General features: G+C 69.0%; 55 protein-coding genes and 1 pseudogene (2 of these 56 cut by a window edge). 18 read left to right on the forward strand and 38 right to left on the reverse strand.

Annotation, left to right across the window (positions count from 1 at the left end):
• On the reverse strand, positions 1–281 hold the 5' end (the start) of the coding sequence (gene gyrB, locus BLQ76_RS12585; RefSeq protein WP_090673706.1) for a DNA topoisomerase (ATP-hydrolyzing) subunit B. Its footprint begins 2,152 nt before the window's first position; the window shows 281 of its 2,433 coding nt (coding positions 1–281); it begins with the start codon at positions 279–281; its stop codon lies beyond the left edge, outside the window.
• A gap of 219 nt (positions 282–500) precedes the next feature.
• Between gyrB and BLQ76_RS12590 the strand changes: the two genes are divergently transcribed.
• Positions 501–1,865 carry a cytochrome P450 gene (locus BLQ76_RS12590; protein WP_090673709.1) on the forward strand — a complete coding sequence of 455 codons (1,365 nt, stop codon included), beginning with the start codon at positions 501–503 and terminating at the stop codon, positions 1,863–1,865.
• 316 nt (positions 1,866–2,181) lie between these two features.
• Entirely contained in the window at positions 2,182–2,439 is a 258-nt protein-coding gene (rpsU, locus tag BLQ76_RS12595; RefSeq protein WP_090673711.1) for a 30S ribosomal protein S21, read from the forward strand.
• A gap of 81 nt (positions 2,440–2,520) precedes the next feature.
• Here rpsU and BLQ76_RS12600 read toward each other — a convergent pair whose 3' ends face one another.
• The gene (locus BLQ76_RS12600) at positions 2,521–3,450 is read right to left on the reverse strand and encodes a mechanosensitive ion channel family protein (RefSeq protein ID WP_244519600.1); all 930 of its coding nucleotides are present in this window, start codon (positions 3,448–3,450) and stop codon (positions 2,521–2,523) included.
• A 155-nt stretch (positions 3,451–3,605) separates the two neighbouring features.
• A complete protein-coding gene (gene cysK / locus BLQ76_RS12605; protein WP_090673713.1) occupies positions 3,606–4,634 on the reverse strand; it encodes a cysteine synthase A in 1,029 nt (342 codons plus the stop codon).
• A 290-nt stretch (positions 4,635–4,924) separates the two neighbouring features.
• Between cysK and BLQ76_RS12610 the strand changes: the two genes are divergently transcribed.
• Positions 4,925–5,749, forward strand: a complete 825-nt coding sequence (locus BLQ76_RS12610; protein WP_170842579.1) for a GGDEF domain-containing protein — start codon at positions 4,925–4,927, stop codon at positions 5,747–5,749.
• 3 nt (positions 5,750–5,752) lie between these two features.
• On the opposite strand, the gene BLQ76_RS12615 is transcribed toward BLQ76_RS12610, so the two are convergent.
• From BLQ76_RS12615 to ubiE, 5 genes are all read right to left on the reverse strand, one after another.
• The gene (locus BLQ76_RS12615) at positions 5,753–6,370 is read right to left on the reverse strand and encodes a LysE family translocator (protein ID WP_090673719.1); all 618 of its coding nucleotides are present in this window, start codon (positions 6,368–6,370) and stop codon (positions 5,753–5,755) included.
• Positions 6,367–6,819, reverse strand: a complete 453-nt coding sequence (dut, locus tag BLQ76_RS12620; RefSeq protein ID WP_090673721.1) for a dUTP diphosphatase — start codon at positions 6,817–6,819, stop codon at positions 6,367–6,369. Before dut ends, BLQ76_RS12615 begins: the two co-directional genes overlap by 4 nt.
• Complete coding sequence (gene coaBC / locus BLQ76_RS12625; protein WP_425285164.1) at positions 6,816–8,042, reverse strand: bifunctional phosphopantothenoylcysteine decarboxylase/phosphopantothenate--cysteine ligase CoaBC; 1,227 nt, start codon at positions 8,040–8,042, stop codon at positions 6,816–6,818. The genes dut and coaBC overlap by 4 nt, the downstream gene beginning before the upstream one ends.
• A gap of 147 nt (positions 8,043–8,189) precedes the next feature.
• Positions 8,190–9,776, reverse strand: a complete 1,587-nt coding sequence (gene ubiB / locus BLQ76_RS12630; protein ID WP_090673726.1) for a 2-polyprenylphenol 6-hydroxylase — start codon at positions 9,774–9,776, stop codon at positions 8,190–8,192.
• Between the two features lie 59 nt (positions 9,777–9,835).
• Positions 9,836–10,615, reverse strand: a complete 780-nt coding sequence (gene ubiE / locus BLQ76_RS12635; RefSeq protein ID WP_090673728.1) for a bifunctional demethylmenaquinone methyltransferase/2-methoxy-6-polyprenyl-1,4-benzoquinol methylase UbiE — start codon at positions 10,613–10,615, stop codon at positions 9,836–9,838.
• 138 nt (positions 10,616–10,753) lie between these two features.
• On the opposite strand from ubiE, the gene mutM reads away from it, so the two are divergent.
• The 10 genes from mutM (at position 10,754) to BLQ76_RS12685 (ending at position 20,564) form a co-directional block, all read left to right on the forward strand.
• On the forward strand, positions 10,754–11,650 hold the full coding sequence (gene mutM / locus BLQ76_RS12640; RefSeq protein ID WP_090673731.1) for a bifunctional DNA-formamidopyrimidine glycosylase/DNA-(apurinic or apyrimidinic site) lyase: 897 nt from the start codon (positions 10,754–10,756) through the stop codon (positions 11,648–11,650).
• The gene (locus tag BLQ76_RS12645; RefSeq protein WP_090673733.1) at positions 11,647–11,988 is read left to right on the forward strand and encodes a hypothetical protein; all 342 of its coding nucleotides are present in this window, start codon (positions 11,647–11,649) and stop codon (positions 11,986–11,988) included. Before mutM ends, BLQ76_RS12645 begins: the two co-directional genes overlap by 4 nt.
• Before the next feature lie 197 nt (positions 11,989–12,185).
• The gene (gene rpsT, locus BLQ76_RS12650) at positions 12,186–12,458 is read left to right on the forward strand and encodes a 30S ribosomal protein S20 (RefSeq protein ID WP_090673735.1); all 273 of its coding nucleotides are present in this window, start codon (positions 12,186–12,188) and stop codon (positions 12,456–12,458) included.
• A gap of 638 nt (positions 12,459–13,096) precedes the next feature.
• Positions 13,097–13,534, forward strand: a complete 438-nt coding sequence (locus BLQ76_RS12655; protein ID WP_090673737.1) for a rhodanese-like domain-containing protein — start codon at positions 13,097–13,099, stop codon at positions 13,532–13,534.
• 98 nt (positions 13,535–13,632) lie between these two features.
• A complete protein-coding gene (gene dnaA / locus BLQ76_RS12660) occupies positions 13,633–15,072 on the forward strand; it encodes a chromosomal replication initiator protein DnaA (RefSeq protein WP_244519615.1) in 1,440 nt (479 codons plus the stop codon).
• A 167-nt stretch (positions 15,073–15,239) separates the two neighbouring features.
• Positions 15,240–16,358 carry a DNA polymerase III subunit beta gene (dnaN, locus tag BLQ76_RS12665; RefSeq protein ID WP_090673742.1) on the forward strand — a complete coding sequence of 373 codons (1,119 nt, stop codon included), beginning with the start codon at positions 15,240–15,242 and terminating at the stop codon, positions 16,356–16,358.
• Positions 16,355–17,512 carry a DNA replication/repair protein RecF gene (recF, locus tag BLQ76_RS12670; RefSeq protein ID WP_210285944.1) on the forward strand — a complete coding sequence of 386 codons (1,158 nt, stop codon included), beginning with the start codon at positions 16,355–16,357 and terminating at the stop codon, positions 17,510–17,512. The genes dnaN and recF overlap by 4 nt, the downstream gene beginning before the upstream one ends.
• The gene (locus tag BLQ76_RS12675) at positions 17,509–18,318 is read left to right on the forward strand and encodes a molybdopterin-synthase adenylyltransferase MoeB (protein WP_090673746.1); all 810 of its coding nucleotides are present in this window, start codon (positions 17,509–17,511) and stop codon (positions 18,316–18,318) included. Before recF ends, BLQ76_RS12675 begins: the two co-directional genes overlap by 4 nt.
• Positions 18,319–18,453: 135 nt before the next feature.
• Complete coding sequence (locus tag BLQ76_RS12680; protein ID WP_090673749.1) at positions 18,454–19,818, forward strand: protoporphyrinogen/coproporphyrinogen oxidase; 1,365 nt, start codon at positions 18,454–18,456, stop codon at positions 19,816–19,818.
• 143 nt (positions 19,819–19,961) lie between these two features.
• Positions 19,962–20,564 carry an SH3 domain-containing protein gene (locus tag BLQ76_RS12685; protein ID WP_244519601.1) on the forward strand — a complete coding sequence of 201 codons (603 nt, stop codon included), beginning with the start codon at positions 19,962–19,964 and terminating at the stop codon, positions 20,562–20,564.
• Between the two features lie 76 nt (positions 20,565–20,640).
• Here the strand turns inward: BLQ76_RS12685 and irrA are convergent, their stop codons facing one another.
• On the reverse strand, positions 20,641–21,108 hold the full coding sequence (gene irrA, locus BLQ76_RS12690; protein ID WP_090673751.1) for an iron response transcriptional regulator IrrA: 468 nt from the start codon (positions 21,106–21,108) through the stop codon (positions 20,641–20,643).
• Between the two features lie 167 nt (positions 21,109–21,275).
• The gene (locus BLQ76_RS12695) at positions 21,276–21,746 is read right to left on the reverse strand and encodes a hypothetical protein (protein WP_090673753.1); all 471 of its coding nucleotides are present in this window, start codon (positions 21,744–21,746) and stop codon (positions 21,276–21,278) included.
• 129 nt (positions 21,747–21,875) lie between these two features.
• Between BLQ76_RS12695 and fabA the strand changes: the two genes are divergently transcribed.
• From fabA to fabI, 3 genes are all read left to right on the forward strand, one after another.
• Positions 21,876–22,403: a 3-hydroxyacyl-[acyl-carrier-protein] dehydratase FabA gene (gene fabA / locus BLQ76_RS12700; protein ID WP_090673756.1), complete on the forward strand. Its 528-nt coding sequence runs from the start codon at positions 21,876–21,878 to the stop codon at positions 22,401–22,403.
• A gap of 68 nt (positions 22,404–22,471) precedes the next feature.
• Positions 22,472–23,692, forward strand: coding sequence for a beta-ketoacyl-ACP synthase I (fabB, locus tag BLQ76_RS12705; protein WP_090673759.1), 1,221 nt, complete (start codon positions 22,472–22,474; stop codon positions 23,690–23,692).
• 5 nt (positions 23,693–23,697) lie between these two features.
• The gene (gene fabI / locus BLQ76_RS12710) at positions 23,698–24,555 is read left to right on the forward strand and encodes an enoyl-ACP reductase FabI (RefSeq protein WP_090673761.1); all 858 of its coding nucleotides are present in this window, start codon (positions 23,698–23,700) and stop codon (positions 24,553–24,555) included.
• A gap of 3 nt (positions 24,556–24,558) precedes the next feature.
• On the opposite strand, the gene BLQ76_RS12715 is transcribed toward fabI, so the two are convergent.
• Complete coding sequence (locus tag BLQ76_RS12715) at positions 24,559–25,239, reverse strand: alpha/beta fold hydrolase (protein WP_170842580.1); 681 nt, start codon at positions 25,237–25,239, stop codon at positions 24,559–24,561.
• A 126-nt stretch (positions 25,240–25,365) separates the two neighbouring features.
• On the opposite strand from BLQ76_RS12715, the gene BLQ76_RS12720 reads away from it, so the two are divergent.
• Positions 25,366–26,418, forward strand: a complete 1,053-nt coding sequence (locus BLQ76_RS12720) for an aldo/keto reductase (protein ID WP_090673764.1) — start codon at positions 25,366–25,368, stop codon at positions 26,416–26,418.
• A 4-nt stretch (positions 26,419–26,422) separates the two neighbouring features.
• Positions 26,423–27,382 carry a magnesium and cobalt transport protein CorA gene (locus BLQ76_RS12725; RefSeq protein WP_090673767.1) on the forward strand — a complete coding sequence of 320 codons (960 nt, stop codon included), beginning with the start codon at positions 26,423–26,425 and terminating at the stop codon, positions 27,380–27,382.
• Positions 27,383–27,447: 65 nt separating this feature from the next.
• Here the strand turns inward: BLQ76_RS12725 and pnp are convergent, their stop codons facing one another.
• The 27 genes and pseudogenes from pnp to murJ form a co-directional block, all read right to left on the reverse strand.
• Positions 27,448–29,577 carry a polyribonucleotide nucleotidyltransferase gene (gene pnp, locus BLQ76_RS12730; protein ID WP_090673769.1) on the reverse strand — a complete coding sequence of 710 codons (2,130 nt, stop codon included), beginning with the start codon at positions 29,575–29,577 and terminating at the stop codon, positions 27,448–27,450.
• A gap of 283 nt (positions 29,578–29,860) precedes the next feature.
• Complete coding sequence (gene rpsO / locus BLQ76_RS12735) at positions 29,861–30,250, reverse strand: 30S ribosomal protein S15 (protein ID WP_280140069.1); 390 nt, start codon at positions 30,248–30,250, stop codon at positions 29,861–29,863.
• 44 nt (positions 30,251–30,294) lie between these two features.
• Positions 30,295–31,251, reverse strand: coding sequence for an alpha/beta hydrolase (locus BLQ76_RS12740; protein WP_090673772.1), 957 nt, complete (start codon positions 31,249–31,251; stop codon positions 30,295–30,297).
• Between the two features lie 80 nt (positions 31,252–31,331).
• Positions 31,332–32,318, reverse strand: a complete 987-nt coding sequence (gene truB, locus BLQ76_RS12745; protein WP_090673774.1) for a tRNA pseudouridine(55) synthase TruB — start codon at positions 32,316–32,318, stop codon at positions 31,332–31,334.
• Positions 32,318–32,746, reverse strand: a complete 429-nt coding sequence (gene rbfA / locus BLQ76_RS12750) for a 30S ribosome-binding factor RbfA (RefSeq protein WP_090673776.1) — start codon at positions 32,744–32,746, stop codon at positions 32,318–32,320. Before rbfA ends, truB begins: the two co-directional genes overlap by 1 nt.
• A 168-nt stretch (positions 32,747–32,914) precedes the next feature.
• On the reverse strand, positions 32,915–35,257 hold the full coding sequence (infB, locus tag BLQ76_RS12755; RefSeq protein WP_425285165.1) for a translation initiation factor IF-2: 2,343 nt from the start codon (positions 35,255–35,257) through the stop codon (positions 32,915–32,917).
• Positions 35,258–35,740: 483 nt separating this feature from the next.
• A pseudogene (locus BLQ76_RS22815) lies at positions 35,741–36,214 on the reverse strand (translation initiation factor IF-2 associated domain-containing protein); the annotation flags it as partial.
• A 100-nt stretch (positions 36,215–36,314) separates the two neighbouring features.
• Positions 36,315–37,061: an RNA-binding protein gene (locus BLQ76_RS12760; RefSeq protein WP_425285162.1), complete on the reverse strand. Its 747-nt coding sequence runs from the start codon at positions 37,059–37,061 to the stop codon at positions 36,315–36,317.
• Positions 36,995–38,593 carry a transcription termination factor NusA gene (gene nusA, locus BLQ76_RS12765; RefSeq protein WP_090673784.1) on the reverse strand — a complete coding sequence of 533 codons (1,599 nt, stop codon included), beginning with the start codon at positions 38,591–38,593 and terminating at the stop codon, positions 36,995–36,997. The genes BLQ76_RS12760 and nusA overlap by 67 nt, the downstream gene beginning before the upstream one ends.
• 107 nt (positions 38,594–38,700) lie before the next feature.
• The gene (gene rimP, locus BLQ76_RS12770) at positions 38,701–39,336 is read right to left on the reverse strand and encodes a ribosome maturation factor RimP (protein WP_090673785.1); all 636 of its coding nucleotides are present in this window, start codon (positions 39,334–39,336) and stop codon (positions 38,701–38,703) included.
• A gap of 195 nt (positions 39,337–39,531) precedes the next feature.
• Positions 39,532–40,245, reverse strand: a complete 714-nt coding sequence (gene trmB, locus BLQ76_RS12775) for a tRNA (guanine(46)-N(7))-methyltransferase TrmB (protein ID WP_090673787.1) — start codon at positions 40,243–40,245, stop codon at positions 39,532–39,534.
• Complete coding sequence (gene metK, locus BLQ76_RS12780) at positions 40,235–41,443, reverse strand: methionine adenosyltransferase (RefSeq protein ID WP_090673789.1); 1,209 nt, start codon at positions 41,441–41,443, stop codon at positions 40,235–40,237. Before metK ends, trmB begins: the two co-directional genes overlap by 11 nt.
• 157 nt (positions 41,444–41,600) lie before the next feature.
• Positions 41,601–42,026 carry a helix-turn-helix domain-containing protein gene (locus BLQ76_RS12785; RefSeq protein WP_090673791.1) on the reverse strand — a complete coding sequence of 142 codons (426 nt, stop codon included), beginning with the start codon at positions 42,024–42,026 and terminating at the stop codon, positions 41,601–41,603.
• 248 nt (positions 42,027–42,274) lie between these two features.
• A complete protein-coding gene (gene lnt, locus BLQ76_RS12790) occupies positions 42,275–43,852 on the reverse strand; it encodes an apolipoprotein N-acyltransferase (RefSeq protein ID WP_090674127.1) in 1,578 nt (525 codons plus the stop codon).
• Positions 43,853–43,976: 124 nt separating this feature from the next.
• The gene (locus BLQ76_RS12795) at positions 43,977–45,008 is read right to left on the reverse strand and encodes a transporter associated domain-containing protein (protein WP_244519603.1); all 1,032 of its coding nucleotides are present in this window, start codon (positions 45,006–45,008) and stop codon (positions 43,977–43,979) included.
• 27 nt (positions 45,009–45,035) lie between these two features.
• On the reverse strand, positions 45,036–45,557 hold the full coding sequence (gene ybeY / locus BLQ76_RS12800; protein ID WP_090674129.1) for an rRNA maturation RNase YbeY: 522 nt from the start codon (positions 45,555–45,557) through the stop codon (positions 45,036–45,038).
• Positions 45,558–45,562: 5 nt separating this feature from the next.
• Complete coding sequence (locus BLQ76_RS12805; protein ID WP_090673796.1) at positions 45,563–46,615, reverse strand: PhoH family protein; 1,053 nt, start codon at positions 46,613–46,615, stop codon at positions 45,563–45,565.
• Complete coding sequence (gene miaB, locus BLQ76_RS12810; RefSeq protein WP_090673799.1) at positions 46,612–48,039, reverse strand: tRNA (N6-isopentenyl adenosine(37)-C2)-methylthiotransferase MiaB; 1,428 nt, start codon at positions 48,037–48,039, stop codon at positions 46,612–46,614. The genes BLQ76_RS12805 and miaB overlap by 4 nt, the downstream gene beginning before the upstream one ends.
• A 195-nt stretch (positions 48,040–48,234) precedes the next feature.
• Positions 48,235–49,023, reverse strand: coding sequence for a lyso-ornithine lipid O-acyltransferase (gene olsA, locus BLQ76_RS12815; RefSeq protein ID WP_090673801.1), 789 nt, complete (start codon positions 49,021–49,023; stop codon positions 48,235–48,237).
• A 19-nt stretch (positions 49,024–49,042) separates the two neighbouring features.
• On the reverse strand, positions 49,043–49,564 hold the full coding sequence (locus BLQ76_RS12820) for a GNAT family N-acetyltransferase (protein ID WP_090673803.1): 522 nt from the start codon (positions 49,562–49,564) through the stop codon (positions 49,043–49,045).
• 78 nt (positions 49,565–49,642) lie between these two features.
• Complete coding sequence (gene tsaB / locus BLQ76_RS12825) at positions 49,643–50,362, reverse strand: tRNA (adenosine(37)-N6)-threonylcarbamoyltransferase complex dimerization subunit type 1 TsaB (protein WP_090673805.1); 720 nt, start codon at positions 50,360–50,362, stop codon at positions 49,643–49,645.
• Entirely contained in the window at positions 50,359–50,940 is a 582-nt protein-coding gene (locus BLQ76_RS12830; RefSeq protein ID WP_090673807.1) for a NifU family protein, read from the reverse strand. The genes tsaB and BLQ76_RS12830 overlap by 4 nt, the downstream gene beginning before the upstream one ends.
• Positions 50,941–51,021: 81 nt before the next feature.
• Positions 51,022–53,034: a putative bifunctional diguanylate cyclase/phosphodiesterase gene (locus BLQ76_RS12835; RefSeq protein WP_090673810.1), complete on the reverse strand. Its 2,013-nt coding sequence runs from the start codon at positions 53,032–53,034 to the stop codon at positions 51,022–51,024.
• A 144-nt stretch (positions 53,035–53,178) separates the two neighbouring features.
• Positions 53,179–53,670 (reverse strand): universal stress protein, encoded by a 492-nt coding sequence (locus tag BLQ76_RS12840; protein WP_090673813.1) that lies wholly within the window; start codon positions 53,668–53,670, stop codon positions 53,179–53,181.
• Positions 53,671–53,710: 40 nt separating this feature from the next.
• Entirely contained in the window at positions 53,711–54,784 is a 1,074-nt protein-coding gene (trpS, locus tag BLQ76_RS12845; protein ID WP_244519605.1) for a tryptophan--tRNA ligase, read from the reverse strand.
• A 70-nt stretch (positions 54,785–54,854) separates the two neighbouring features.
• The gene (locus BLQ76_RS22370; RefSeq protein WP_244519606.1) at positions 54,855–55,226 is read right to left on the reverse strand and encodes a VOC family protein; all 372 of its coding nucleotides are present in this window, start codon (positions 55,224–55,226) and stop codon (positions 54,855–54,857) included.
• A gap of 23 nt (positions 55,227–55,249) precedes the next feature.
• Positions 55,250–55,560 carry the 3' end of a murein biosynthesis integral membrane protein MurJ gene (murJ, locus tag BLQ76_RS12855; RefSeq protein ID WP_090673818.1) on the reverse strand. Its footprint extends 1,309 nt past the window's final position, so only the last 311 of its 1,620 coding nucleotides appear in the window; its start codon lies off the right edge, out of view; the stop codon is at positions 55,250–55,252.

A 55,560-nucleotide genomic window follows, 5' to 3' on the forward strand; every position in this document is an offset into this window, starting at 1 on the left:
GAGGAATGGATGTCGGTCGGGATGCCGCGTCCGTTGTCGGTGACCGTGCAGGAGCCGTCGGCGTTCAAGGTGACCGTGACGTGCGTCGCATGGCCGGCCAGCGCCTCGTCGATGGCGTTGTCCACCACCTCGTAGACCATGTGGTGGAGGCCCGAGCCGTCGTCCGTGTCGCCGATATACATGCCGGGCCGCTTGCGGACCGCGTCGAGACCCTTCAGCACCTTGATGGAATCGGCGCCGTATTCGGCCGGGCCGGGGATGGTCTCGTTGGTTTCGGACATGAAGTTCCTGCTGTGGCCAGCCCGCGCCGTCGGTGGGGTGCGGACCCGTATCGCTCACGTGAGCCGACGTGCGTCAGATATAATGATTTTCACCCGCCGATCCAAGCCTTTGCGCCCTCCGGGCCCCTGTCCTCCACGGCGACGGCGCGCTTCAACTGGCGGCCTGCGATCCCCATAGAGAGAGGGTACCTGAAACCACGCCTTCCGGATCGCCCGCCGATGGATACGCTCGCCGAACCCTTTCTCGCCCCCGCGCCGGTGCCGCACGAGAAGCCGCTCGGCCTGCCCCGCTTTCTGGCGACCGCGTCGCGCAACCCGATCGAAATCTGGGGGCAGCGCGCCTATCGCGAGCCGGTGGTGCGCGCCGATTGGTTGCGCGTGCCGACGATCGTCCTCAGCGATCCCGCAGGCATCCGCCACTGCCTGGTCGAGAACGCGGCGAACTACGCGCTGCAGCCGCTGCGCCAGCGCGTCCTGCGGCCGTTCCTGCGCGACGGCCTGCTGACCGCCGAAGGTGAACTCTGGCGCCGGACGCGGCGGGCGCTGAGCCCCGTCTTCGCCCCGCGAAACGTCGGCCGGCTCGCGGCGCCGATGGCCGAGCGCAGCCAACGCTTCGCCGAGGACCTGGCTCGCCTGGACGGCGCGGTGACCGACGTCTCGACGCAGATGACCCTGCTCACCTACGACATCCTCCAGGCGACGCTATTCACGAACGACATCACCGGCCGCCCGGACGAATTCGCCCATGCGATGGAGCGCTTCCTTCACCGCATGGGGCGGGTGGATCCGCTCGACATTCTCGACGCACCCGCCTTCCTGCCGCGCATCTGGCGCCTGATGGGACGGCGCGCGAACCAGTACTTCCGCCGCATCATCGCCGAGACGCGAGACCGGCGCCGTGCCCTTCTCGCCCGCGACCCGGCCGCCGCGCCGCAGGACCTCCTGACGCTTCTCCTCGAAAGCGAGGCGTTGAGCGACAGCGAGATCGACGACAACATCATCACCTTCATCGGGGCCGGACACGAAACAACGGCACGAGCGCTCGGATGGACCCTCTACCTTCTGAGCCAGGCGCCTGCGGAACGGGCCCTCGTGGAAGCGGAACTCGATGCGCTCCTGCCGGGCCTTCCGGACCCGGGGGACTGGCCGAACGCGCTTCCCCGCACGCGAGCGGCCTTCGAGGAGGCGATGCGCCTGTATCCACCGGCTCCGTCGCTCAACCGCACCGCGCTCGCCGACGACCGGGTCTGCGGCATGCCGGTTCCCGCCGGCGCCTCGCTTCTGGTCCTGCCCTGGCTCGTGCATCGGCACGAGACGCTCTGGGACCAGCCGGGCCACTTCCGGCCCGAGCGGTTCCTGCCGGGCCGGCGCGAGCGGATCGACCGGTTTGCCTACCTGCCCTTCGGGGCAGGCCCGCGCGTGTGCATCGGCGCGTCGTTCGCGATGCAGGAGGGCGTGATCGCGCTGGCGTCCCTGTTGCGCCATCTTCGCTTCGACTTCGCTGGCGAGCGCCATCCTATGCCGGTCCAGAAGATCACCGTGCAGCCGGATCGCGGCTTGCCCATGCGCGTCGGCCGGCGTTGAGCCCGGTGCCAAGCCACGCCGTCGGCTTGCCTTTTGGGCGGAAAGGGATCATGAAGCCCCTTCGGACCTTGGGCGAGCCTCCTTCGGGGCTCGCGCAGTCGTGTTTTGCCCCATCTGGGTGCCGGCGTTCCACGACGCCTGTTCCCTCGTCGACCCTCTTGTTCCGGGTCGTCGGAGGTTTTGAACTCAAACGGGTCCAGCCGCGTTTCGCAGCCCCGGCTTGTGCCGGAGCCGTTCCAGAAGTGATTCCGAACCCGTCGCAGCCGGCGTCGTGCCGGCCCGCGACACCCGCAACCCGATTTCAAAAGGAGCCGTCTTGAAGGTCGACGTCCGAGACAACAACGTGGAACAGGCGCTGCGCGCGCTGAAGAAGAAGCTGCAGCGCGAGGGCGTGTTCCGCGAGATGAAGGAACGCCGCGCCTACGAGAAGCCTTCCGAGCGTCGCGTGCGCGAGAAGCAGGATGCCATTCGTCGCGCCCGCAAGGCCGCCCGCAAGCAGGCGCAGCGCGAGGGTCTGATTCCCGGCCCGAAGCCGAAGGTCCGCACGGCCGGCGCAGGCGCCGGTCGCTCGTAAGCCCGACCCGGCGCGCCGCCGCGGCGCGCCCCGAAACGATCGAAAGCACCGGATGCGGCCCGCCGCTCCGGTGCTTTTTGTTTAGGACGATGGGGCGGTGTCCCCTTCCTGTCGCGCAGGGCGGCCGGCCACCGGGGCGTCGCCGCTGCCCAGGTAGCGGGAGGGGTCCGCATCGCCCGGCACGATCCGCTGGATGGCGCGAGGCTCGGCTGCCGCGCCCAGTCGCTCCACGAGCGTCTCGCGAATGGTCTGCGCGGTCCACCTCTGGGCCCGGGTGGTCGACCCCTCCTGCACGCGACCGCGGAAGACGATCACCTGCGCATCCGCCGTCAATTGATCGAGAAAGGCTTCCGGCTCGGCCAACTGGGAACGGCCTTCGTCCTCGCGCGACCAGGCCTGCGTCAAGGCCGCGCGCGCGCCCGCCAGATCGACCTCGCGCGGCAGCGTGATGGACCAGGCGAGAAGCCGCGAGGGCGCGCGGGAGTGATTGCGCATCCACACGTTCCAGAGCGTGGAGTTCGGCGCAAAGACGAACAGGCCGTCGAAGGTCTCGAGATGGCAGACGAAGAGGCCGATCTCGCGCACCGAGCCCGCGAAGGTTTGCGTCTCGATATAATCGCCGACCCGGAACGGCCGCAGCCACAGAAGCATGATGCCGGCGGCGATATTGGTAAGCGTGCCCTGGAGTGCGAGACCGATCGCAAGGCCCGCGGCGCCGAGGACCGCCAGGAGCGAGGTCATCTGGACCCCGAGCTGCGTCAGCGCGACGAGCAGCGTCAGGACGATCACGAGATAGCGCACGATCGCGATGAGCGGGCCGCGCACCGTTTCGTCGGTATGGCCTGTCGCACCGAAGGCACGGCTGACCAGCGAGGCCAGCCAGCGCGCCAGAAAGAACCCGATCGCCAGAATCAGGATCGCGGCGAGAAGGTTCGGCAGAAAGGCCGCGGCCTGGGCGGCGAGGGTCCGAAAGAAGGTCTGGGAAGAGGCGAGCGTATCCTGGATCGGCATGTCCTGTCCTGCGGCTAGGGTCGGGCGCGAGCAACGGTGCCCTCGCCTCCCGGACCGCCCCGCCTCCCCCAACAAAGGACAGCTCCGCCCAAAGGAAAGGGCTGCCGGCCCGCGCCGGCAGCCCTCCCTCGTCATGTCGCGGTCGCAGCCGCCGGTCAGATCGACGGCGCGCCGCGCGGCTTCTCCTTAGGCTCGCTCTCGTCCACCAGCCCCTCGAACAGCGCCGTCGACAGGTAGCGCTCGGCAAACGAGGGGATGATCACGACGATGGTCTTGCCCTCGTTCTCGGCGCGCTGGCCGACGCGGATCGCCGCCGCCAGCGCCGCGCCCGACGAGATGCCGACCGGCACGCCCTCCAGCCGGGCCACGAGGCGCGAGGTCTCGAAACTCTCGTCGTTCGAGATCTGCACGACCTCGTCGTAGACGTTGCGGTCGAGGATGGGCGGTGCGAAGCCGGCGCCAATGCCCTGGATCTTGTGCGGTCCCGGCGCGCCGCCCGACAGGACCGGCGAGGCCTCGGGCTCCACCGCGACGACGTGGACGCCGGGCTTGCGGCTCTTCAGGACCTGGCCGACGCCGGTGATCGTGCCGCCCGTGCCGATGCCGGCCACAAAGATGTCCACCGCGCCGTCGGTGTCGTTCCAGATCTCCTCGGCCGTGGTGACGCGGTGGATCTGCGGGTTGGCGGGGTTCTCGAACTGCTGAGGTATCACGGCGTTCGGGATCTCGGCGCGCAGCTCCTCGGCCTTGGCGATCGCGCCCTTCATGCCGCGCGCGCCTTCCGTCAGCACCAGCTCGGCGCCCAGCAGCCGCAGCATCTTGCGCCGCTCCATGGACATCGTGTCGGGCATGGTGAGGATCAGCTGGTAGCCCTTGGCGGCCGCCGCGAAGGCCAGCGCGATGCCGGTGTTGCCGGAGGTGGGCTCGATCAGGGTGTTGTGGCCCGGCCGGATCGTGCCCTGCGCTTCCAGCGCCTCCAGCATGGCGACGCCGATCCGGTCCTTCACGGAACTGATCGGGTTGAAGAATTCGAGCTTGGCGAGAAGATGGGCCTTCACGCCCGTCTCCCGCGCCAGCTTGTCGAGGCGCACGAGCGGGGTATCGCCGATCGTGTCGAGAATCGAATCGTAGATGCGGCCACGCCCTCGGGTCCGGGGGCCTTCGCGGTTGACGCTGGTATCCATGGGTCTGGCCCTTCCGTAGTCGCGCTGCCGATCCTCAACGGGACCAGGCGCGCAGCGGTTGCGATCGGGCGAGCCTATCGTCCGGCAGCCGTCCGACACAGTCCCCTGCAACCTCTTGGTCCCGCCGTTCGAACAAAATCCTGCCAAGCGCGGGCTCGCCTGCGCAACGCCCATGCGCCTGGTCCACGACAGACACGGCGATGAGTCGACTTTGCGCTTTCGTGTTCACGGGCCGGCAAGCGGCCTTGCGCATCCTGACAGGCAAGCTCGTTTTCGGATCCGCCTGCCTGATGTCATCACCTCTTCGTTCGCTGACGCGTTTCTGCCTGGAACTGTCCGGCCTGTCGGTCCTGGCGACGGGCATCGCCGTGATCGCGGCCTACTACGTGTTCGGCGGCTTCGGCACGTCGGCAGCGCGGCAGGCCCTCGTGTTCTGCCTTCTCGTTCCCATCCTGTCGACGTTGCCCATCCAAGTCTACGCGGCCACGCGCCTGCGGCGGCTGGAACGCCAGAACGGGGCCTTGGCCCATGTGGCGACACGCGACGGGCTGACCCAGGTCCTGAACCGCGATGCGTTCAAGCGGGCGGTGCAGGGGCACTTGGCCGAACTCGGCTCGAACAACGGGAAGCCGGCCACGCTCCTGATCATCGACGCCGACCACTTCAAGCGCATCAACGACCGGCTCGGCCATCCCGTGGGCGACACGGCCCTGACCGCGATCGCCGGCACGCTGCGTCGGTCGGTGCGCCGCGACGATCTGGTGGGGCGCCTGGGTGGCGAGGAGTTCGGTGTCTATCTGCGCGGCGCGGGGCCCGACGAGGCGGCGATCGTCGCCGAGCGCCTGCGCGCGACGATCGAGCGGATCTTCGTCGGCCCCGCCGACCGGCGCACGCGGCTGTCGGTGTCGATCGGCGGCATCTCGCTGCGCTCGCGCGTTGCCTTCGATGCGGTCTACAAGATCGCGGACACGAACCTCTACCAGGCCAAGCGCAGCGGCCGGAACCGCGCGGTGCTGTCGCGGCTCGGCTCGCTCGGTCGCGGCGGCGTCACGCTGGAGCACGTGCCGAGCCTGGCGCCGACGCCGCCGGCCGAGCGCCTGCGCCTCGGAGCCTGAGATTCAGGCCGCGCGCCCGACCGTCCAGATCGCGGCACCCGCCATCACCAGGGCCGCTCCGCGGTGGAGCCGGCGCTGCGTTCCGGGCCTGGCCAGCCAGAACCGGGCGCGCGAGGCGAGCGCGGCATAGGGGGTCATCACGACGCCCAGCACCACGGCGGTGACCAGAACCAAAAGCGGTACGTCGGCCGCGCCGATGCTCGCGAGATCGACGATCGCCGGAAGGAGTGCGAGATAGAAGACGATGGTCTTCGGATTGCCGAGCGTGACGGCCAGACCCGAAACCGCGCTCTCGACAACGCCCCGCCCCGCCTCCTGCCCGATGCGGGCCGGATCGCCGGCCGCCCGCCAAAGGCGCCAGGCTAGATACGCGAGATAGGCCGCGCCGGCCCAACGCACGACCGTGAAGAGGCTTCCCAGAAGGTCCGCCAGAAACGAAAGCCCGAACACCGCCATGAGGAGATAGAAGACGTCGCCGACGATCAGTCCGGCTACGAACCCCATGGCCGGCGCGAAGCCCGAGCCGATGGCGCGTGCGACGAGCGCGACGACGCCCGGACCGGGTGTCGCCGCGGCCAAGCCCAGCGCCAGCGCATAGGCGAACAGCGCCGTCCCGCTCATGTGCGCCCCGTCGAGCCGAAACCGCCCGCGCCTCTCGTGGTTTCGCCCACCACCTCCACCGCATGGAAGCGGGCCTGCGGGGCCGGCGCCACGACGGCCTGGGCGATGCGCTCGCCATGCCGGATCGCGAACGGCTCGGCGCCGAGGTTGACGAGAAGAACCATGATCTCGCCGCGATAATCGCTGTCCACCGTTCCCGGCGCGTTGAGAACCGTGACGCCGTGGTGGCGGGCGAGGCTGGAGCGCGGGCGCACCTGTACCTCGAACCCGTCCGGAATGTCGAAGACGAGGCCGGTCGGCACCGACGCGCGCCCGAGCGGGGCGAGAACGAGGGGCTCACCGAGCGCCGCGCGCAGATCCGCACCCGCCGCACCGGCGCTCTGGTAGGTCGGAAGATCGAGATCGGCGGCGTGAGGCAGGCGTCGAACGCCGATCAGGGGCTCGGTCATGAAGACGTCCGTTCCAGGAGCCGCCGCGCGATCTCGGCTGCGAGTCGCCGGGCCACCTCGTCCTTATCCATCTCCGGCCAGCTTTCCACCCCTTCGGCCGACACGAGACGAACCGTGTTGCGCGTCCCGCCCATGACGCCCGTCCCGGGCGACACGTCGTTGGCGACGATCAGATCGGCGCCCTTGGCCGCGAGCTTGGCCTTGGCATGGTCGAGGAGGTCGGCCGTCTCGGCGGCGAAGCCCACCACCAGCACGGGACGACGAGCGCCCGTTCCGACGCCGCGCAGGATGTCCGGGTTCTCGACGAGCGACAGCGGCGGCGGTGGCTCGCCGGGGCGTTTCTTGATCTTGGTGTCCGCGCTCGAGGCCGCTCGCCAGTCGGCGACGGCGGCCACAAACACGGCCGCGTCCGCCGGCAGGCTCGCCTCGACCGCCGCCTGCATCTCGCGCGCCGTCTCGACCCGGCGGATCTCGGCCATGCCGCGGGGGTCGGGTATGGCGACCGGGCCGGACACGAGCACGACCTGCGCGCCCAATGCTGCCAGCGCGGCCGCCAGGGCATGTCCCTGCCGACCCGACGAGCGGTTCGCGATATAGCGCACCGGGTCGATCGGCTCGTGCGTCGGACCGGAGGTGACGACGATGCGCCGCCCCGTCAAAGGGCCATCGCCCAGAAGCGCTTCCGCCGTCGCCACGATCTCCAGCGGCTCGGCCATGCGCCCCTCGCCGCCCTCGCCGCTTTCGGCCATCTCGCCCCGGTTGGGTCCGACGACGTGCAGGCCGTCGCCCCGCAGCGTGGCGAGCGAGCGCCGCGTCGCGGGATGGGTCCACATGGCCGGGTTCATGGCCGGGGCGAGAAGCACGGGCGCGCGCGTCGCCAAGAGAACCGCGCCCGCCAGATCGTCGCCGATGCCCGCCGCCATCCGACCCATGCGCGCCGCCGAGGCCGGCGCCAGGATCACGAGGTCGGCGGAGCGGGCCAGCCGGATATGGCCGACGTCCTGCTCGTCCTCGCGATGAAACAGCTCGCCGTAGACGCGGGAGGCGCTGAGCGCGCCGACCGACAACGGCGTCACGAACTCGGCCGCCGAGCGCGTCATCACCGGCACGACCGTCGCACCGCGCTCGCGCAGCCGGCGAATCAGGTCGAGGCACTTGTAGGCCGCGATGCCCCCGCCGACGATCAGGACGATCCGCCTGTCGGCGAGTGCGCTCACAGGGATCGACCGGACAGAACGCGAGCGCTGGCACGCCGTTGGCGGCCGTCGTCATCGGGGATCGAGATGCCGGTGGTTCGGATCATCGGACGGTCCACAGCGTCGCTCCCCCAGGGGCGGTCACAATCATATTTTTCGCTGGCAACGACGCCGTCAACCGAAGGTCAGCTGCCAGGCGATCACGGCGAGCGACAGGGCGGCGACGATCTGCGCGGCATGGCCGATCGCGATCGCGGTGCGGCCTTCCTTGGCCAGCTCCATCAGGTCGTCGTCGTTGATGTGGATGCCGTTCTCGATGAGCTCCGGCATGTTCTTGGTGAAGACCTCGATGCCGACCGCCAGCTCCGGCAGGCGACGCGCGATGCGGCCGAGCGCGTCCAGCCCCTCGCGCGCGTCGCGCAGCTTGGCGCGCGGTCCCAGCTCGCCATAGATATAGGCGGAGACCACGGGCTCGGCGGCGCGCCACATGTTGAAGCGCGGATCATAGGAGCGCGCGACCCCCTCCACCACGACCATGGTCTTCTGAAGGAGCACGAGCTCGGGACGCGCGCGCATCTCGAAGAGTTCGGTGACCTCGAAGAGCAGGGTCAGGAGATGGGCCATCGAGATCGTCTCGGCGGGCTGGCCGTGGATCGGTTCGCCGATGGCGCGCAACGCCTGCGCGAACGAGGCGACGTCCTTGCCGCGCGGCACGTAGCCCGCTTCGAAGTGGAGTTCCGCCACGCGCCGGTAGTCGCGCTGGATGAAGCCGTAGAGGATCTCGGCGAGGAAGCGGCGCGAGTCCGACGAAAGGCGTCCCACGATGCCGAGATCCACCGCGACCACCGCACCGTCGGATGCGACGAAGAGGTTGCCGGGATGCATGTCGGCATGAAAGAAGCCGTCGCGCATGGCGTGGCGCAGGAAGCCCTGCACGACCTTCACGGCGAGCGCGTCGAGATCGTGCCCAGCCGCCGCCACGGCGGCCACGTCGTTCATCTTGATGCCGTCGACCCATTCCATGGTGAGGACGTCGCGGCCCGTACGCTCCCAGTCCACGTGCGGCACGCGGAAGTCGACATCCTCGCGGATGTTGTCGGCCATCTCGGACGAGGCAGCCGCCTCGAGGCGAAGGTCCATCTCGATGCGGGTGGACTGCGCGAGCGTCTCCACCACCGCCACGGGGCGCAGGCGCCGCGAGGCGGGCACCAGCATCTCCAGCGCGCGGGCGATGAAGGCGAAGGCCTCGATCTCGCGCCGGAAGCGCTGGCGCACGCCCGGCCGGATGACCTTCACGGCAACCGGCTTCAGCTCGCCCTCGCCCGTGCGCACGACGGCACGATGGACCTGGGCGATCGAGGCGGCGCCCACGACATCGCCGAACTCCACGAACAGATCGTCGATCCGCCGGCCGAGCGTCGCCTCGATGTCCTGGATCGCGCGCTCGCGCGGAAATGGCGGCACCTTGTCCTGCAGCATGCCGAGTTCCAGCGCGATGCCGGTTCCCACGATGTCGGGGCGCGTGGCCAGGAACTGGCCGAGCTTGACGTAGGAGGGCCCGAGCCGGTTGAGCGCGGCCGACAGGCGTTCGGACCGAGCCGAGCGCTTGGCGGAGCGGCGCGCGAAGAGGCCGGCGGCGCGATGGGCCAGGAGACCGAGCGGCGGCAACCCGTCGGTCGGCAGGGCCGAGACGACGCCTTCACGGGCCAGAATATACAGGGCGCGCAGGAGAGCGACGGTGCCGGTGATGGGATTGGCCAAGGGCGTGACTTACCTGGGGCTGCGGATCGGACGGCGAACGCGGCGCTCTGGCGACGCGCTCAGAGCTTCCAGCCCGAATGGATCGCGGCGATGCCGCCGGTGAGGTTGCGGTAGGTCACGCGCTCGAAGCCCGCGCGCCGGATCGCGCTCGCGAAGCTTTCCTGGTTCGGGAAGCGCCGGATCGACTCCACGAGGTAGCTGTAGGACTCGCGGTCCTTGGCCACGATCTCGCCGATGCGCGGGATCGCCCCGAACGACCAGGCATCGTAGAGCTTGTCGAGAACCGGGAGGTCGACCTCGGAGAACTCCAGGCACAGGAATCGACCGCCCGGCTTCAGGACGCGGAAGGCCTCCGAGAGCGCCAGATCGATGCGCGGCACGTTGCGGATGCCGAAGGCGATCGTATAGGCGTCGAAGCTGGCGTCCGGCAGGTCGAGGCTCTCGGCGTTGCCTTCCACGAAACGAAGGTTTCGCGCCAGATCTCGCCGGTCGGCCCGCTCGCGACCCACCGCGAGCATCGATCCGTTGATATCGAGGACCGTTCCCTCGGCCGTGCCGCCGGAGGCTTCCACGATGCGGAAGGCGACATCGCCCGTGCCGCCCGCAACATCCAGGAACCGCCATCCGGCGCGGCGCGGCGGCGAGAGCCAGGCGACGGCAGCGTTCTTCCAGACGCGGTGCAGCCCGCCCGACATCAGGTCGTTCATCAGGTCGTAGCGTTCCGCCACGCGATGGAACACCTCGTTGACGCGCGCCTGTTTCTCCTCGCGACCCGAAACGCTTTCGAAGCCGTAGGACGTCTCCATGCCGTCGGTGGCGTTGACGCGGGTGCGCGACATGGCGGAACTCTCCTGTTGGCAGCCTGTGGGGAGTACGGGTCCCTTGGGCCTTCCGGTCCGGGGTGCTTAGCGGAACGGGGTCCGGCGCACCATATGGCGCGCGAGGACGAGGACACCCGCGAGGGACAATAAGAAGCCATGCCCGAATTGCCAGAGGTCGAGACGGTGCGCCGCGGACTGCAGCCGGTGCTGGAGGGCGCACGGATCGAGCGCGCCGAGCTGCGGCGCGCTGGACTGCGCTTTCCCTTCGACCCGTTCTTTGCCGAGCGCGTGGCCGGGCGGCGGGTCGAGCGCCTCGACCGGCGCGCCAAGTATCTCCTTGCGCGGCTCGAGGGCGACCTCACGCTGGCCATGCACCTCGGCATGTCCGGCTCGTTCCGCATCGAGGATGCCGCGCATCCGAACGGCGAGGTCGTGGCCGGTGCCAGCTTCCACCTGCCGCGCTCGGAAGAGCGTCTTCACGACCACGTGGTCTTCCACATGGAGGCGCCGCGCTCGCGCATCGTGTTCAACGATCCCCGCCGCTTCGGATACATGACGTTGATCGAGGGCGTGAACGAGACGAGCCATCCGCACTTCCAGCGCCTCGGCATCGAGCCGGTCGGCGAGGCGCTGGACGGCGTGGCGCTCGCCCGCCGACTGCGGGGCAAGGCGACGCCGCTGAAGAGCGCCCTCCTCGACCAGACGATCGTGGCGGGACTCGGCAACATCTATGTCTGCGAGGCCTTGTGGCGCGCACGCCTGTCGCCTCGTCGCCTGGCCGGCACCCTGGTGCGCGCCGACGGCGAGCCGACGCGGCGCCTCGACCGGCTCGCCCGCGATATCCGCGAAACGATCGCCGACGCGATCGAGGCCGGCGGCTCGACGCTGCGCGACTACCGGCAGGCGGACGGCTCGCTCGGCTACTTCCAGCACCGCTTCGCGGTTTACGATCGCGAGAACGAGCCCTGCCGCCACGAGGGGTGTCGCGGCATCGTGGCGCGCATCGTCCAGTCGGGCCGATCGACCTTCTTCTGTCCGGCCTGCCAGAGATGACGGCGCGTCCCTACCCCGTCACGCCGGACGGGCGCTACTTCGTGGCGAGGAATCGCCTCTGGCGCTGCACCGACCCGACGCTCGCCGACGCGGAACGCGAGGCGGCCGTTTACGATCTGATGCGCGCCCGCCGACAGGTGCGCGACGCCGCGGATGACGCGGAGCGACGCGACGCGCGGCGCCTCGTCGACGCGGCGAAGCGCCGGCTCGGCGAACGGGGACCCGTCTGGTGGAGCGACGGGGCGCCCGACCTCAACCGCCATGCGCCGCATAACACGCCCTACGCGGCCTGGTTCGCGGGCCTGCCGGCCGAGGAACGCGGGCGGGCGGGCGCGTGACCGGCGGCGCTGTTGACGGGGCAAGGTGCGAGTCTTATAAGGCGCCGAGTTTTCCGGCGGCGTCCTCGGATGCGGCCCGATCCGTCGTGCGGGCCTTGGCGGCCTCGCCCGGCTGAAATCCCAACCTCACCGCAAGGGTGCGGGGCGGCCCCGACGGCCTCCTCTTCGCTCTTCGAACCATTCGAGAGAGACTGCTCATGGCCAATACGCCGTCGGCCAAGAAGGCCGCCCGCAAGATCGCCCGTCGCACGGCGATCAACAAGTCGCGCCGCTCGCGCGTGCGCACCTTCCTCCGCAAGGTTGAGGAAGCGATCCTGACGGGCGACAAGGCCGCGGCGCAGGCCGCCTTCAAGGCTGCCGAGCCCGAGTTGGCCCGGGCCGCCTCGAAGGGCGTCATCCATCGCAACACCGCCTCGCGCAAGATCTCGCGCCTGTCGAGCCGCGTGAAGGCGGTCGGCACCGCCTCCTAAGCGGTCCCAGCGAACCTAACTTTGATTACAAAAGGCCCGGGCATGTCCCGGGCCTTTTTGCGTTTGCGGGGATCGATCTTTTCTTGTGGAGAAAAGGGTCGCGCGCCATCTAGCGGCTGAGGGATGGAGTCGAATTCCAAGTCCTAACAAGGATTTACCCGTTTTCCACAGGCTAGGATGCGAGTCTTGGCACCCATATCCGGGCGCTCCGGAGTCAAGCCGGACCGTTCAAAAAAAATCCGCAATCGCGACGACGCCCACAGGTTCCGCATGCTGCTTCGCGGAATCCGGAATGGAGTCAGCGCATTACGGATCGAGCTGTGGATTGTGACGCTCATGGGATTGCCACAGTCCCGTCACGAGGCGGTCCAGGCGTCCGATTCAGCGCTTGCTCCGATCCCGCCGCTTGCGTAGCTTTTTCTCGACAGCAAGTGCCTTCCGGGGGGAAGGTTGGGGACAAGAGCCGTTTTCCAACGAAATCCCGCGCCACGCCGCCACCCGCAAGGGACGCGGGCAGCATGGCGGGGTCACCCGGCAGGGCGCGACACGCGCTGCGCGCCTCGGCGCGATCCATACGATTTGTAACTGCGTTTCGCCGGTCCTCCTTGCGAGAGACTCGGTGCGTTTGGAGTAGACCGATGAACCACCCCTACGAGGGCGACGTCACCGCGGAGGCGTGCTGGAACGCCCTGCGGAACGACCCCGACAGCTTTCTGGTCGATGTGCGAACCAGCGCGGAGTGGAACTTCGTCGGCTTCCCCGAGATGCCCGAAGGCCACCGCACGCCGATCTTCGCGGAATGGCAATCCTACCCGGCCATGAGCATCGACCCGTCCGGGTTCGCCGCCAAGGTGTCCGGTGCGATCGAAGCGGCTGGCGGCTCGCGCCAGTCGCGGATCTTCTTTCTGTGCCGCTCGGGCGCCCGCTCCATGTCGAGCGCCGCGACCATGACCGGCGCAGGCTTCGAACACTGCTTCAACGTCGCCGACGGCTTCGAGGGTCCGCCGGACGACGAGGGGCATCGCGGTCGCGTGGCGGGCTGGAAGGCGGCCGGTTTGCCTTGGAGGCAGAAATGACCGCTCTTCATCAGCCCGTCCGCCGCGCCGCGCCGCGTGGCCCCGCCCCCCGTCTGCCCTCGGCCGTCCCGGCTGCCCTGCCCCTCGAGGCCGCCACCATGCCGCAAACCGACGCCGACATCCTGGAGCGCGTGAGCGCCCGTCTGAAAGCCCAGCTTGGCCCGGAGGTCTTCGCCTCCTGGTTCACGCGCATGAAGCTCGACCAGGTCGGCAAGGGCGTCGTGCAGGTTTCCGTGCCCACCGCGTTCCTGCGCACCTGGATCAACGGGCACTATCGCGATCTCCTCGCGCAGATCTTCGCCGACGAGGTGCCCGGCACGCTGCGCGTGGACATCGTGGTGCGCTCCGCGGTTCGGGGCGCGGCGCCGGTGCGCCCGGCCGACGCCGCGGTCTCCCGTGTCCCCGTCGCCGCTCCCGCCCCGGCCGCGGGCCGCGCCGCGCAGAGCGAGCGTGCCGCGATGCCGGGCGCGGCCGAGCCCGCAGCCCCGCGTCCGGACTTCGGCTCGCCGCTCGACCCGCGCTACGTCTTCGAGACGTTCGTGGAAGGCGCCTCGAACCGCGTGGCGCTGGCAGCGGCCCGATCGATCGCCGAGAACGGCCCGCAGTCGGTGCGCTTCAACCCGCTGTTCCTTCATGCCTCCGTCGGACTCGGCAAGACGCATCTGCTTCAGGCCATCGCGAACGCCGCGGTCCAGCGCGCCGATCGTCCGCGCGTGGTCTACCTGACGGCCGAGTACTTCATGTGGCGCTTCGCAACCGCGATCCGGGACAACCAAGCGCTCGACTTCAAGGAGAACCTGCGCGGCATCGACATCCTGATCATCGACGACATGCAGTTCCTGCAGGGCAAGTCGATCCAGCAGGAGTTCTGCCACCTCCTGAACGCGCTGATCGACTCGGCTCGCCAGGTCATCGTGGCGGCCGACCGGCCGGCCTTCGAACTGGAGTCGCTGGACGGACGCGTGCGCTCTCGTCTGGCGGGCGGCGTTTCGATCGAGATGGCCAACCCCGACTTCGACATGCGCCGCGGCATCCTGCAGACGCGCGTTTCGGCCATGCGCGGCGAGGATCCGTCCTTTGCGGTCAACGAGGCGGTGATCGACACGATCGCCCGCCGCGTGGCCGGCTCGGGCCGCGACCTCGAGGGCGCCTTCAACCAGATCGCCTTCCGCCACGCGGTCGGCCAGCCCCTCTCCAACGACCATCTCGACGACCTCCTGAACCAGCTGACGCGCACGGGCGGCGAGAAGCGGATCCGGATCGAGGACATCCTGAAGTTCGTGTCGCGCCACTACAACGTGTCGCGCACCGACATCCTCTCGGCCCGGCGCACGCGCACCATCGTCCGCCCGCGCCAGATCGCGATGTATCTCGCCAAGACCATGACGCCGCGCTCGCTGCCCGAGATCGGCCGCCGCTTCGGCGGGCGCGATCACACGACGGTCCTGCATGCGGTACGCAAAATCGAGGCGGAGCGGGCGAACGACGAGAAGCTGTCGGAAGAGCTCGACGTCATCCGCCGCATGATCGAGGAGTGAGGCTCGAGGCGGGTCCGCCCCGCCTTCTCCCCGCTTCTCACAGGCTTTCGAGCCGCGCAGGGCGGGTTTCGCTTTGCGCGGCCTGCGGCATGATCTAAAAGGTTCGGACCCTTTTCTCGGGCCTCGCCCTTCGGGCGGGGCCTTGGCGTTCCGAGCGGTTCCCTGTCATGCGTATCACGATCGAGCGGTCGAACCTCCTGCGGTCCCTGTCGCATGTCCACCGCGTGGTGGAGCGGCGCAACACGATCCCGATCCTGTCCAACGTCCTCCTCAAGACCGAGGACGGCGCGCTGCGCCTGAAGGCGACCGACCTCGACATCGAGATCACCGAGCGCGTTCCCGCGAGCGGCGAACAGGACGGCGCGACCACGGTTCCCGCCCACCTCCTCTACGACATCGTGCGCAAGCTGTCGGACGGCTCCGAGGTTGAGCTTCGCACCAACGGCGAGGGCGGCCAGATGACCGTCACGTCGGGACGGTCCAACTTCCGCCTTCAGTGCCTGCCGGAAGGCGACTTCCCGGACATCACGACCGGCAGCTTCACGCACGCCTTCACGCTCAAGGCGTCCGACCTCGGGCGCCTGATCGAGCGCACGCAGTTCGCGATCTCCACCGAGGAGACGCGCTACTACCTCAACGGCATCTTCCTCCACACGATCGAGTCGGGCGGCGCGCTGCGCCTGCGCGCCGTGGCGACCGACGGCCACCGGCTGGCCCGCGCCGAGATGGATGCGCCGGTCGGCTCGGAGGGCATGCCCGGCATCATCATTCCCCGTAAGGCGGTATCGGAGATCCAGAAGCTCCTGGGCGAGGCCGACAGCACGGTCGAGGTCGAGCTGTCGGACGCCAAGATCCGCTTCACCGTGGGCGAGGTCGTGATGACCTCGAAGCTGATCGACGGCACGTTCCCGGACTACCAGCGCGTGATTCCGACCGGCAACGACAAGGCGCTCCGCCTCGACCGCCAGACCTTCAGCCAGGCCGTGGACCGCGTGTCCACGATCTCCACCGAGCGCGGCCGCGCGGTGAAGCTGGCGGTCGCCGACAGCCAGCTCACGCTCACCGTCAACTCGCCCGACAGCGGCACGGCGACCGAGGAGCTCGCGGTCGGCTACGACGCCGACGAGATCGAGATCGGCTTCAACGCCAAGTACCTTCTCGACATCACCGGCCAGCTGGCGGGCGACGAGGCGGTGTTCATGCTGGCCGATCCCGGCTCGCCGACCCTGATCCGCGACGGCGGCGACGAGGGCACGCTCTACGTCCTCATGCCGATGCGCGTCTGAGCGCGATCGAGGCGGGCGCGACGACCGCCGCCGCTGCGCCGTTACCGGTCGCCTCGCTGCAGCTCGCCGACTTTCGCAACTACGCGCAGCTGTCGGTCGACTTCGAACGCCGCTTCGTCGTGTTCCATGGCGACAACGGCGCCGGCAAGACCAACCTCCTGGAAGCGCTGTCGCTCCTGTCGCCCGGGCGCGGCCTGCGGCGCGCGAGCTATGGCGAGATGGCGCGGGCCGGCGGATCGGGCGCCTTTTCCGTGCGCGCCGGCCTCGGCTCGCCGGTCGCGCAGCGGCTCGACGTCCAGACCCTGGTGCGACCCGACGAAAGCGGCGCTTCCCGCCTCGTGCGCTTCGACGGCGCGGCGGCGCGCACCGTAGACGAGCTTCTGGAGCACCTGCGCGTCGTCTGGCTGACGCCGGCCATGGACGGTCTCTTCACAGGTCCTGCAGCCGACCGACGCCGATTCCTGGACCGCATGGTCCTCACGGTCGATCCGGCGCACGGGCGCCGTGCGCTCGACTACGAGCGCCTCGTGCGCGGACGCAACAAGCTCCTGTCGGAGGATCGGCTCGACGACCGTTGGCTGCTCGCCATCGAGCGTCAGATGGCCGAGCACGGCTTGGCGCTCGCGCTCGCGCGCGCCGATCTCGCGCAGCGCCTGGCCGCGCGCATCGAGGCTACCGCCGGATCGCCCTTTCCGCTGGCCGACCTGCATCTGCAGTCGGGCTACGAGACCGTCGATCTCGAGGGTCCGGCGGCGGATCTCGAGGACCGCATCGCGGAACGGCTGCGCGAGCGGCGCGTGCTGGATCGCGCAGCCGGCCGTACCACCGAGGGTCCGCACCGCGCCGAGTTGGACGTGCGGCACCGCTCCAAGGACATGCCGGCCGCCCTGTCCTCCACGGGCGAACAGAAGGCGCTCCTGATCGGTCTCGTGATCGCTCACGCCCGACTCGTGGAAGCGGCGTCGGGCATGGCTCCGGTTCTGCTTCTCGACGAGGTCGCAGCCCATCTCGATCCCAGCCGGCGCGCAGCCCTGTTCGACATCCTGGAGGATCTCGGCGTCCAGAGCTTCCTGACGGGAACCGATGCGTCGCTGTTCGAAGCGCTCGGATCGCGCGCCCAACGCCTGGCTGTTTCGGAAGGACAGGTTCCATGACAGCTCCCCTCTCCTCGGAGGAGATCGAGCGCTACGCGCGCCACCTCGTTCTGCCCGAGATCGGCGGCCCCGGTCAGCAGCGACTGCGCCAGGCCCGTGTCCTTCTCGTCGGCGCCGGCGGTCTCGGCTCGCCCGCCGCCCTGTATCTTGCGGCCGCCGGCGTCGGAACGCTCGGCCTGATCGACGACGACCGCGTCTCGCTCTCCAATCTCCAACGCCAGATCCTGCACGGCACCGCCGACATCGGGCGACCGAAGCTCGACAGCGCGACGGACGCGATCGCCCGCATCAATCCGCATGTCGCGGTCGAGACCCATCACCTGCGCCTCGACGAGACGAACGGCCGAGCGGTCGTGGACCGTTACGACCTCGTCGTCGACGGTTCCGACAACTTCGCGACGCGCTACGCTTTGGCGGATCTGTGCGAGCGGGCCGAGCGCCCCCTGGTCAGCGCGGCGGTCCAGCGCTTCTCCGGGTCACTAACCGTTCTCACGCCGTTCCGCCGGGATAGCGAAGGTCGTTCCGAACCACGGTACCGCGACCTCTTCCCGAGCCCGCCGCCAGAGGGAATGGTGCCGTCCTGCGCGGAGGCCGGGATCCTGGGCGTCGTGACCGGCATCCTCGGCACGCTGGCGGCGGCGGAAGCGATCAAGCTCGTCACCGGCGCCGGCGATCCGCTGATCGGTCGTTTGCTGCTCGTGGATACGCTGCGCATGCGCTTCGAGGAGATCCGGTATCGCCGACCCGCGCCCCACGGAACGCAGGCTCAGCCGCAGCACAGCAACGGGTTAACCACGCCGAGATAATCGGATCACTTTACCATAACAGGTCCGTGATCTTTTGCCGGACATCAATCATCCTCGTCGCACAACTTGAAGCCTTCCCCTCCGTCAATCCGGTGACGGCCGGGAAGCATCGTGTCGCTGCGAGGAGAAACGCGCATGAAGCCGATCGCCGTTCTGGGTGCGGGCTTGGCTGGGCTGACCGCGGCCGATGAGCTGAAGCGTCGGGGTCTGCCGGTCGTCGTCTTCGAGGCCGGACGCACGGTCGGTGGCATGGCCGCCTCGTTTCGCGATGCCGAAGGCTTCTCCTACGACTACGGCGCGCATTTCGTGAGCAACCGTCTCGCCAAGGCGTTGGGCGCGGAAGCCATCTGCCGCACGGTGCGCCATTACGGCGAGGCGGTGGTCGTGGATGGTCGCAGCCACAGCCACCCGTTCGGCCTCATGGCCGAGCCGCGCTTTCTCGCCGGGGCTCTGGCGGCGCAGTTCCGGCGACACGACACGCCCGCCCCGCACGCCGCGGCCCTGTTCCGGCGCCTCTACGGCGACGCCATGGCCGAGGCGGTGGCGATCCCCCTCGTGGAAGCCTGGTCGGGTGCGCCTGCCGACCAGCTTGCGCCGGCGGTCGGCGAGAAGTTCGGCAACAGCGTCCTGAAGTCCCTTTACCTGAACATGGCGGCGAAGCTGACGCGACGCGCCGTCTGCAACGGCTATACGCGCACCATGCCGGAGGGAGCCAGCGTCTACCATGTCTACCCCGAGGGCGGCATGGCAAAACTCCTGGAACCCGCACTGAACCGCCTTTTCGGATCGGTCCGCCTCGAGTCGCCGGTCGAGCGCATCCTGGTCGAGAACGGCCGTGTCGAGGCGGTCCGCGTGCACGGGCAGGACATACCCGTGTCGGCGGCGATCTCCACGGCGCCCGTGCATGTCCTGCCGCGGCTCCTGGAAGGAAGCGACGCGCTCGAAGGCCTGCGCACCTTCCGCTATCGACCGATGATCTTCGTCAACCTGCGCTTCGCCGGTCGCCATCTTCTGCCCGACACGATGGCCTGGGTGCCGGACCGGCGCCAGACCTTCTTCCGCGTCACGGAAGCACCCTACTCGATGCCGCAGTTGGCGCCGGCGGGAAAGACGCTCCTCACCTTCGACATCGGCTGCGAGGTCGGCGACGAGCGTTGGACGATGAGCGACGAGGAACTGGCCAAGCGCTGTCTCGATGGCCTGTGCGAGGTGTTCGGCGAGCACCTGCGGGCCAGCTATCTCGGCCCGGGCGGCACGATCCGCACGCCGATCTCCTACCCCGTCTATCTCGCGAGCTACGAAGCGGAGCGCCAGCGCTTCAGCGACTCGACGGGCGTGGACGGTCTCTGGAGCGTCGGGCGCAACGGCGAGTTCGCCCATATCCTGATGGAGGACGTCTACTGGCGCACGATCCGCCGCATGGACGAGGTAACGCGCTATATCGGCGGACTCGCCTCGCCGAGACCGGACATCGGATCCGCCAGCCGCATCGCGGCCTGAGCCAGGGTCATCGGGTGAGGGATCGTTAACCGCGATCCGCGATAGTTGGATCCGTCAGACGACGCGGACCAACGCTCCACGACCTCGCCGCCTTCGCGCGGCCGGGTGTGGCGCTGCCGCGCCCCAGGAGTCCGTTGCTTCCCGTGTCCTCACCCGCCTTCTCCCGCGTATTCACCGCCCTTTTCGGCCTGACGATCGTGTGCTCGGCCTTGCCGACCGCGCACGCCCAGACGCCGGCCGCCGCCGCGACCCGCCCCGACGGGGCGACGGCCGAGTCCACCGAGACCGCCGAGCCGGGCGAGGGATCCGGCGCCGCGCGCCTGCCGCTGCCGCGCTTCGTGTCGCTGAAGGCAGCCCGCGTGAACCTGCGCGTCGGACCGGGCAAGGACTACGCGGTCTCGTGGCTCTACCTGAAGCCCGGCCTGCCGGTGGAGATCATCCAGGAATACGACCTGTGGCGCCGTATCCGCGACGCAGAGGGCACCGAGGGCTGGGTGCATCGCTCGCTCCTGTCGGGCGACCGCACCGCGCTGGCGGCTCCATGGCTGAAGGGCAAGAAGGAGGCGACGATCGCCATGCACCGCTCCGCGGCGACCGACGGACCGGTGGTGGCCGAGATGGAGCCCGGCGTCGTCACCAAGGTGCGCGAATGCTCGTTCGGCTGGTGCCAGGTGGAAGCGGCGGGCCGCAAGGGCTTCGTCGCCCAGAACGAGATCTGGGGCGTTTATCCCGACGAGCGCTTCTGAGCGCGACGGTTTCTCTCATGAAAAAGGCCGGCGGGTGATCCCCGCCGGCCTTTTTCGTATCCGGAATGAAATGGCTTCAGGCGCCGGGTGCCGCCTTGCGGCGCAGGCGCACCACGACATCGACGTTGATGATCTCCATGCCCTCCGGCGGCTCCGGCAGGTTGCCGACCTGGATCGTGCCGTCGGGAATGTCGATCATCGTGTTCTCGGACTCCACGAAGAAGTGATGGTGGTCCGACGTGTTGGTGTCGAAGTAGGTGCGCTGCCCCTCCGCCGAGAGCGGCCGCACGATGCCGGCATCCGTGAACTGGTGCAGCGTGTTGTAGACGGTCGCGAGCGATACGGGCTCACCGGCCTTGTGGGCCTCGTCGTGAAGATCTTCCGCGGACAGATGCCGGTCGCCGGCGCCGAAGATCAGGTTGCACAGGGCCACGCGCTGGCGCGTCGGGCGAAGGCCGGCGGCACGCAGGCGCTCGAAGACGCAGAAGCTCTGCGTCTTGGCGGCTGAGTGATCGTGCGCGTGGGTCGTGACCCGATGGTCCATGGATCGGCTTTCCGGCGTAAAGTTGACTATTCGTCCCAAGTTTTATGATCGGCGCCACGAGATCGCAACCCCCACGATAATTCCAGGACCTCTGCCCTCTAACTTAGCGACTCGCACCGCGCACGACAATCGCGGCGCCCACACGACCCAGCGCCATCCACCGCCCGTCATCCGCCGCAGCCCGCTCTGAGGCGCGCGATCGCAGCGCCCGAGCCCTTGAGCGGCAGGCGAAACATCCCGGAGGGGCCGGAAACCTCGACCTCGCGGCCCTTCGACAGGAGGGTCAGCAAGGCGTCGGCCTGCGCCAGCGTATCCTCGCGCGCGAACCGGCTCGCGCCCTTGCCGTTCGGCTCCGCCTCGGCGGTCACCGTCGTGCGCTCGGCCAGACCGTCGACCGACAGAACCAACGTTCGAGGACGCTCGTCGGAGAAGCGCGTCCCGTCCCCCGACAGGAGGAGACGAACGCGTCCCGGCTGCGTGCAGCGGAAGACGAGACCGGCGAGACGGCCTTTCTGCGAGAAGCCGGCGCTGGTGGCGGCTCCCTGCCCTTCGGCCTTCCAGACCTGCGCTTGCGACAACTGCGGCACGCCGCACAGGACCAGCAGCGTGATAACGGTGCGGCAGGGGAAGCGGGTCATGCTCGTTCATCCGGCGAAACGGGGAAGGATCGCATCCGGACTTAGCGCATTTGCCCTCACCGCGCCCCGTGCTAAGGGCGTCGGCGCAAAGATTGGGCGGCCAGGCCGCGCGAACCCAAGGGCAGGGCGATGAGCAGCACGGCGACACGATTCGGCAAGGACGAGCTCCTCGCCTGCGCGCGCGGGGAGATGTTCGGTCCCGGCAACGCGCAGCTGCCGCTGCCCCCCATGCTGATGTTCGATCGCATCACCGAGGTGACCACCGACGGCGGCCAGTTCGGCAAGGGCTCGATCCGGGCCGAGTTCGACGTCTCGCCCGACCTCTGGTTCTTCAGCTGCCACTTCCAGGGGGATCCGGTGATGCCCGGCTGCCTCGGCCTCGACGCCCTCTGGCAGCTGACGGGCTTCTATCTCGGTTGGCTCGGCGAGCCGGGCCGCGGTCGCGCGCTGGGCGTCGGCGAGGTCAAGTTCACGGGACAGGTGACGCCCAAGGTGAAGCTCGTGGAATACGGCGTCGAGTTCCGCCGTGTCATGCGCTCCAAGCTCAAGCTCGGAATCGCCGAGGGCTGGATGAAGGCCGACGGCGAGGTCATCTATCAGGCATCGAACCTGCGCGTCGGCCTGTTCCAGGACGCCGACGAGCCGGCCGGCGGCTGAGCGCCGCCACCCGAACGACAAGGGTTCCGGCCGAAACGGCTGGGCCAGACTTTGAGGAGATTTCGGCCATGCGTCGGGTCGTCGTGACCGGAATGGGCATCGTTTCGTCGATCGGTGTCGGGCTGGAGGCCGTGTCGGCGTCGCTGCGCGAGGCCAGATCCGGCATCACCTTCTCGCCCGACTTCGCCGAGCACGGCTTCCGCAGTCAGGTCTGGGGCCGCCCCGAGCTCGACGTCGCCGAGCACGTGGATCGCCGGGCCCTGCGCTTCCTGTCGGAGGGAGCGGCGTGGAACCACGTCGCCATGAGCCAGGCCATCGCCCACTCGGGACTCGAGGAGCGCGAGGTCGCGGGCAACGAGCGCACCGGCATCATCATGGGATCGGGCGGTCCCTCGACGCGCACCATCTTCGAGGCCGCCGAAACGACGCTGAAGAACAAGAGCCCCAAGCGCATCGGCCCCTTCGCCGTGCCGAAGGCCATGAGCTCGTCGGCCTCGGCGACGCTCGCGACCTGGTTCAAGATCCACGGCGTGAACTACTCGATCTCGTCGGCCTGCTCGACCTCGGCCCATTGCATCGGAAACGCGGCCGAGCAGATCCAGTGGGGCAAGCAGGACGTCATGTTCGCGGGCGGTCACGAGGGCCTCGACTGGACCATGGCCGACCTGTTCGACGCCATGGGAGCGATGTCCTCCAAGCACAACGACACGCCGGCCACCGCCAGCCGCGCCTACGACGCGAGCCGCGACGGCTTCGTGATCTCGGGCGGCGCTGGCGTTCTGGTGCTCGAGGAACTGGAGCACGCGCGGGCGCGTGGCGCGACGATCCATGCCGAGCTCGTCGGCTACGGCGCGACCTCGGACGGCCACGACATGGTGGCGCCCTCCGGCGAGGGCGCGGTGCGCTGCATGCGTCAGGCCATGAGCGGCCTCGGCGGCCCGATCGACTACATCAACACCCACGGCACGGCGACCGGCGTCGGCGACGCCAAGGAAATGGCGGCGGTGCGCGAGGTCTTCGGCGAGCGCGCGCCCTTCATCTCGTCCACCAAGTCGCTGACCGGCCACAGCCAGGGCGCGGCCGGCGCGCAGGAGGCGATCTACTCGCTTCTGATGATGGGCGGCGACTTCCTGGCGGAAAGCGCGCACATCCAGACGCTGGATCCCGAGTTCGAGGGACTGCCGATCCTGCGCGAACGGCGTGACGGACGGGTCGACCGCGTCATGTCGAACTCCTTCGGCTTCGGAGGAACCAACGCATCGCTGGTGTTCCAGCGCTACGAGGCTTGAGCGTCATGGCGGATCTGATGAAGGGCAAGCGCGGCCTCGTGATGGGCGTCGCCAACCACAACTCCATCGCCTGGGGCGCGGCGAAGGCTTTGGCAGCGCAAGGGGCGGAACTGGCCTTCAGCTACCAAGGCGAGGCGTTCGGCAAGCGTCTGCGCCCGCTGGCCGCCGAGATCGGCTCGACCCTTCTCATCGACTGCGACGTCGAGGACATCGCCTCGGTGGATGCGCTGTTCGAGACGCTGCGCAAGGAGTGGGGCCGGATCGACTTCGTGATCCATGCCATCGGCTTCTCCGACAAGAACGAGCTGAAGGGCCTCTACGCCGACACGACGCGCGAGAACTTCATCCGCACCATGGTGATCTCCTGCTTCTCGTTCACCGAGATCGCCAAGCGCGCCGCCGCCATCATGAACAATGGCGGCTCGATGGTGACGCTGACCTACGGCGGGTCGATGCGCGTCATGCCGAACTACAACGTGATGGGCGTCGCCAAGGCCGCGCTGGAAGCCTCCGTACGCTACCTCGCCGCCGACTTCGGCCCGCGCGACATCCGCGTCAACGCCGTCTCGGCCGGGCCGATGCGCACGCTCGCGGGCGCCGGCGTCTCGGACGCGCGTCTCATGCTGAACTACCAGCGCCGCAACGCCCCCATGCGCCGCAACGTGACGCACGAGGAGGTCGGCAACTCGACGCTCTATCTCCTGTCGGACCTGTCGCGCGGCGTCACCGGCGAGATCCATTATGTCGACGCCGGCTACAACATCATGTCGATGCCGGCCCTCGACGAGTTGAAGGCGCAGGAGCGGCGGGCCGAGATCGTGGGCGAAGCGGTGCTGGAGCCGGTCGCCGAGCCCGCCAAGTAGCACTCAGGCGAAGCGCGAGCGGATCTCGCTCGCGACGCGCATCGGCGTTTCGAGACTCGGCAGGTGACCGCAAGCCTCGAGTTCCACAAAGCGGGCGTCGTGCATCCGCTCCGCCATCGCCTGCCCCTCGGCAGGCGCGGAGAACTGGTCCTCCGCGCCCCAGATCAGCAGCGCAGGGACGTCGATCGAGGCCAGATCCGCCAATCGGTCCGGGCGCGTCGCCAGGGCTTCGTTCTGGGCCAGCAGGCGCTCGATCGGGGCACACACCGCCATGCGCCGGAACGTGTCGGCCGCCTCCTGCCCCCGCCCCTCTTCCTCGAACACGATGCGCCGGGCCATGTCCTCGTTCATCGCGGCCGCCGCGCCGGCCTCGAGCCGGGCGCGGCGCTCGTCGAACACGGTGCGGTCGGCCGGCGCCCGCGCGCCCGCCCCCATGATGACGAGCCCGCGCAGGTTGGCGGGTCGGGTGAGCGCCACCTCGCGCGCGACATGACCGCCGAAGGATGTGCCGCCGACGACGAACGGCCGCCCTTTGCTGTGAGCCAGGACCTGCGCCGCGCAGGCCTTGAGATCGGGCTCCTCGCCAATCACGCTCTCGCACTCGAAGTCCGGGCGCAGCAGCGGCACGAGCGACTCGAAGAGGTCGCCGTCGCAGGCGAAGGCGGGAACGAGCAGAAGAAGCATGAGCGGGGTCCCGGAACTCTGAAACGTCTTGCGGTCATCTAGGTCAGGCGGGCCGAACGACGATTTGCCGTGCGGGACGCGAGCCGCTATGGCGACCCGACGACCCTCCCACTGAAAGCATTCCCCATGCAGAAGCGACCGCTCGGTCGGACCGGCCTCCAGGTCGGCCGCATCAGCCTCGGCACCATGACCTTCGGCGAGCAGAACACGGAGGCCGAGGCGCATCGGCAGCTCGACCGGGCCGTCGAGCGAGGCGTCGACCTTCTGGATACCGCCGAGCTCTACCCGATCCCGCCCAAGGCCAAGACGCAAGGCGCAACCGAGCGCTTCATCGGCTCGTGGCTGCGCGAGAGCGGCAAGCGCGACAAGGTCCTCGTCGCGACCAAGGTCGTCGGCCGCTCCGACTCGCGCTGGTTCCGCGACGACGGCTCCAAGCCCCGCCTCGACCGCCGCAACATCGAGGAGGCCGCCGACAAGTCTCTCGCGCGGCTCGGCATCGAGACGATCGACCTGTATCAGGTCCATTGGCCCGACCGTCCGACCAGCGGCTTCGGCGCGGTGCCGACGCGCTGGAAGTCGCCCGCCCCCGATGCCGACGAGGTGCCGATCGAGGAAACGATGGAGGCGCTGGCCGCTCTGGTGACGAGCGGCAAGGTGCGTTACGTCGGCCTGTCGAACGAGAGCGGCTGGGGCACGATGCGGTATCTGGCGGCGAGCGAGCGCGGCCTCGGCCCGCGCGTCCATTCGATCCAGAACGCCTACAACCTTCTCAACCGCACGTTCGAGACGGCCCTGGCCGAGATTGCGCTGCGCGAGGATGTCGGGCTGCTCGCCTACTCGCCGCTCGCTCAGGGATTCCTGACCGGCAAGTACGCGAACGGCGCGCTGCCGGAGGGTTCGCGCAAGGCGCTCTTCGACCGCCAGCAGCGCTACGAGCGCCCCGGCGCGGCCGAGGCGGTGGATGCCTATGTCCGGCTGGCCGCAGAGTTCGGCCTCCATCCCGCGACGTTTGCGAACGCCTTCGTCATCAACCAGCCGTTCGTGACCGCCACGATCCTCGGGGCGACCTCGGTGGAGCAGCTCGACCGAAGCCTCGATGCCGAGGATGTGCTCTGGACCGACGAGATGCAGGCAGCGGTGGATACGATCCACCAGCGCGTCGGCAACCCGGCGCCCTGATCGCATGCCGGTCCGCGCCGCCTTCAGCTACCGCAACGGCCGGCGGCAGCGGCCGGTCTCGCTGGACGAACCCGTCCCGGCGGACGCCGACTTCGCCTGGATCTCGATCGTCGATCCCGACGAGACGGATCTGGCGCTTCTCGCCCGGCGCTGCGCGCTTCATCCGCAGATCGTGCGGGACGCGGGCGACGAGCATGTGCGCCCGAAGTTGACGCTGCGGGGCGACGAGATCGTGGTCAACGCGCGCACCGTGACGCGCAAGGACGATGCGATCCGCTACGGCACGCTCGCCCTGTTCGTCGGGCGGGACCACCTCATCAGCGTGCGGATCGGCGACTTCGCCGATCCGCAGAGCGTGCGCGACCAGTTGGAAGAGGCGCCCGAGCTTCTGGCGCAGGGGATCGACTACGTTCTCTATGCCGTCCTGGACTACGTGGTGAGCGGTTATCTCGCCGTGGTCGAGGCGGTCGAGGAGGATCTGTTCGAGCTGGAGCGGCGGGCGCTCGACACGTTCCTGCGCCGCCCGGAGATCAACCGCCTGTTCGCGCTGCGCCGCGACCTCGCCCGCTTCAACCGCATCCTCGGCCCGACCGAGGAGATGCTCGGTCGGCTGGAGTATATCGAGCACGACGGCATCGACCCCGAGGTCCGACCCTACTTTCGCGACGTGCACGATCAGGTACGGCGCGTCGCGGCCCGAACGCAGAACGCACGCGAGAGCATCGGGTCGATCCTCGAAGCCTCCAGCCTTCTGGAACAGCATCGTCAGGGCGAGATCACGCGCAAGCTCGCCGCCTGGGCCGCGATCCTGGCCGTGCCGACCGCGGTCGCCGGCATCTACGGGATGAACTTCGACGTCATGCCGGAGCTTCACTGGCGCTACGGCTACTTCGCCGTGCTCGGCCTGATCGCCTCGATCTCGGGCTTCCTGTACTGGCGCTTCCGCCGCAACGGCTGGCTCTAAACGGAAAAAGGGGCGGACCTTGCGGTCCACCCCTTCTTTGGTTTTCAGCTTTTCGGCTTCGGCGATCAGGCCGCCTCGCCCTCGGCCTTCTTGATCTCCTGGCCGGTGGCCTGGTCGACCACCTTCATCGACAGGCGCACCTTGCCGCGCTCGTCGAAGCCCATGAGCTTGACCCAGACCTTCTGGCCTTCCTTGACGACGTCCTGCGTCTTCTGAACGCGGTCGGCGGCCAGCTGCGAGATGTGCACGAGGCCGTCGCGCGAGCCGAAGAAGTTCACGAAGGCGCCGAACTCGACGCACTTCACCACGGTGCCCTCGTAGATCTCGCCGACTTCCGGCTCGGCCACGATGGAGTGGATCCACTTCTTGGCAGCCTCGATCTCCTTGCCCGACGAGGAGGCGATCTTCACCGTGCCGTCGTCCTCGATGTTGATCTTGGCGCCGGTCTTCTCGACGATCTCGCGGATCACCTTGCCGCCCGAGCCGATCACGTCACGGATCTTGTCGGTCGGGATCTGCATGACCTCGATGCGCGGGGCGAACTCGCCGAGCTCCGAGCGGGCCTCGCCGAGCGCCTTGTTCATCTCGCCGAGGATGTGGATGCGGCCGCCCTTGGCCTGGTCGAGGGCGATGCGCATGATCTCCTCGGTGATGCCCTGGATCTTGATGTCCATCTGCAGCGAGGTGATGCCGTTCTCGGTGCCCGCGACCTTGAAGTCCATATCGCCGAGGTGATCCTCGTCGCCCAGGATGTCGGAGAGAACCGCGAAGCGCTCACCCTCGAGGATGAGGCCCATGGCGATGCCCGCCACCGGACGCTGCAGCGGAACGCCCGCGTCCATCAGGGCCAGCGAGGTGCCGCACACGGTCGCCATCGAGGACGAGCCGTTCGACTCGGTGATCTCCGACACGACGCGCAGCGTGTAGGGGAACTGCTCCTTCTTGGGGAGCATAGGGCGGATCGCGCGCCAGGCGAGCTTGCCGTGGCCGATCTCGCGACGGCCGGGCGAACCCATGCGGCCGGTCTCGCCGACCGAGTAGGGCGGGAAGTTGTAGTGAAGGAGGAAGGTCTCCTTGTAGGTGCCGGTCAGCGAGTCGACGTACTGCTCGTCCTCGCCGGTGCCGAGCGTGGCCACCACCAGCGCCTGCGTCTCGCCACGCGTGAAGAGCGCCGAGCCGTGGGTGCGGGGTAGGATGCCGGCCTCCGACACGATCGGGCGGACCGTCGAGAGGTCGCGGCCGTCGATGCGCGAGGACGTGTCGAGGATGTTCCAGCGCACGATCTTGGCCTGGAGCTCCTTGAACACGGAGCCGACCTCTTCCTTGGTGAAGCGCGCCTCGCCCTCGGCAGGCAGGAAGTGCGCGTTGACCTTGGCCTTGACCGCGTCGACCGCGGCGTAGCGCGCCTGCTTGTCGGTGTTCTTGTAGGCCTCGCGCAGCTCGCCCTCGGCCATGCCGAGCATCTCGGTCTCGAGCGCGGAGTGGTCGGGCGCGTTGTGCTCGCGCGGCTCCTTGGCGGCGACCTCGGCGAGCTGGATGATCGCGTCGATCACGGGCTGGAAGCCCTTGTGGCCGAACATCACGGCGCCGAGCATGGTCTGCTCGTCGAGCTCGTGCGCCTCGGATTCCACCATCAGGACGGCGTCCTGCGTGCCGGCGACGACCAGGTCGAGCTTCGACTCGGCCATCTCGTCGACATGCGGGTTCAGGCGGTACTCGCCGCCGATGTAGCCGACGCGCGCGCCGCCGATCGGGCCCATGAACGGTACGCCCGACAGCGTCAGGGCCGCCGAGGTCGCGACCATGGCGAGGACGTCGGGGTTGTTCTCGAGGTCATGCTGGAGAACCGTGACGACGACCTGCGTGTCGTTCTTGTAGCCTTCCGCGAAGAGAGGGCGAATCGGACGGTCGATGAGGCGCGAGACCAGCGTCTCGTTCTCGCTCGGGCGTCCCTCGCGCTTGAAGTAGCCGCCCGGGATCTTGCCGGCCGCGAAGGCCTTTTCCTGGTAGTTGACGGTCAGCGGGAAGAAGTCGAAGCCGGGCTTGGGCGCCTTGGCCGAGACTACGGTCGCCAGAACCGCGGTCTCGCCGTAGGTGGCGAGCACGGCGCCGTCGGCCTGGCGGGCGATCTTGCCGGTCTCGAGGGTCAGCGTGCGGCCGGCCCACTCGACCTCGACCTTATGGGTCTTGAACATGTGTCTGCCTTTGGTTGACGATGCCGGACGGCATCGCCGGTTGCAGGTATTGAAACGCGCACGGGCAAGACGGCGGGAGGCTTCGAGCGGGTGGAGCGACGGCTCCAAGCCGGGAAGCGTCCGGCAATCCTGCCCCATGAGCGCTCGGCTCATTCGACCGGGACCCCCGGCGTATCTCGCGGGACGGGTCTGAGCGGTCGGGGCGGCCCCAGCGCGATGATCGACGCTGTGGTCCGATGCGATGCGGCGCGCCAACCCGGGGGCCGGCGCGCCGCGAACGTTCTTAGCGGCGAAGACCCAGGCGGGTGATCAGCTGCGTGTAGCGCTCTTCCTCGCGATCCTTGAGATAGTCGAGGAGGCGACGACGCTGAGACACCATCTTCAGAAGACCACGACGGGAGTGGTTGTCCTTCTTGTGGTCCTTGAAGTGCTCGGTCAGGTTGCTGATGCGCTCCGACAGAAGCGCAACCTGCACCTCGGGCGAACCGGTGTCGCCTTCCTTGGTCGCGTATTCCTTCAGAAGCTCGGCCTTGCGCTCGGGCGTGATCGACATCGGGTTTCCCCTTTCATGGTGGTGAGGATGAATGAGACGCCCGGGCCGGGATGTCGGCCAGCCGGGGCCGTGAACGCGAAGGGCCCGGCTGCAATCTAGCCGGCCCCGCGCCGCCCATATAACGATCTTGCTCGCCGAGCGCCAGCCTCGGGCGCGTTTTGCCGCTAGAGCGAGCGCAGGAACGCGCCGATCCGGTCCATCAGGGCATTCCCGGCGGGTACGCGTCCGTTCATCTGCAGCACGGCATGGATCATGCCGGGCAGGCGTTCATGCGTGAGCCGCACGCCCGCAGCTTCCAGACGCTCGGCCATCGCCTCGCCCTCGTCGCGCAAGGGGTCGGCCTCGCAGGTTAGGAGAAAGACCGGCGGCAGCTCGTGAAGGTCCTCGGCGAGCAGCGGCGAGGCGTCCGCCGAGCGACGGTCGGCTTCGTTCGGAATGGCGTTGGAGGCTTCGAACTCCAGCGAGTCGCGCGTCATGATGCGCCCCTCGTTCTCCTGCAGCGAGGCGTGCGTCTTGTCGGGGCGCATGTCGGTGTTGGGATAAATCGCGAGAACAGCCGCAAGGCGCACCCGCCCCAGTCGCCGCCCGACATGAAGGGCGTAGAGACCACCGACCGAGTCGCCGCCGATCGCCGGCGTCGCCGGATCGCAGTCCACGAGATCGGGATGATCGAGAAGGAATCGGGCGGCACGCTCGCATTCGCGATGCTGCGTCGGGAAGGTTGCCTCGGGCGCCAGCCGGTAGCCGATCGAGGCGACGAGGCGCCCGGTGCGCCGAGCAAGTTCGCCGAGCACCGGCTCGTGCGTGTCGAGCGAGCCCGCGATCGTGCCCCCGCCGTGGAACCAGACGAGAAGTTGCGGTCGCTCGCCGTGGATACCCTGCGGCCGGTAGAGACGGACGGGGATGTCGGGTCCATCCGCTTGCGGGACAGCCAACTCGCGCCGAGTGACGCCGTTCGGAAAGGTCGCAGAGAAGCGTTTCAGCCCCGCCGCGTCGTCGCGCGCCTTCTTGAGCTTTCCCTCGCGCGTCTCGGGCTGAGGCTGGAGACGGCCGCTCGCCTCGATCTCGTCGAGCACGGCCTGCGCGGCGATGTCGAGGGTCATCTCGTCGGGATGGGGCATGGAGTGCGTCTCGCTTTTTCCGGCCGATCCGTGGCCGGCTTCGCAACGCGCTCGCCCCCCTGCGCGATCCCGTATGCGGCTCAGCCCCGGCCGCCGAAGACGCGCTTGGGATGGAACGATCCCTGCTCGATCGAACCGATCGCGACGAGCCGGCCGTGGCCGGTGGCATAGGCCTCCTCGCAGAAGGCCGGCGCGTCGCGCCCGCGCAGGAGAACCGGGTTGCCCGAGAGGACGCGGCCGGCCTGGTCCTCGGACAGCGGCACCTCGTAGAGATCCGACAGGGCCGCCTCGGTGCCGAGCAGCAGACGGTCCAGAGCCTCGAAGCGCACGACGCGGGCCCGTGCGCCGCTGGCCTGCTGCTCTTCGCTCAGCTCCTCCAGCCCCTCGTCGGCTGCGTCCATCAGCTCGTCCAGCGTGACGAGGTCGTCCTCGGTGAAGCCGCCCACCTGCACGCGGCGCAGGTCCACGACGTGTCCGAAGCAGCCGAGGTCGCGACCGAGGTCGCGCGCGATCGAGCGGACATAGGTGCCCTTGCCGCACTCGGCCTCGAAGACGGTCGTCGCCGCATCCGGCTCGGCCACGATATCGAGGCGATGGATCGTGACCGGACGGGCCGCGATCTCGACGGTCTCGCCGGCCCGCGCGAGATCATAAGCCCGCTCACCCTCGATCTTGATCGCGGAGAACTGCGGCGGCACCTGGCTGATCTCGCCGCGATAGCGCGTCAGAAGCGCCTCCAGCGCCTCGCGCGTCGGGCGAAGGTCCGAGGCGTTCGTCACCGGGCCTTCCGTGTCGTCGGTCGTCGTTTCGGCGCCCCAGCGAACCGTGAAGCGATAGGTCTTGGTGCCGTCCATGACGAAGGGCACGGTCTTGGTGGCGTCGCCCAGCGCGATCGGCAGCATTCCGCTCGCCAGCGGGTCGAGCGTCCCAGCATGGCCCGCCTTCTGGGCGAAGAAGAGCCACTTCATCTTGGCGACCGCGTCGGTGGAGCCCATGCCCACCGGCTTGTCGAGGATCACCCATCCCGAAACGGGGCGCCCCTTCGGCGTCTTGCCGCGTCGTGCCATCAGTCCTGTCCGTCCTTGTCGTCCTCGGGCGCGTCCACGCCCGTGTCGCGCCGCACCTCGGGCGAGCGCAGGAGCGCGTCGATGCGCGCGTAGTTGTCGAAGCTGTCGTCCTCGCGGAAGCGCACCTCGGGCATGTACTTCATGCCGCGCAGCGCCGGCGTCAGGCGCCCGCGCAGGAACTTCGCGTGGTTGTTGAGCGCCTTGATGAAGGGCGCGGTGTCGCTCTGGCCAAGCACGGTCACGTAGGCGGTCGCAAGCTTGAGATCGGGGCTCATGCGCACCTCGGTCACGGTCACCACCGAGCGCTCCAGAAGCGGGTCGAGGATCTCGCCGCGCCCCAGGACCTGCGTCAGGGCGTGGCGCACGATCTCGCCCACGGAGAGCTGGCGCTGCGAGGGTCCCTTGGGATTGCCGGAGTGTCGAGCCATGGTGGCGGGTCCTTGACGATCGCGCGGCCGTTCGGCCGCATCGGGTCAATGCGAAAGGCAGGCCGGCGTTTCCGCCAGCCGCCCTCGAAAAAGGGCGAGCCCGGCGTCGCCGCCGGGCTCGGTCGATCAGGAAAGGAAGCGTCCGGCCGCGCCGGACGCCGATGCTCGTTAGAGCGAGCGCGCCACGTGCTCCACGCGGAAGCACTCGATGACGTCGCCCTGGCGGATGTCCTCGTAGTTCTGGAAGGCCATGCCGCACTCCTGGCCGCCCGGAACCTCGGCGACTTCGTCCTTGAAGCGCTTGAGGGTCTTGAGCGTCCCCTCGTGGATGACGACGCCCTCGCGGATGAGGCGCACGCCCGCACCGCGCTCGACCTTGCCCTCCGTGACGCGGCAACCCGCGACCTTGCCGGTCTTGGTGATGTGGAAGACCTCGAGGATCTCCGCATTGCCGAGGAAGGTCTCGCGACGCTCCGGCGACAAGAGGCCCGACATCGCCTGCTTCACGTCATCCACGAGGTCGTAGATGATGTTGTAGTAGCGGATTTCGATGCCCTCGCGCTCCGCCAGCTGGCGGGCCTGAGCGTTGGCGCGCACGTTGAAGCCGATGATCGCGGCGGTGGACGTCGCAGCGAGTTGCACGTCCGACTCGGTGATCGCGCCGGCGCCCGAATGGACGATCCGCGCCTGGACCTCGTCGGTGCCGAGCTTCTCCAGCGCGGTTCCGATCGCCTCGACCGAACCCTGCACGTCGCCCTTGATGACGAGCGGGAAGGTCTTGAGACCGCTCGACTGAAGCTGGCTCATCATCTGCTCGAGCGAGCCGCGCTGGCCGGCGGACTTGGCCACCGCCTTCTCGCGGGCAAGCCGCTGGCGGTACTCGGCGATCTCGCGCGCCTGCGCCTCGTCCTTCACCACCGCGAAGCGGTCGCCCGCTCCCGGCGTGCCCTGCATGCCGAGGATCTCGACGGGCGTCGACGGCCCGGCAGTCTTGAGCTGCTTGCCCTTGTCGTCGATCAGCGCGCGCACGCGGCCCCACTGGTCGCCGGCGACGACGATGTCGCCGGTCTTCAGCGTACCCGCCTGGACCAGCGCGGTCGCGACCGCGCCGCGGCCCCGGTCGAGCTGGGCCTCGATGACGACGCCCTCGGCGGTGCGGTCGGGATCGGCCTTCAGATCGAGGATTTCGGCCTGGAGGATGATCGCCTCGAGCAGCTTGTCGAGGTTGGTGCCGTTCTTGGCCGAGACCTCGACGTCGAGCACCTCACCGCCCATCGATTCCACGAACACCTCGTGCTGGAGGAGGTTCGTGCGGACCTTGTTGGGGTCGGCACCAGGCTTGTCGATCTTGTTGATCGCCACGATGATCGGAACGCCCGCCGCCTTGGCATGGCTGATCGACTCGATCGTCTGCGGCATCACCGAGTCGTCGGCCGCCACCACCAGGATCGCGATGTCGGTCGCCTGCGCGCCGCGGGCACGCATCGCCGTGAAGGCCGCGTGGCCCGGCGTGTCGATGAACGAGATCTTATGACCGTCCTGTTCGACCTGATACGCGCCGATGTGCTGCGTGATGCCGCCCGCCTCGCCCGACACGACGTTGGTCTTGCGGATGGCGTCGAGAAGCGAGGTCTTGCCGTGGTCGACGTGGCCCATGATGGTCACGACCGGAGGACGCGACACCATCTTCTCGGGGTTGCTGGCGATGTCGAAGATGCCGGTCTCGACGTCCGACTCCGCGACGCGGCGGACCGTGTGACCGAACTCCGAGGCGATCAGCTCCGCGAGGTCCGCGTCGATCACGTCGCCGGGCTTCATCATCTGACCCTGCGCCATCAGGTACTTGATGACGTCGACGGCCCGCTCCGACATGCGGTTGGCGAGTTCCTGGATCGTGATGGTCTCGGGGATGATCACTTCGCGGGCAATCTTTTCGCGCTGCTGGTTCTGCTGGGAACGCTTGAACTTCTCCTGACGCCGACGCATCGACGACAGAGAGCGGCCGCGCGCATCCTCGTCCGACAGGGCGCGTCCGACATCGACGCGACCGCCGGCACCGCGACGGTCGTCACCGGTGCGGGCCCGAGTCGGCTTGGCGGCGTCGGCCGCCGGGCCGCGAGCGGGGCCACGACCGGGACCGGCGCGACGCCGATCGTCGTCGTCGTCGGCCCGCGTCTTCTTGGTGAGGTCGGTGCGGCCGGCCGGACGCAGGCCCAGGCCGTCGTCCACCGGCGGCGGGCCCGGGATGACGTTGGCGCCGGCTCCGGCACCCGAGCGGGCGACCGGCTTGTTGGCGGCGCGGCGGGCGGCATCCTCCTCGGCCTTGCGGCGGGCGGCGGCCTCGAGTTCGAGACGCGCGGCCTCCTCGGCCTGACGACGCTCGCTCTCCTCGCGCTCGGCGCGGCGACGCTCGTCCTCGGCGACGCGGCGCGCCTCCTCGATCTGGAACAGGCGACGGTCCTCGGCCTCGCGCTGCTGCGCGAGAATCAGGGCGCGGCGACGCGCGTCCATCTCCTTCGAGGACAGATCCGACAGAACCGCACCGCGCGGCTGACGAGCGCCCGGCGCACCACTCTGGGGCGCACCGGGGCGACCGGCACCAGCGGGCGGCTGGCTGGGACGGCCGGGTTGACCGGGACGAGCCTGCTGACCTGCAGGAGCGCCGGGACGCTGGTTGTAGCCGCCCTGTGACGAACCGGGGCGGCCGCCCGCCTGGCCGGGACGGTTGCCGTAACCGGACGGACCGGTTGCGGGACGCGTGGGCGCAGCGCCGGGACGAGCGGCGGCAGGCGCCGCCGGACGGGCCGGTGGCGTCGTCGGCGTCGCGGTCGCGGCAGGGGTCGCGGCGGCGACCGGCGGCTTGGGGGTGGCTTCGCTCAAGGGCGGCTTTGAACTCTCGGTTACGGAAGGGGTCGCGTCGGCGGTCACCGCCGGTGCGGGCGTCGCGGCGACGGGAGCGGTCGCCTCCGGAGCCGCCGGAGCCTTAGCCTCGACGGGTGCCGGTGCCACAGGCTCGGGCGCGGCGGCCACGGGCTCGGCGACGGCCGGCGCCTCCGCAGCCGGTGCCGGTGTCGGTGCCGCCTCAACCGGCGCCTTGGCCTCGGGTGCGGGCGCTGGGGCGGCAGGCGTCGCCTCGGCCCGGGCCGGAATGCGATCGGCCGGAGGCGGGGCCTGCGGGTTCTCGGCGGCGCGCTGGAGAGCAGCCTGCTGGGCGGGCGTCAAAGCGGGTCGAGGTGCGGCGGCGGCAGCGACGGGCGCGGCGGCCGGGGTCGGCGCAGGCTCCTTCGCGCCCTCGCCGGGCATCGAGAACTTGCGCTTCTTGGTCTCGACGACGACGTTCTTCGTGCGTCCGTGCGAGAAGTTCTGGCGAACCGTGGACTGCGTCTGCGCACCGCCGGGCTTGAGACTCAAGGTCTTCTTCGGGGTCACGCTCAGCGTCTTGTCGTCGCCGGATTTCGTATCGCTCATTACCGCTTCCGCTTCGCTCGCGCGAGGGAACTGCTGTCCCTGTTTCGCGCCACTATCTGTGTCTAGAGCATTTCGCAACGCTCTCGTTTCAACCGCAGTCTCATGGGGCCGCCTCGTGAAGGTCCCGTTGGTCATTCGCGTCGTTCGAGCCGTGGCTTTCGCCCCGGTAGGTCTGCAGCGCCTCAAGGCGCTTGAGCAGGGCCGAACCCGCGCTTCCGGTCAGGATGGCCGCGTGTACCACATTCCCGTCGCCCATGGCCAAGCCCAATTCGTTCGTCCCCAGAAGGCGATAGGTCGGAACCACGCCGCCCTGCCCTGTTACCGTCGCGGCATGCCGGGCCTGACCCAGCTTTCGGATCCCGTCCTCGGCCGCCTCGCGTGCATGCACGAGGCCGATCGCCCCGCCGGCCCGCAGCGCGGCCTCGACCTTGGCCGAGCCCGTCACCACCTGCCCCGCCTTTCGCGCCATGGCGAGCGCACCGACCGCCGAGCGCACCAGGAGAGCGTCCAACTCGTCGGCCAGACGCTCCGTTCCCGACAGATCGGAGCGAAGCGCACGCTGCAGGAGCCGGCGGCGCACCGCCTCCTCCACGACGCTGCGCCGCCCCTCGATGTGGGCGCCCCGTCCGGGAAGCTTGCGCTTCAGGTCGGGTACGGCCTGCCGCTCGGGGCCCAGCACGAAGCGTATCAATGCCTCGGGCTCCATCGAATGCCGCGACACGATGCACATGCGACCGTTCACCGCCGCCTCATCGAGTCCGTCGTCGTCCGGTGCCGCGCTCAGGCTGCGGCCTCGCCGTCGTCCGCGGCATCCTCGTCGCCGGCGACCGCATCCGGCTCGACCCAACCGGCCGCAACGCGCGCCTGCATGATCATCGCCTCGGCGTCCTGCCGGCTGACCTCGAAGGTCGACAAGGCGCCCGGGAAGCGCTTGGTCTCGCCGTCCTTGCGCTCGGTCCAGCCCACCAGATCGTCGGCCGCGCAGCCCGCGAAGTCCTCGACGGTCTTGATGCCGTCCTCGCCGAGCGCGACCAGCATGGGCGTCGTGAGGCCCTCGATCGTGCGCAGTTCGTCCGCGACGCCGAGCTCGCGACGCTTGTCGTCGAACTCCTTCTCGCGCCGGTCGAGATACTCGCGAGCCCGGTTCTGGATCTCGCCCGCCGTGTCCTCGTCGAAGCCCTCAATCGCGGCGACGTCGGAGGCCTCGACATAGGCGACCTCCTCGACGCTGGCGAAACCTTCGGAGGCCAGGAGCTGGCCGACCATCTCGTCGACGTTGAGCGCGTTCATGAACAGCTCGGAGCGCTCGTTGAACTCCTTCTGGCGGCGCTGCGACTCCTCCTCCTCGGTGAGGATGTCGATGTCCCAGCCCGTCAGCTGCGAGGCGAGGCGCACGTTCTGGCCGCGCCGACCGATCGCAAGGGATAGCTGGTCATCCGGCACCACGACTTCAATGCGCTCGGCATCCTCGTCGAGCACGACCTTGGCGACCTCCGCCGGCTGCAGCGCGTTCACGAGGAAGGATGCGGCATCGGGCGACCAGGGAATGATGTCGATCTTCTCGCCCTGAAGCTCGCCGACCACCGCCTGCACGCGCGAGCCGCGCATGCCGACGCAGGCGCCGACCGGATCCACCGACGAGTCGCGGCTGACCACCGCGATCTTGGCGCGCGAACCCGGATCGCGGGCGACCGCCTTGATCTCGATGATGCCGTCGTAGATTTCCGGCACCTCCATGGTGAAGAGCTTCGCCATGAACTGGGGATGGGTGCGCGACAGGAAGATCTGGGGCCCGCGCTGCTCGCGGCGCACGTCGTAGACGAAGGCGCGCACGCGGTCGCCGTAGCGGAACAGCTCGCGCGGGATCTGCTCGTCGCGACGGATGATGCCCTCGCCCTTGCCGAGATCCACGATCACGTTGCCGTACTCGACGCGCTTCACCGTGCCGTTGACGATCTCGTTCACCCGGCCGATGAACTCCTCGTACTGCTTGTCGCGCTCGGCCTCGCGCACCTTCTGGACGATGACCTGCTTGGCCGACTGCGCGGCGATGCGGCCGAACTCCATGGGCGGGAGCTGCTCGGCGATGAAGTCGCCCGGCTCGGCATCGGGGTTCTTGTCGCGCGCCAGCTCGAGGTAGATCTGCGTGTTGGGATCCTCGACGTCCTCCACGACCTCGAGAAGGCGCTGCAGGCGCATCTCGCCGGTCTTCTGGTTGATGTCGACGCGGATGTTGGTTTCCTGGCCGTAGCGCGAGCGCGCCGCCTTCTGGATGGCGTCGGCCATCGCCTCGATCACGATCTCGCGGTCGATCGACTTCTCGCGCGCCACCGCATCCGCGATCTGCAGAAGCTCCAGCCGGTTCGCACTGACTGCCATGGGTTCGGTCTCCTCGCCGCCGCCGGCTGCGCCGGTCGGCTCGTTCAGATGGGTGCGCCCCAGGGGCCGCGTCGGTAGGGGCGGACCAGGCGGTCCGCCCAGTTCGCTCAGTGCGACGCGTCGGCGTCCTCGCCCGCATCGTCCTCGACCACCTGGCCGCGTGCGCGGCGCGCCAGCTTGTCGGCCTTCAGAGATGCCTGGATCAGCTCGTCGGTCAGGATCAGCCGCGCCTCGGCGACGGCGTCGAGCGGGATCTCGGCCACGGCCTCCTCGTCGCCTGCAACGCCGTCGCGCGCCAAATGAATCGTATCGCCCTCGACCGCGGTGACACGGCCACGGAAGCGCTTGCGACCCGACAGGAGCCGGTTGGTCTCCAGTTTCAGGAGGTGGCCGGCCCAGCTCTGGAAGTCGCCGCGCCGCACGAGCGGGCGGTCGATGCCGGGTGACGATATCTCGAGGTGGTAGGCGCGATCCATCGGATCGTCGACGTCCAGCACCGGCGACAGCCCGCGCGAGATGGTCTCGCAATCCTCGACGGTCATCGTACCGTCGGGCCGTTCCGCCATGATCTGCAACGTGGTGCCGTTCATCGCCGAAACACGCACCCGCACGAGCCGGTAGCCGAGTTGCTCGATCACCGGTTCGACGACGGCGGCAACGCGGGCCTCGAGCCCCTGCTCGACGATCAGACGCTTTTCGGGCTCGGTCTGGGCTTGAACGGCTACGGCGGCGGTTTCGGTCACGGCGTCTCCCGGCAGGATGGGAACCCGGCACTTGGCGGCGCGGGCTCGGGCCGATGCGACCGCGGGGCTCGAAACGGAAGGCCCCTTAAAGAAAAAGAGCGGGACCGGCAGGACCCACTCTCACGATCACATCGCAAAGAAGTTGTGCGGGATATACGCCCGCACGGCCCGCTTGGCAAGGCGGGCCGCCGTTCGTCAAAGGCGGCGAAAGGTGAGGTAGGCGCCCTTGCGACCTTCGCGGTGCGCCTTCTGCTCGTAGCGCGTCCCCGGCCAACCGTCGTAGGGCGTCAACCAGTCGGCCTTGCCGGTCGCCTCCCAGCGAAAGTCCGGGTGGTCGCGCAGGTGAATCAGCGTCCAGTCGACATAGGTCTCGATGTCGGAGGCGAAGCGGAACGCTGCGCCCGGCTTCATGACGCGCGCAAGCCGCGCCAGCGTCCGGCCGTTCACGAAGCGCCGCTTCCAGTGCTTCCGCTTCGGCCAGGGGTCGGGATAGAAGAGATCCACCCCATCCAGGCAGGCTTCGGGCAACCAGTCGAGAAGAAGCGTCGCATCGTCGTCGAAGAGGCGGAGGTTCTTGCGAGGCTCCCCTTCCAGGGCGACCAGCATCTTGGCCATCGAGTTGCGGAACGGCTCGACGCCGATGAACCCGGTGTCCGGATGTCGGCCCGCCTCGAGATGCAGATGCTCGCCGCCGCCAAATCCGATCTCAAGGCGCACCCGCTCGACCGGCGCCGCAAACAGCGAGCGCAGGTCGGCGGGCGGCGGTGCGGCGAGGTCGAGTCCCAACGCAGGCATGCGCTCCAGCAGGAGATCCGCCTGGAGCGGGCGCAGCGTCTTGCCGCGCGAGCGACCGAAGAAATTCTCGCGGGTCCGCTTGCGCTCGGGATGCTGCGTGCGTTCAGGCGCCAAGGGCGGCCTTCAGCTTGGCGCCCAGATCGGTGCGCTCCCAGGAGAACGAACCGTCGCGGCCGGGCTTGCGGCCGAAGTGACCGTAGGCCGACGTGCGCGCGTAGATCGGGCGCGTCAGTTGCAGGTGCTCGCGAATGCCGCGCGGCGTGAGGTTCACGACCTCGCGCAGCGCCCGCTCCAGCTTCGCCTCCTCGACCGTACCCGTGCCGTGAAGGTCGACATAGACCGACAAGGGTTCGGCAACGCCGATCGCGTAGGACAGCTGGATCGTGCAGCGGTCCGCCAGCTTGGCGGCCACGACGTTCTTGGCGAGGTAGCGCGCGGCATACGCGGCCGAGCGGTCGACCTTGGTCGGATCCTTGCCCGAGAACGCGCCGCCGCCGTGAGGCGCCGCGCCGCCATAGGTGTCGACGATGATCTTGCGGCCCGTCAGCCCGGCGTCGCCGTCCGGGCCGCCGATCACGAACTTGCCGGTCGGATTGACGTGCCATACGCAGTCGGCCGCGATCGGAAGATCGCCGACCGCCTCGTGCACGAAGGGCTCGACGATGCGGCGCACATCGGCCGACGACAGCGACTCGTCGAAATGCTGGGTCGAGAGGACGATCGACGCGATCTCGGCCGGCTTTCCGTCGCGATAGCGGACGGTGACCTGGCTCTTGGCGTCGGGTCCGAGTTTTCCGGCCTCGCCCTCGCCGTTGCGGCGGGCCGCCGATAGCCGCTCCAGGATCTTGTGCGCGTAGAAGATCGGGGCCGGCATGAGCTCGGGCGTCTCGCGGCAGGCATAGCCAAACATGATGCCCTGATCGCCGGCACCCTCGTCCTTGTTGCCACTGGAATCGACACCCTGCGCGATGTCGGCGGACTGATCGTGCAGCAGGACGTCGATCTTGGCCGTGCGCCAGTGGAAGCCGTCCTGCTCGTAGCCGATCGCCCGCACGGCGCGCCGCGCGGCGGACTTGACCTTGGACTTCATCTTGGCGGGATCGATCGAGCAGCGGATCTCGCCCGCGATCACGATGCGGTTGGTGGTCGCCAGCGTCTCGCAGGCGACGCGCACGCGCGACGCGTCCATGCCGCTTTTCTTGGCTTCCTTGTAGAGCAGATCCACGATCTCGTCGGAGATGCGATCGCAGACCTTGTCGGGATGTCCCTCGGAAACGCTCTCGGAGGTGAAGAGGTAGTCGCTGCGTGACATTGTGGTGGTAGGGTCCCCTGGAGGCCGGACGAAGTGACGGCGCGGGCACGCCCTGAGCGCGGATGCGCTCCAAGGAGACGTCTCGAAACCTGCGGTACATGGGGTTAGGAGAGGTTCGGGCCCTGCGCAAGAAAAAATTCAAGGCGCCGCTTCACGCTCACGCCGTCGTTTCGTCGTCGTGGTCGGCATCGGCCAACGACCGCACGAGATCAAGAAGGCGCCGCCGAATCTTGGGATTGCGGATCCGCGAGAAGGCACGCGTGATCTGCATGCTCTCGCCGGTGGACAGCATGTCCACGATGTAGTCCGCGCTCGGCTCGCGCAGGCCGTCCGCCTTCTCGTCGTCGCCCGGAGCGCCTTCGAAAAAGTAGGAGACCGGCGTGTTCAGGACCTCCGCGATCTTCTGAAGCCGGCTCGCCCCGATCCGATTGGTGCCCTTCTCGTACTTCTGGATCTGCTGGAACGTGATGCCGAGGTGCTCGCCCAGCTTCTCCTGGCTCATGCCCATCATGGTCCGGCGCAGGCGCACCCTGGCACCGACATGGATATCGATCGGGTTGGGCTTCTTCTTGTTGACGACCATCGACCCCTTCGCTGCCCCCTCGCAGGTTGAAGCCACCCGCATCGCAGACCAAACCCGACGAATCATGCCCTTCGGGATGTCGTATAGCGTACATTTTATAGACAAGTTGGGTAGGCAAGCGCAGGGGACGCGTCAACCGTCAACCTCGCTTGGGTTCAGCCAGGGCACTGGAAGGAACAGCGTTCGCAGGCCGAAACACCGCGGCGGTCGTCCGCCTACGGTCGAAGAGCCCCGCTGCGGCGGCCCCGTCACGCCGTGTCGCGCGACCGTCGCCGGGCGGCCGCGAGCGATGCCAGCGCCGCAACGCCCCAAAGGACCGCGAAGGGGACGTTGCCGAAGCGTGCGAACGGCGTCTCGTCGCCGGCCCCGGGCAGTGCGGCATCCACGGTGCCGCCTTCGCCCAAAGCGAGCCCGGCCTGCGGGCGACCCTGCGCATCAGTGACGACCGAGATGCCGGTATTGGCCGCGCGCACGAGCGGTAGGCCGAGCGCGACCGCCGTCAGCATGGCTTGGCGCTGGTGCTGATAGGGACCGGGCGTACGGCCGTACCACGCGTCGTTCGTGACGTTCAGGATGAAGCCCGGCCGCTCGCCGTCGGGCAAGGGAACGAGTTCGTCCTGAAAGATCGCCTCGTAGCAGATCACCGGCAGGAAGCCCGGCGAGCCGTCGACGTCGATCACGCGCCGCCGCGCCCCTGCGGAGAAGCCGCCCGGCAGCTTGGCGACCTGCGAGAAACCCCAGCTCTCCAGCAACGCCTGATACGGAAGGTACTCGCCGAACGGCACGAGGTGGATCTTGTCGGCGGCATCCTCCACCACGCCGTCCTCACCGATCGCATAGATCGCGTTGTAGAAGCGCGGCAGCTCGCCCTCCGCTTCCTCGACCCGCGTCGCGCCGGCCAGCAGCGTGTCGCCCGGACGCAGCGTCTGCGCGAGCGCGCCCACGGCATCGGGTCGGTCCGTCAGAATGAAGGGAAAGGCGGATTCGGGCCAGATCACGAGACGGCGCGGCGCGGCGGGCGCATCCGCCGGTGCCGCCGCATCCGTGAGTTCGAGAAGACGCGAGAAGATGCGCTCGGCCTCGGCCGGGTCCCACTTCTGCCCCTGCAGGACATTGGGCTGCACGATGCGCAGCGCGACGCCGTCCACCGGCGGCAATGGTGGCGCGGCCAGTCGCCACGCACCATAGCCGACCTGCGCGGCGACCAGCACGAGGCCCAGCACCACGACCGTCCCGCGCCCACGCCGCCTGCCGACCACAAGGGCGGGGAGAGAGAACACGAAGATCGCCAGAAGCGTCATCGCGTGGAGCCCCACCAGGGCCAAGACCTGCATCAGGAGCGGCACCGGCACCGCCATGACGCCGATTTCATTCCAGGGAAAGCCGGTGAAGAGAGTGCCGCGCGCGACTTCCGCCGCCGACAGGCCGGCCGCGAGCGCCAGGAGACGCCAGGGTCCGCCGCTCCAGGCAAGACGCGCCAAAAGGCAGCCGAGGCCGTGATAGATCGCGAGCACCGCTGGAAGGCCCACCACTGCGAGCGGCAGCGCCCAGGCGAACTCCGGCCCGTCGACCAACAGCGCCGAACCGAGCCACCAGAGACCGCCGACGAAATAGCCGAAGCCGAAGCACCAGCCGATGCGAAAGGCCGGAAACGCGCGGCGGAGCGCGGACCGACCCGGTTCGCCGCTCGCGCCGTCGATCAGCCAGACCAGGACCGGAAAGCTCAGAAAGCCGACAGCGGGGATGTTGAAGGGCGCCAGAGCCAGGGTCGCGACCGCGCCCGCCAGCATCGCGAGCAAGGCCCGGCGCCATCCCGACAGGAGCATGATCCGTCCGGCCAGCCGTTCCAACGCGTTCTCCGATCCCCGTGGTCGCTTGCCGGCCGCCGTTCCGCGTGCGGCCGTTCCAGCGCGATAGCGCGCGCAGCTTGCCCCGACCCGGCGGCGCCGTTCAGTCGGCGGCGTGGATGGCCGGCGCTTCGCGCACGCGCACGAGGCGTACGCGCTTCACGCGACGCCGGTCCGCCTCCAGCACCTCGATCTGGAAGCCGGGCACCGCCTCGGCCACCTCCCCCTCCGCCGGCACGCGGCCCAGCGCGTTGACGACGAGACCGCCGATCGTGTCGGCGTCGGCCTCGTGGGCGCTGGGGTCGAAGTCGTCGCCCAGAACCTCGCGCACCTCGTCGAGGTCGGCTCGCGCATCGGCGTAGTAGACGTCGTCGCCTGCGTCGGTGACGAGAATCTCCTCGTCGTCGTGCTCGTCCTCGATGTCTCCCACGACCATCTCGAGGATGTCCTCCAGCGAGACCAGCCCATCGGTTCCGCCGTACTCGTCGATCACGAGCGCCATCTGCGTGCGGCTTGCCTGCATGCGCGCCATGAGCTCGGCGGCGTGCATCGAGGGGGGCACGAACAGGATCTGACGCATCAGGCCGAGCGCTTCGAGCGTCGGCTCGAGATCGACGCGCGACAGGTCGAAGCCCGAGCGCACCGGCGCATCCTGCTCCGCGCCCTCGCGATGGAAGCAGAGCGCGGCCCGCGTGATGTGACCGACCATGTCGCGGATGTGGATCATGCCGAGCGGATCGTCGAGCCCGCCCTCGCCGTAGACCGGCATGCGGGAGTGGCCGGTTTCCTCGAAGCGGGCCATGGTCTCGGCGAGCGTGGCACTGACGGGGATGCCCTGGATCTCGGTGCGCGGCACCATGAGGTCCTCGACCCGAACGTCGTGGAGTTCCAGGATGTTGGTGAGCATGAGGCGCTCGCCGGCCGTGAACCCGGTTTCGCCGGCCTCGCCCTCGCGAAGGGCCTCCACGAACTCCTCGCGCAGCGAGGGTGGCACACGTGGCCGCAGGAAGGCGACCAGGGAATCAAAGAACCCGGGCTCGGGCGCGCTCGTTCGCGCGCGACGACTTCGCCCTTCCGTTTCCGGGGGCGAGCGGTCGGTGCCGGCTCCCCCCTCGTGTCCGTCGTTGATGGTCATGACGCTCATTGTCCGTCGGTCGATCCGTTAGTCATCGGCTTCGGCGTAGGGATCGGCGATCCCCAGCCCTCGAAGTATCTCGATCTCGAGAGCTTCCATGCGCTCCGCTTCCTCGTCGGTCTCGTGGTCGAAGCCCGTAAGATGCAGAGTGCCGTGAACGAGAAGATGACGAAAGTGGTCGAGCGCACTCTTGCGCTCGCTCGCGGCCTCTCGCTCCAACGTCTCGCGCGCCAGCACGAGGTCGCCGAGGAGCGGGCCCGGACGCTCGCCTGGCGCCAGCTGCACCATGGGAAAGCTCAGAATGTTGGTCGGCTTGTCCTTGCCGCGCCATTCCCGGTTCAGCTCCCGCACGGTTGCGTCGTCGGCAAGCGTCACCGAAACCTCGGTCTCGGCCGCACCGAGCCCTGCTCCGGCCAGCGCGGCGAGGATCGCCTCGCGCACGCAGGCCTCCGGGTCGGCGGGCAGAAGGAGCGTTTGCCACGCCGCATCGTCCGCCCCGTCGAGCACGATCTCGACGCCCCCCGGCGGGGCGCCGGCAGAAAGCGCCATGCCCATCAAGCCGAGCGCGGATTTCGACCGAGCGGCGCCGACACGCGCTGGTCCGACGCATCCGCCTCGTAGGCCTCGACGATCGCCTGCACGAGGTGGTGGCGCACGACGTCCGCGGCGGCAAAGCGCACCGACACGATGTTCTCGACGCCCTCCAGGACGCGCAGCGCCTCGACCAGGCCCGACTTCTGCCCGGCCGGCAGATCGATCTGGGACGGGTCGCCCGTCACCACCATGCGCGCGTTCTCGCCGAGGCGCGTCAGGAACATCTTCATCTGCATGGTGGTGGTGTTCTGGGCCTCGTCCAGGATCACCGCCGCGTTGGTGAGGGTGCGCCCGCGCATGAAGGCCAGCGGCGCGATCTCGATCGCCTGGGCAGCGATGGCGCGCTCGACCTTCTCGGCCGGCATCATGTCGTAGAGCGCGTCGTAGAGCGGGCGAAGGTAGGGATCGACCTTCTCCTTCATGTCGCCCGGCAGGAAGCCAAGCCGCTCGCCGGCCTCGACGGCGGGACGCGACAGGATGATGCGCTCGACCTGCCCGCGTTCCAGAAGCTGCGCTGCGTAGGCAACCGCGAGATAGGTCTTGCCGGTGCCGGCCGGGCCGACGCCGAAGACGAGCTCGGCGCGCTCCATGGCGCGCATGTAGGCGTCCTGGGTCGGCGTGCGGGCATGGATCGTGCGCTTGCGGGTCGAAATCTGCGCAAGCGACATGCGCCCCTTCCGCTCCATGGTGGGAAGCGTCAGCTGGTCCTCCGGAGTGGCTGCCATGCGCACCGCCCCTTCCACGTCGGAACGGGCGATCTCATGGCCGGACTGGAGGCGGGCGTAAAGCGTGTCGAGCGCCCGGCGGGCCTGGTCGCAGTTCGTCGGGTCACCGCGCAACTCGACCTTGTTGCCGCGCGCCCGCGCATCGACGTGCAGCTTCTGTTCGATCAGGGCGAGATGCTCGTCGAACTGGCCGAACAGGGCACCCGCCAGACGGTTGTCGTCGAAGGTGAGCACGACGTGGGCCATGTCGGACGCGCCCTGGCCTGGCATGCCGCGCACTGCCTTCATGCGATCTTCCTTGCGAGCGGTGGGGAGGACGCCGCCATGGAGACGGTCGCCGGCATGGCGGGTGGCTCGGCGCCCGCGGCCATGAGGGAGTTGGGACGGGTCTCGGAGATCGAAACCTCGACGATGTCGCCGACGGCGCCCGCCGAGGCCGGCACGACGACCGGGAGCAGGAAGGGCGAGCGACCGATCATCTGACCGGGATGGCGCCCCACCTTCTCGATCAGGACCTCGCACCGACGGCCCACGAAGCTTTCCTGGAAGGCGACCTGCTGCTCGCGGATGAGAGCCTGGAGCCGGTCGAGGCGTTCGGTCTTCACGTCTTCCGGGACGTGGCCGTCCATCGTGGCGCCGGGGGTGCCGGGCCGCGGCGAGTACTTGAACGTGTAGGCCGCGGCGTAACTTACCTCGCGCACGAGCCGGAGCGTCGCCTCGAAGTCCTCGTCGCTCTCGCCGGGAAAGCCCACGATGAAGTCGCCGGACAGGGCGATATCGGGGCGAACGGCACGGATGCGGTCCAGGATGGCCAGATAGTCCGCCGCCGTATGGCGCCGGTTCATCGCCTTCAGGATGCGATCGGAGCCCGACTGCACGGGCAGGTGCAGGTAGGGCATGAGCTGGCGCAGCTCGCCATGGGTGCGGATCAGCGCCTCGTCCATGTCGAGCGGGTGCGAGGTCGTGTAGCGCAGGCGCGCCAGTCCCGGGATCGCGGCCAGGTCATGAAGCAGCGAGGCGAGCCCGCCCTCGTCCGGACCCCAGGCGTTGACGTTCTGGCCCAGCAGCGTCACCTCGCGCACCCCGGCCTCGGCGAGTTCGCGCGCTTCCTTCAGGATGGCGGCACGGGCGCGCGAAACCTCGGCGCCGCGCGTATAGGGCACGACGCAGAAGGTGCAGAACTTGTCGCAGCCTTCCTGCACGGTCAAAAACGCCGAAACGCCGCGCGAGCGGATCTGGCGGTCCGTGGATTTGGGCAGATGGTCGAACTTGCTGTCCACGGCGTAGTCGGTATCGACCACGCGCTCGCCGCCGTCGACGCGCCGCAGGGCATCGGGCAGGCGATGATAGGTCTGCGGACCGATCACGAGATCGACCACGGGCGCGCGGGCGATGATCTCCGCGCCTTCCGCCTGCGCGACGCAACCCGTGATCCCGACGCGCAGGGAACCGAGACCGGCTGCCTCGCGCTCGGTCTTCAGGACGCGGATACGCCCCAGCTCGCTGTAGATTTTCTCGGCGGCCTTCTCGCGGATATGACAGGTGTTCAGGAGGACGAGGTCCGCCTCCTCGACGCGCTCGGTCGCCTCGTAGCCTTCGGCGCCCAGCGCATCACCCATGCGCTGGGAGTCGTAGACGTTCATCTGGCAGCCATAGGTCTTGATGAAGACCTTGCGGGCGGGACGGGTCTGCGGATCGGAACCTTGGCTCATGCGTCCTTCGCGGAGACGACGAAAGGGCCGGCTCCGTCATGGCGGGCAAACATCGAGGCGGCGCCCGCAATCCGCGCCCGGCACCTTCCCTCCGGCACGAAGCCGGGGCGCGCGGAAGGTCCCTTCGCAGTCTCTTATATCGATCCGAGCGCGCCGAGGCGCAAGCGGGCTTTTTGCCGCCCGGACCCGCATCGCTCACAACGGATCGCGCAGCGCCGCGGTGAGAAGCTCGCGCACGCGCCGCTCGCTGGCGCGCGCCAGCGCCTTGCGGTCGGTGCCGGCCGTGAAGCTGAACGGCTCGCCGAACACGACCTCGGCGTCGAAGGCCGCCTCGCGCATGAAGTCCGGCAGGTGTGGAACCAGCGGCACGTCGCCCGGCCAGGCGGCGAGCGGACGGTGGAACAGCCCCATCGGCATGCCATGGACGCGCGTCCAGGCCACCGCGACCGGCTGGACCGTAACCTCCGCGCGGCTGCTCGCGCGCAGTGAGGCCTGCGCGGCACCGAACAGGGCCGTTCGGAACGGCAGGACGCCGTTGCCATCCGAGGTCGTGCCTTCCGCAAACAGCACCATGACGTCGCCCGACGCCAGTCGCTCGCCGATCGTGTCGGTCTGCCGTCCGGTTTCGCCGCGCCGCTCGCGGGCCACGAACACGGTGCGCTGGAGGCGCGCGAGCCAGCCGAAGGCGGGCCAGCCGCGCACCTCCTCCTTGGCGATAAAGGAGAGCGGCATGGCGGCGCCGAGCGCGACGATGTCGGCCCAGGACTGATGGTTGCTGACCAGAAGCAGCGGGCGCCCCCGGGCGGGCTCGCCGCGCACGCGCACGCGGATGCCGCTGATGCGCGCGGCGACGAGGTGCCAGAGATGGGGGAGGCGCCGGGCAAGCGGCCAGCGCAGCTGAATCGCCACGAGCTGCAGCGGCGTCAGCGCCAGCGTCAGGAGCACGAGGCCGAGCACCGTCAGGGCCAGGCGCCCCGTGGCCATCCGTCCAGGCGCCCGCCGCTCAGAGGCGGCCAAGACCGCGCTTCAGGACGAGCGCGCTGGTGCGCGTTCCATCGGGCCCGGCATAGTAGGCCGGTCGGCGGCCCACCTCCTCGAAGCGCAGGCGACGATACAGGGCGAGCGCCGCCGCATTGGTCTCCTCGACCTCCAGGAAGAGGGCGCCGACGCGCTCGGCGTGCAGATGCTGCAGGACGTTGTCCATGAGGAGGCGTCCGAGCCCGCGCCCCCGCGCCGCCGGGTCCACGGCGATGGTCAGGATCTCGGCCTCGTCGGCGGCCTGTCGCGCGAGGACGATACCCTGAGGGCGACCCGTGCCGTTGCGCCGGACCGTGAAGCCGAAGGTTCCGGGCTGCAGCAGGAGCGAGGCGAACTCGTCGCCCGACCAGCTCTGCCGGAAGGCGGCCGCATGCAGCGAGGCGGCGGCGTCGAGGTCGGCGGGGCCCAGCGGGGCAACGGTCCATTCCGCGCCCAACACGCCCTCCCAAAACGACAGCGTCCAGCTGAGCGGCCAGTACCAGTACATCCCGTTCCCCCAACGGAGCGACCCGGCCGGACCTCCGGCGCGCCGCATCCTCCCGCACGTAAGTGTGCGCGGGGCAGCTTAAGGCGAGGTTTCGACGCTGGCCACCAGCGAGGGCGCGCTGGAAGGCCGCGCATCCGCTCCGCGCAGGTAGAGAGCCCGCACTTCGCCGCCCGGCGTTGCGGCAGCGGCCAGGCGCGCGACGGCGGCGATATCGGGTGCGCCGTCCTCGGATACGATTCGCACGTCGTGTCCGCCCAGAACGCCCGCGGCGATCGATGCCCCCGAACCCACCAGCAGCAAACGCGATGGCGAGACGGGGTCCACGAAATCCACGAGCGCGGCCGGCGCCAGTGCCGCCGGCCCTTCCAGTATCGCTCCACCCGGCGCAAAGAGTGCGGCGTAGACCTCGCCGCGCTTGGCGTCCTGGACGGCCAGCACCGGCGTCTCGCCCGTTCCATGGGGCTCGGCCAACGCTTCCAGGCTGGAGACGCCCACGAGGGGACACTCCAGCGAAAGGCTGAGCCCGTGCGCGGCGGCGAGCGCGACGCGGATGCCCGTGAACGAGCCCGGGCCGATCCCGACACCGACCCGGCCGACCGCCTCCCAGCCGACGCCAGCCTCGCCGAGCACCTGTTCGACGAGCGGCATGAGGCGTTCGGCATGCCCGCGACCGATCACCGGATCGGCGCGCGCGACGATGCGTCCCGTTCCGGCGTGCAGCAAGGCGACGGAACAGCGCTCGCTTCCGGTGTCGAGCGCCAGAACGAGCGAACGGGCTGCGGGAACGGCGCCGGTCAGACGGCCTCCATCGCCTCGACGGCCTCGACCTCAGGCACGAAGTGGCGCAGCAGGTTCTCGATGCCGTGCTTGAGAGTGGCGGTCGAGGACGGGCAGCCGGCACAGGAGCCGCGCATGTTCAGGAACACCACGCCGTCGCGGAAGCCGCGAAAGGTGATGTCGCCCCCGTCCTGTGCGACGGCCGGGCGAACGCGCGTGTCGAGAAGTTCCTTGATCGTGGAGACGACCGCCTCGTCGTTCTCGTCGAAGAACTCGTCACCCGACTCGCCATCGGCGAGCGTGCTCGCGCTTCCCGCCATCATCACCGGCTCGCCGGAAAGGAAGTGCTCCATGATCGCGGCGAGGATGGCGGGCTTCAGGTGCTGCCAACCGGTCTCGTCCTTGGTGACGGTCACGAAGTCGTAGCCGAAGAACACGGCGGTGACCCCGTCCACGGCCATCAGCTTGGCGGCGAGACGCGAGCAGCGCGACGCATCCTCGATGTCGAGAAACTCGGCGGTGCCGTCCTCCAGGACGACGCGGCCCGGCAGGAACTTCAGCGTCTGCGGATTCGGGGTGGCTTCGGTCTGAATGAACATGGGAGCGCGAGCCTCGCGGCGTATCTTCGGAAGCGTTCGAGATAAGCCTCGGGGCGTCGCGCCGCAAGCTGGACGCTCCGTTCAGGCGGCACCGCGTTCCGGCGTCCAGGCCGCATCACGAACCTCGAAGTCCGGGCGGCCCAGAAGGTAGCCCTGCGCGGCGCGGCATCCGAGATCGCGCAGAAGCGCAAGCTGCTCCTGCGTTTCCACCCCCTCGCCCAGCGTTTCGATGCCGATGTCGCGGCCGAGTTGGGTGACGGCACGCAGCACGGCCAGCGAGTTCGGATCGGTGGACGCCGAGGACACGAAGGAGCGATCGATCTTGATGCGATCCAGCGGTAGGTCGCGCAGGTGGGCGAGCGAGGAATAACCGGTTCCAAAATCGTCCATCGCGACACGCACGCCCAGCGTCCGCAGCCCGGCCAGGACGTGACCGACCTGCGCAGCGTTGGCGACGATCGCAGTCTCGGTCAGCTCGATCTCGAGGCGATGCGCAGGCAGGCCCGAGGCCGCCAAGGCGCCGACCACATGCGCCATGAGGCGGGGCGAGGAGAGTTGCACGGCCGAGACATTGACCGCCACGAACTGATCGGTGCCCCAGGCCGCAGCGTCCTTGCAGGCGCGGGACAGGACGAAGGCGCCGAGGTCGACGATCATCCCGTTGGCCTCGGCAAGCGGAATGAAGCGGTCGGGCGGCACGAGACCGCGCTCGGGGTCGTTCCAGCGGACGAGAGCCTCGAAACCGATGGTTCGCCCCTCGTCCATGGCCACGATCGGCTGGTAGGCGATCTGGAAGTTTCCGGTCTCCAACGCCAGCCGGAGGTCCGCTTCCAGACGCCGGGCTTCGGCGGCCGCCTCGGCCATGCCGGGCCGGTAGCTGAAGGCACGCCCACGCCCGCCTCGCTTGGCCTCGTAGAGTGCGACGTCGGCCATCTGCATCAGGCCCTCGGGATCGGACGCCTCGGTGCGCCCGCACAAGCCGATCGACACGCTGGACGCCACCACATGGTCGCCGATCAGGAAGGGCTCGGCCATCGCGGCGACCAGGGCTCTGGCCACGCCTTCCGCCCGAGCCTCCTCGCCGGCGAGAAGGATCGCGAGTTCGTCGCCGCCGATGCGCGCGACGCACAGCGCATCGGGAACGGTCGCATGGATACGCTCGGCGATGGAGACGAGAAGACCATCGCCGGTTGCGTGGCCGAACGTGTCGTTCACCGACTTGAAGCGATCGACATCCACCAGAAGCAGGGAGAAGGACAGATCGGCGCTGAAGTTTCCGACGATACCATCCTGCAGGGCTCGCCGATTCGACAGACCGGTCAGTGGATCGTGGAAGGCCATGCGGCGCAGCTTCTCGTTTGAATCGGCGCGCGTGCGATCGTCGATCAGGAACGACGACACGCCGGTCCCGACGATGATCAGCCCGACCAGCAGCACCGCCAGCGCAATCGCCCGAAAGGCGGAATGGGTTCCGTCGTCCGCCAGGCCCGAGATGCGCGTCACCTGGAAGGCCGCCATGGCGGTGAAGTGAAGACCGACGATCGACAGAACGAGGCAACCTGCCGCGGCATGCGCCCACAGGCCCTCGCGCCAACGTCGGGCCAGCGCGACGAAGGCGATGGCCGGCAGAACGGCCAGGACCACCGACAAGCCGATATAGAAGCCGTCCCAGGTCACGAGCCCTTCGACCCGGTAGGCGAACATGCCGACATAGTGCATCGCGACGATCGACAGGCCGAGAAGACCGCCGCCGATCACGATGCCGGTGCGCGGCCGATGCCGCGAGCGCCCCATCGCGAAGCCCGCGCCGGTGCCGCCGATCGCGACCAGGATGGAGCCGAGCGTCAGAACCGGATCGAAGGTCACCGCGACCGGGACCTGGTAGCCCAGCATCGCGATGAAGTGGGTCACCCAGATCGCGGAGCCGGAACAGACCGCAGTTAGAAAGATCCAACCATGGCTGCGCAGTCCGTCCGTCTGCAGCGACCGGCGAAACAGGCTGGCGGTCACGATGCTGCCGACCAGGCACATGAGAGCGGCAAGGAGCACGAATGTCAGATCGTGCTCGACGACGAGGCAGTCGATGATGCGCATGGAAGATCCGGCAGGAGATATGCCGAGACCCTAGGCGAGCAAACGTCAACAAGCCCACAATATGCACAGTACGATTGTTTGGTGAGCAACACACCAACAGCGTGTTACATCCTGTCGCACCCCGTCTTTACTTGGAGGACCCGGTCAGCAGAGACTCTCGATGTCCTCGTCGGTCAGCGTCGCGGGCACCACCGTGACCGGGATCGGGAAGGCCGATCCCGAGCCCGCGACCGCCGATACGAGGGGCCCAGGTCCCTGCGAGGAATCGCTCGCCGCCAGAACGAGGATCGCGATCTCGCGGTCGTTCTCGATGAGGTCCCGGATCTCGTCGACCGTCCGCCCCTCACGTACCAGCGTTTCGGGCTCCAGGCCCACCGCCTCGCGGATTTCGTCGGTGACGCGGGCCAGCCGCGTTTCGGCCTCCTCGGTCGCTTCCGCCCGCATGATCTTCTCGACGCCGAGCCATTGGGCGAAGTCGCCGGGATCGATCACGTAAAGCAGAACGGCGGCGCCGCCGCTCGCCTTGGCGCGTCGGGCCGCGTAGGCCGCCGCCCGGGCGCATTCCGGGGTCTCGTCGATAACGGCGAGAAACTTGCGCCGCCCGCCCTGCCCCGTTCCGAGTCGCTTGGATACCATCGTCGGACTCTGGCAGGCGCGGGCGGGAGCGGCAAGGCGCTCAGTTGTTGAGAAGGCCGACGATCCGCTTCACGTCGGACAGCGTCGCGCTCGCGATCTCGCGCGCGCGCTCGGCCCCGTCCCGCAGGGTGCGGTCGATCTCCGCCGGATCGGCCATGATGCGCCGCATCTCGCCGGCGATCGGCCCGAGCTTCTCGACGGCCAGGTCGGCGAGCGCCGGCTTGAACTCCGAGAAGGGCCGCCCTCCGTACTCGGCCAGCACCTCCGCTTTCGAGCGGTCGGCGAGCGCGGCGAAGATGCCGACGAGGTTGTCGGCCTCGGGCCGCCCCTTCAGACCGTCGATCTCGGTGGGCAACGCGTCGGGATCTGTCTTGGCCTTGCGGATCTTGCGCGCGATCGTCTCGGGGTCGTCGGTGAGGTTGATGCGCGACAGATCGGAGGGGTCCGACTTCGACATCTTCTTGGCGCCGTCCTTGAGACTCATGACGCGGGTCGCCGGCCCCTCGATCAGCGGTTCGGCCAGCGGGAAGTAGCCCTGCACCACCTCCTCGCCCATCGCGATCGGTCGGCCGAGGCCCAGCGCGGCGACGCGCAAGGAATAGTCGTGGTTGAACTTCGCCGCGATGTCGCGCGTCAGCTCGATATGCTGCTTCTGGTCCTCGCCGACGGGCACCATCGTCGCCCGATAGGCCAGAATGTCCGCGGCCATGAGGCTGGGATAGGCGAAGAGGCCAAGCGAGGCGCGCTCGCGGTCGCGGCCGGCCTTCTCCTTGAACTGCGTCATGCGCTCCATCCAGCCGAGGCGGGCCACGCAGTTGAAGATCCAGGCGAGCTCGGCGTGCTCGGGAACGCGGCTCTGGTTGAAGAGGACGTGCGCCGTCGTGTCGATGCCGCTCGCGATGAAGGCCGCCGCGACCTCTCGGATCGAGCGCTCGAGGCTGTCCGGCTCCTGCCAGACCGTGATGGCGTGAAGGTCCACCACACAGAACAGGCAGCGGTTCGCCTCCTGCAGGGCGACCCAGCGCCGTATCGCGCCGAGATAGTTGCCAAGGTGCAGGTTGCCGGTGGGCTGGACGCCCGAAAAGACGAGCGGCGGAAAGGCGTCGGCGGACATGAGGAACTCCCGGAAGGACGCCGGTTGGACGGGCGTCGGCGGGCGCTTATGGCGCGCACCCGCGCGCCGATCAAGCGGGCGGACCGGAGGGCTCCAGAAGGTCCCAGAGATTGCCGTAGAGATCGGCAAACACCGCGACCGTGCCGTAGCGCTCGCGGCGAGGCGCCTCGCGGAAGTCGACCCCGGCCGCCAGCATGGCGGCATGCTTCCGGGCAAAATCCTCGGTGTACAGGAAGAAGCCGACGCGGCCGCCGGCCTGGTTCCCGACCGCAGCCCGCTGCCGCTCGCCCTCGGCCCGCGCCAGAAGCAGAGATGCCCCCTGACCGTCATGAGCAGGTGCCATCACCACCCAGCGTCTGGTTCCGCCGAGCGGCGTATCCTCCGCCAGCCGGAAGCCGAGGCAGCGCCCGAACCAGCCGATCGCCTCGTCGTAGTCGCGCACCAGGAGCGAGACGAGAGCGAGCGTCAGCGCAGCACCTCCTTGGCGGGTCGACGGCGCACGAGGCGGCCGACGAGCTTGCGGTCCACGGCGCCGGTCAGGAAGACCAGCGCGAAGTAGACCAGCATCGCGACCGCGACGAGAACCAGGATCGCCGCCGCCTGATGCACGGCCGAACTGCCGGTCGCAAGATAGGGGTGCAGGGCGCCCATCATCGCCACCAGTGCCGCGCCCATCACCACGGCCGACAGGACCACCAGCAGCGCGCGCTTCACGAGCGCGCGGTCGAGGGCCCAGAGGCCCTTGCGCCGCAACCCCTCGAACAGGAGCCAGGCGT

It is taken from the genome of Aureimonas jatrophae, from assembly GCF_900104035.1.
Classification (GTDB): domain Bacteria; phylum Pseudomonadota; class Alphaproteobacteria; order Rhizobiales; family Rhizobiaceae; genus Aureimonas; species Aureimonas jatrophae.

What these genes read in the sequence shown, in the direction of transcription:
- mutM (WP_090673731.1), top strand. Translation starts at nt 10,754, where the DNA reads ATGCCCGAATTGCCAGAGGTCGAGACGGTGCGCCGCGGACTGCAGCCG.
- irrA (WP_090673751.1), bottom strand. Translation starts at nt 21,108, where the DNA reads ATGGACCATCGGGTCACGACCCACGCGCACGATCACTCAGCCGCCAAG.
- BLQ76_RS12830 (WP_090673807.1), bottom strand. Translation starts at nt 50,940, where the DNA reads ATGTTCATTCAGACCGAAGCCACCCCGAATCCGCAGACGCTGAAGTTC.
- dut (WP_090673721.1), bottom strand. Translation starts at nt 6,819, where the DNA reads ATGACCGAGCCCCTGATCGGCGTTCGACGCCTGCCTCACGCCGCCGAT.
- trpS (WP_244519605.1), bottom strand. Translation starts at nt 54,784, where the DNA reads ATGTCCGCCGACGCCTTTCCGCCGCTCGTCTTTTCGGGCGTCCAGCCC.
- BLQ76_RS12835 (WP_090673810.1), bottom strand. Translation starts at nt 53,034, where the DNA reads ATGCGCATCATCGACTGCCTCGTCGTCGAGCACGATCTGACATTCGTG.
- dnaN (WP_090673742.1), top strand. Translation starts at nt 15,240, where the DNA reads ATGCGTATCACGATCGAGCGGTCGAACCTCCTGCGGTCCCTGTCGCAT.
- BLQ76_RS12715 (WP_170842580.1), bottom strand. Translation starts at nt 25,239, where the DNA reads ATGCTTCTTCTGCTCGTTCCCGCCTTCGCCTGCGACGGCGACCTCTTC.
- BLQ76_RS12680 (WP_090673749.1), top strand. Translation starts at nt 18,454, where the DNA reads ATGAAGCCGATCGCCGTTCTGGGTGCGGGCTTGGCTGGGCTGACCGCG.
- BLQ76_RS12725 (WP_090673767.1), top strand. Translation starts at nt 26,423, where the DNA reads ATGCCGGTCCGCGCCGCCTTCAGCTACCGCAACGGCCGGCGGCAGCGG.
- pnp (WP_090673769.1), bottom strand. Translation starts at nt 29,577, where the DNA reads ATGTTCAAGACCCATAAGGTCGAGGTCGAGTGGGCCGGCCGCACGCTG.
- BLQ76_RS12720 (WP_090673764.1), top strand. Translation starts at nt 25,366, where the DNA reads ATGCAGAAGCGACCGCTCGGTCGGACCGGCCTCCAGGTCGGCCGCATC.
- BLQ76_RS12655 (WP_090673737.1), top strand. Translation starts at nt 13,097, where the DNA reads ATGAACCACCCCTACGAGGGCGACGTCACCGCGGAGGCGTGCTGGAAC.
- BLQ76_RS12785 (WP_090673791.1), bottom strand. Translation starts at nt 42,026, where the DNA reads ATGGTCGTCAACAAGAAGAAGCCCAACCCGATCGATATCCATGTCGGT.
- BLQ76_RS12645 (WP_090673733.1), top strand. Translation starts at nt 11,647, where the DNA reads ATGACGGCGCGTCCCTACCCCGTCACGCCGGACGGGCGCTACTTCGTG.
- metK (WP_090673789.1), bottom strand. Translation starts at nt 41,443, where the DNA reads ATGTCACGCAGCGACTACCTCTTCACCTCCGAGAGCGTTTCCGAGGGA.
- BLQ76_RS12615 (WP_090673719.1), bottom strand. Translation starts at nt 6,370, where the DNA reads ATGAGCGGGACGGCGCTGTTCGCCTATGCGCTGGCGCTGGGCTTGGCC.
- ubiE (WP_090673728.1), bottom strand. Translation starts at nt 10,615, where the DNA reads ATGTCGCGCACCCGCGTCAACGCCACCGACGGCATGGAGACGTCCTAC.
- fabB (WP_090673759.1), top strand. Translation starts at nt 22,472, where the DNA reads ATGCGTCGGGTCGTCGTGACCGGAATGGGCATCGTTTCGTCGATCGGT.
- BLQ76_RS12805 (WP_090673796.1), bottom strand. Translation starts at nt 46,615, where the DNA reads ATGAAGGCAGTGCGCGGCATGCCAGGCCAGGGCGCGTCCGACATGGCC.
- BLQ76_RS12590 (WP_090673709.1), top strand. Translation starts at nt 501, where the DNA reads ATGGATACGCTCGCCGAACCCTTTCTCGCCCCCGCGCCGGTGCCGCAC.
- lnt (WP_090674127.1), bottom strand. Translation starts at nt 43,852, where the DNA reads ATGCTCCTGTCGGGATGGCGCCGGGCCTTGCTCGCGATGCTGGCGGGC.
- fabA (WP_090673756.1), top strand. Translation starts at nt 21,876, where the DNA reads ATGAGCAGCACGGCGACACGATTCGGCAAGGACGAGCTCCTCGCCTGC.
- BLQ76_RS12675 (WP_090673746.1), top strand. Translation starts at nt 17,509, where the DNA reads ATGACAGCTCCCCTCTCCTCGGAGGAGATCGAGCGCTACGCGCGCCAC.
- olsA (WP_090673801.1), bottom strand. Translation starts at nt 49,023, where the DNA reads ATGGCCACGGGGCGCCTGGCCCTGACGGTGCTCGGCCTCGTGCTCCTG.
- fabI (WP_090673761.1), top strand. Translation starts at nt 23,698, where the DNA reads ATGGCGGATCTGATGAAGGGCAAGCGCGGCCTCGTGATGGGCGTCGCC.
- infB (WP_425285165.1), bottom strand. Translation starts at nt 35,257, where the DNA reads ATGGACGCGCGTCGCCGCGCCCTGATTCTCGCGCAGCAGCGCGAGGCC.
- miaB (WP_090673799.1), bottom strand. Translation starts at nt 48,039, where the DNA reads ATGAGCCAAGGTTCCGATCCGCAGACCCGTCCCGCCCGCAAGGTCTTC.
- cysK (WP_090673713.1), bottom strand. Translation starts at nt 4,634, where the DNA reads ATGGATACCAGCGTCAACCGCGAAGGCCCCCGGACCCGAGGGCGTGGC.
- BLQ76_RS12695 (WP_090673753.1), bottom strand. Translation starts at nt 21,746, where the DNA reads ATGACCCGCTTCCCCTGCCGCACCGTTATCACGCTGCTGGTCCTGTGC.
- BLQ76_RS12600 (WP_244519600.1), bottom strand. Translation starts at nt 3,450, where the DNA reads ATGCCGATCCAGGATACGCTCGCCTCTTCCCAGACCTTCTTTCGGACC.
- BLQ76_RS12840 (WP_090673813.1), bottom strand. Translation starts at nt 53,670, where the DNA reads ATGGTATCCAAGCGACTCGGAACGGGGCAGGGCGGGCGGCGCAAGTTT.
- truB (WP_090673774.1), bottom strand. Translation starts at nt 32,318, where the DNA reads ATGGCACGACGCGGCAAGACGCCGAAGGGGCGCCCCGTTTCGGGATGG.
- ybeY (WP_090674129.1), bottom strand. Translation starts at nt 45,557, where the DNA reads ATGGCGCTTTCTGCCGGCGCCCCGCCGGGGGGCGTCGAGATCGTGCTC.
- BLQ76_RS12820 (WP_090673803.1), bottom strand. Translation starts at nt 49,564, where the DNA reads ATGTACTGGTACTGGCCGCTCAGCTGGACGCTGTCGTTTTGGGAGGGC.
- nusA (WP_090673784.1), bottom strand. Translation starts at nt 38,593, where the DNA reads ATGGCAGTCAGTGCGAACCGGCTGGAGCTTCTGCAGATCGCGGATGCG.
- rbfA (WP_090673776.1), bottom strand. Translation starts at nt 32,746, where the DNA reads ATGGCTCGACACTCCGGCAATCCCAAGGGACCCTCGCAGCGCCAGCTC.
- BLQ76_RS12610 (WP_170842579.1), top strand. Translation starts at nt 4,925, where the DNA reads ATGTCATCACCTCTTCGTTCGCTGACGCGTTTCTGCCTGGAACTGTCC.
- BLQ76_RS12740 (WP_090673772.1), bottom strand. Translation starts at nt 31,251, where the DNA reads ATGCCCCATCCCGACGAGATGACCCTCGACATCGCCGCGCAGGCCGTG.
- rpsT (WP_090673735.1), top strand. Translation starts at nt 12,186, where the DNA reads ATGGCCAATACGCCGTCGGCCAAGAAGGCCGCCCGCAAGATCGCCCGT.
- dnaA (WP_244519615.1), top strand. Translation starts at nt 13,633, where the DNA reads ATGCCGCAAACCGACGCCGACATCCTGGAGCGCGTGAGCGCCCGTCTG.
- BLQ76_RS12795 (WP_244519603.1), bottom strand. Translation starts at nt 45,008, where the DNA reads ATGACCATCAACGACGGACACGAGGGGGGAGCCGGCACCGACCGCTCG.